This window comes from Spirosoma fluviale (genome assembly GCF_900230225.1).
Classification (GTDB): domain Bacteria; phylum Bacteroidota; class Bacteroidia; order Cytophagales; family Spirosomataceae; genus Spirosoma; species Spirosoma fluviale.
Genome location: NZ_OCNH01000006.1, coordinates 1 through 57671, shown reverse-complemented (window position 1 = coordinate 57671; position 57671 = coordinate 1). Strand labels below are relative to the sequence as shown.

Genomic DNA, 57671 nt, shown 5'->3' with positions numbered 1-57671 from the left:
GAAGGAGCCAGCGTTTCATTTCGTCGACGATGATCGCAGGCCCCAGCGTCCGCTTCGACTGCTGGCCCATCCACTCAAAACAAGCCAGTCCCTGAGGGGAGTACCCCACTTCGTCAACCATCTCGATCAGGTACGCCTGTGTTTCGATGGGCGTTTGGTACCAACTCAATCCGCTTACGTTGTCGGGCCAGTACAAGCCCATTTCTTCAGACATCTTCGACCGTTCGAGCAGGGATTGCAGAATACCGGCCGCCGTTTTGGTATCGCCAAACCGGTTGAGCGCCATCGCCGACAGCGCTTGCCCCTGTAAACTTTGCGCGAGCCAGTTACTGGCCATGTGCTGCTTCAGGTAAGCCAGCACACCACTATCGACTGGTTTGTCGAGGTAAAAACTACGGGCGTACAGATATTGCGTGGCGGAGAAGTACCACCCGCCAACGACCTTCCCTTTCTGCTGCGCGTCTATCTTTTTCTGTTCGACAAACCATTGCTTCATTTCAGCGTCGGCATACTGGATGGCGCGGGTTTGCATGTCGGTCAAATCGGCTTGTAGCTCAGTCGGGAATTGAACGCCTAATTTCTTTAAATGGCCCAGGCCGCTCAGAATATGCAGGGTTATGGACAAATTCGGCTCCATGCCGCCAAACCAACGGAAGCCACCGCCCGCTGTTTGTAACTGCTTCAATTTCTCTAACGTCTGGATTTGCTCGCTCGCCATGCGATTGGCATCCAGCAACTGGCCCAGCTTGGCCTGCCGTTCGGCTTCAGAGTGGGCCTCGGCCAGCCAGGGCGAGTTTTCCAGCGTCACGGCTTTTAACTCTTCGTTCGACTGAAGCGGGCTTCGTGGCGGGTTTTTCTGCCATTCGGCAATTACCTGTTTAAAGGCGGGTTTACTACCTACAATATGCGCGGCCAGACTATTGGCGTATAACCGACTAAACAATTGCTCGGCGCATTCGTAGCGGTACTCCATCAGGTACGGTAGCGATTGCAGCGCGTACCAGCTCGGGTTGCTGGTCACCTCGATCGTTAACCGCTCGTGCTGAACGGGTAGCTCCGGGTTCAGATTGGTCAACGGCTTCAGGGTAAACGTCTTTGTTTCTTTGCCATTCACCCAGAACGGTTTCGTATCGGTCACGAGCATCCGGTTGGGCAACACGGGTACGGTAAACTCTTCGCCATCCGTAAAACTCCCCGATTGGGCCGTCAGGCGGCAGGTGACAGTTTCCAGTCCGGCTGGAATTACCAGCGTCCAGCCCACGGCCTGTCCCTTTCCGGCGGCAACGGAAACGCTCGTCTGCGGATTGCTCAGCTTAAGTTTCTGATGAATCGGTTCGCCGGTTAGGGCGTCCAGCAGTGCCAGCGTGGCTGTTACGGGTAAGGTTTTATCGCTCAGGTTGTTGATTCGGGCCGTCACGCGGATGGTGTCACCTTCGCGGAAGAAGCGGGGGGCGTTGGCTGTGATCATCAGCTCTTTCTGGGTGATAATTTCCCGCTCTAGGGTACCCGTTTTCAGGTCTTTGGTATGCGCAAAGGCCAACAGCCGCCAGCGCGTGAGGGCTTCGGGCATGGTAAATTTGAGCACCACCCGCCCCTCTTTATCCGTCTGCATTTGCGGGATAAAAAACGCCGTTTCGTTGAAGTTTTTGCGGGGGTTAATGACAGGTTGAGGAGTCGGTTTAGAGGCATCTTTGCCATAAGCGGTTATTGATTCCGCAGCGACAGCCTCTTTAAGTTCAACAATTCCATCCGGCATAGGAGCTACCATCGCTACGGCTCCTGTTACATCCTTCCTTCTTAGCGTACCGTATCCGGTCACGACGACTTCGCTCAGCGCCATGGCATCGGGCAACAACTGAAACGACTTCGACTTTTGCGTAAACACAACTTCCTGCGTCTTGTAGCCAATGAAAGAGAAGATTAGCGTCACGTCTTTACTGACCGGAATTGTATTGATCGAAAACCTCCCTTTTGCATCCGTACTGGCTCCAAAAGTTGTTCCTTCTACCAACACACTAAGTCCCGCTACGGCCGAACCATCTTTGAATTTCGCCGTTCCGGTAATCGTTTTCTCTGTCCGACTGACGTTCACCCGAATGGCATCGTTGGTTATCTGTAATGGAGACAGTCCAAACGGGTGACTTCCATAAACACTGAACCGATATCCCAGCCAGCCTAGTTGGTCGTACTGACGCACAGGCACCGGGGGTTGCGGGCGATACCGGTACGCAATCACCTGACTGCCCTGCACACCAAATGCCTGCGACTCCCAATTACCGAAAGCCAGTGAATAAGGTTGGTAAAACGATGTCGGCCAGTCGAGCCGGTCGAATACATCGAGCGAGGCATCGTACAAGGTGGCGACAAACTCGGCAGGTGACTTACCCAGGCCACTGATTTTCAACGTCCACTGCTCCCGCTCACCGGGCTTGAGTTTACTGCGGAAGGTCTGCGTTTCGATGTGTAATTCTTTGTTGGTAAACGGCACAGCAATCGTCTGCGATTTTTCAGACAATCGCCCATTCTGTACCATAGCGAAATGCACGGCAAAGCCGCCCCGCTGTTTTTCGGTGACGGGGATAGCGATACGGCGGGGCCGACCATCGGTTTTCAGCCACTCGTTCCGCACAATCGTCTGATTTTCTTCAACGCTCATCAAGATCCAGGACGGCTGACCGTTACCCACCCAGAAAACGGCTTCCTCTCCGGGTTCGGCGGTGGCTTTTCGTACCTGTACCCAATTCTCCGGCCGGGCCGATGCCGTAGGCTGTTTATCGTTGACAATGGCGAAAAAGGCCCGCTCCTTTACAGTCTCCCCATTGGCATCCGTAACGGTGACCTCGGCCACGTATTCACCCAGTGTGTAGCGGCTAAGGTCGGCTTTCACCAGTGAATCGGCCGGACTAGTAATGGACTGTTGTTGCACCACATCACCCTTCGGCCAGTAGCGTGGGTCATTTTCGTTAGCGTACAGGTCGTTGGGAAATAAGCGCTCAAATTCATCCCGGCTCAGAAACTGCCGGTCGGGGCGGCTCCAGAGCCGGTTTCGTAAAGGCCGGGCGGGCGGTTGCAGCCGATAGACGGTCAACTGCCCTTTTGCGGCCACTTTCTCGCCGGATTGGTTGGTAATGTTGACCGGAAAAGTCGCTGGGGCATTGCTCTCAATCTGGGGCGGAATCGCCAGACTGACCTGTATGGCCGAGTAGCCAATACGCAGCGTTTTAGTGGCCGACCGCGTTTCGCCCGCCCGGTCGGTCACATCAATCGTTACGTTGAAATCAAAAACAGGGTTGCTCTCGCGGGACTGCTCGCGGTCGGGGGTGGCCGGGAAGGTTATACGGACGTTACCCTGAGCGTCGGTTTGTGCTGTGCCGCTGGCAATTTCAGCCTGGCTCACCGGTCGGCCACCCGTACGATAGCCATACCACCACTCCCAGCGTGGCTGCAGGCTCCGTACCACGCGATACCGCACCTCAGCCCCATCGACCACCGCGCCCGAGAACGTTTTGGCCGATGCAGAGAGCGTAACGGTCTGCTCCAGTTTAAACGACTCTTTTATAGGGTCGACCTTCACCTCGAACGTCGGGCGTTTGTACTCTTCAACCCGGATGCCGGTACTGCCGTCACTCGTCCGAATGGTCATGTTTCCGGTAAGTCGGCCTACGGGTGCTGTAAACGAGGCCTCGAACGTACCGAATTCGTTGGTTTTAAGCGTTTTTTCGGCTATCCGTTCTCCATTCTGATCGAGAAATTCAACATCCACTTCTTCACCGGCCAGCACGGCATACTGGTTCATCTTGCCGTTATAGAGCAACCCTTTCACATAAATTGGCTGACCGGGCCTATAGATGGCGCGGTCGGTGAACAATCGGGCGTAGGTTTCTTCCCGCTCTTGCTGCGGTGGGTTTCTGTAATTGTAAAGCGTACCGGAAAGCAGGGTATCGCGACCCGAAGCAATCAGGTATCCGAAACGCTGGGCCGTGGGTGTCTCGCTGTCAGGTAGGGCAAGCAGGCCAGCGGCATCGGTCATGAATGACTTTTTCGTGTTTGTCAGCCTGAAGTTCTCCACATCGACCAGGGTTACCGACGCGTTGGGTATGGGCTCGCCCGTAAGCCGGTTCATGACGAACAACGTTTGCGTTTTATCGCTCCTGTTGTCCTGCCGCACCAGATAGCTTAGCGCCGACACCGTAAAAAGCGATAGCTGTAGATTTTCCGACGTTTCGCTAAAGCTGTTTTCCGAAGTAAGCAAAAGCACATATTGACCAACGGGTAAACCCGCAATCGGTATTTCGACCGAATGACTGTTCAGGTCGCCATCGTCGGGAAGCACCACGGACGTTTCAATGACAGATGGGCGCTTTAGCCACCTGCCGATTCGCCTTCGTCGCTGTTCATCCGTATTTTCAACTTGATTGTACGGCTGTCGAACGTCGGCCAGCGGCAACCGGATAATCCGATAGGTAATCTTCGGCGTATTCTGGTAATTGACCAGCGCCCGGAACGGCTTTTCCGGCGTATTCACCTGTTCGACCTGTGTCGAATAAGAAGCAGCCAGCAGTTGGGTCAGCAACGCATCTGCCTGCTTACGGGCCAGCGTGTTTGGAAAACGTTTGATCAGATCCCGGCAGAGGTCGGCGGCTCGTTTGCGGTTCCAGCGAAATGGGTTTGGCTTAGCGGGGTCCGGGTCATCGGTATCGTCCAGCGGGCGAACTATACCGCCCTGATTTGTCAGGAACTCCGCCAACTGGTAGGCATAAATCGCTTCGGCGGATTTGCCTTTATACATTGTGATCTGTTTTTCCAGCGTCTGCTGAAACAAGGCATCTTTATCAGGTAACACACTATGCCGATGCACAAAGGCCAGCCGAAGGGCATCGACATCGACCAGCGCGTCGGGATTTGCGTCCGACAGGTGAAAGGCGAGCAGTTGCTGATAGAGCAGCAAAGCCTGATAACGGCCCGAAAGCGAATCCTGACTCTGAATGGTCAGCTTTGTAAACTCCGATGGCCCGGCCAGATAGCTAGGCTGATTCAGTTCAAACTTAAAGACTGGCTTGAGTAAATCGGGCTCGGTATTCTGAAAGAAGCCGATAGCTCGATGCGCCAGCAGGTCATATAACGTTGGCCGGAGTGGCCGCGCATCGGCGTCGCCTTTGTCGATGAGCACGTCATAATCGGTAATGGGCGTTTTTTGTAGCAACGCCTTGTCCTGAACAGAAGTCCGGTAAGCGGCCGTGATCACCTCGATGAGGTGCGGAGCATCCCAGGTGGTAAAATCGGTGGCCGTTGAATCGTTCGGAACCACTGACGGTGCCGTACTTCCCGATGAGGGCTTTCCAGTAGCAACTTTTCCTATCGTGGCCCGGCTTGGATTGGCCCGGCCTATCGTGGCCCGATTATAAAATTTGTAGCGGTTTTGCTGAAAATACTGCCAGTAAATATCAGCCAGCACCGATTGCAGCACCGATTTAGCGGGTTCAGGAGTATCCTGAATGTCGATCTGCAACGAGCGAACCAGTTCGACGTAGGAATCCTCATCGGAGTAACTTCGGAAAACTTGCCGGGCCATGGCAGCTCTGGCTACCTGCGGGTAGTTTTTCTGGACTTTGGCTTCTTTATAAATTCGATTGGCAATGTCGAGCGCCGATTTGGGTAACCCTTTCGCCACCAGTGAGTCGGCCCGTTTCCAGTCGCGGGTATAGTTAGGTTGTGGACGGTTTTGCGCGGATGCCGCCATGGCGACCAGCACGAAAAAGAAAGACCAGTAAGCGTTCATAGCAAGTATCGATGGCAGGTTGTTGAGATGGATGAATGTAAATCTATTTTTCCATAACCGTTACCGGTATGATTCCGATTTGTGGGTAAGGGTTTAATGTGCATTTGATTTAAGTCATGGACGCTGTCCGATGGATTCAATAATCTTAGTGCTCGGATAAAATAGTTTGGTGTACAGAATTAGATAAGACTAGCCAACAGGCTTTGTCAGGATAAATCATTCACTCCCTCATGCACCCGTTTCGCTCCTATTCTCTTGCAGTGCTTTGTCGGCTTATTGTTATTGCTATAATCGTTGTCCTGCCAAACGAGTCTTTGCTTGCACAGAATATACGTAATGGGGAAAAGCTCTTTGACGCCAATTGTGCCGGTTGCCATAACTTCAAACAGGATGGCATTGGTCCGCAACTGGGTGGACTAAAGAACATTGTTGACCGAACTTACCTAACCGAATTCATTAAAAGCCCCAAAGCCCAGATCGATGCGCGGGTGGCCCGGGCGCTCGATAAAGCCAAAAAATTCGGCACCGTTATGCCCGATTTCAAGCAGCTGACGGCTACAGAACTCGACGATGTAGTGGCTTACATTCTTGAGAAGCCCGCTCCCAGCGTTCGAATTTCGTCTGGGAAAATGCCACTGGAAAACCCGATTGTTCCGGCAATAGCCCCGTCGTCTATTGTTCTGAATCTGCAAAAGGTCATGCAGTTTCCCTTTACGAACAAAACGCAGCCCCGCACACGGATCAACAAGATGGGCTTCCACCCGATCACCAAAGAAACGATGGTGGCCGATCTACAGGGCAAAATCTATATCCTGACGGCAAATAATCAGCCCGATGTGTACTTTGATGCCACGGAGCATTTCAAAAATTTCACCAACGCACCCGGTCTGGCAACGGGCTTAGGCAGTTTCGCTTTTCATCCGGATTACGCTAAAAACGGGCTCGTCTACACGACCCATACGGAACCCAAAGATGCCGCCAAAGCTGATTTCGCCTACGCCGACAGCATTCCCGTTCGACTGCAATGGGTGGTGAACGAATGGACGGTTGTCGATCCTCGTTCGCGTGTGCTGACCGGTAAGCCCCGTGAGTTGCTTCGGGTAAACGTGGTCGACCAGATTCATGGCATGCAGGAAATTGCCTTCAATCCGTATGCAAAACTCACCGATCAGGATTACGGATTGCTTTATATTGGCATAGGCGACGGTGGGGCCGTTGAAAAAGGGTATCCGTTTATTGCGCGGGACAAAAACCATGTCTGGGGGAAAGTACTCCGCATAGACCCCACCGGCCGAACGAGTAAAAACGGGCAGTACGGCATTCCCAAAACCAATCCATTTGTCGGTAAAGACGGCCTGGACGAAGTATATGCCGCAGGCTTTCGGAATCCCAACCGAATTTCGTGGACGTCAGACGGAAAAATGCTGGTTACCAACATCGGTCAGCGACAGATCGAATCGCTGTATCTGATCAAACCGGGCAAAAACTACGGTTGGCCCGACCGGGAAGGCACCTTTCGTATCGACTCGACCGACAACGTAAACAACGTTTACCCACTACCCAAGAATGACGCCCGGTATGGCTATTCGTATCCGGCGGCACAGTTCGACCACGACGAGGGCAACGCGATCATGGGTGGATTCGAATACACGGGGAAGCAACTTCCACAATTGAGAGGGAAATACATTTTCGGCGAAATCGTTCGGGGGCGGGTTTTCTACGTCAACCTCAATGAGATTAAGGAAGGCTCGCAGGCAACCATCCATGAGTTTCCGCTGATGCTGGATGGACAACCAACGACCCTGAAAGAGTTGAGCAAAGCCAGCAAAGTCGATTTCCGAATTGGTCAGGATGCCGCTGGCGAGCTGTATCTGATGACTAAATCAGACGGCATGACGTATAAGGTGGTCAAGTGAAATTTTCAGGTGAACCCCTGTAGCCTGGACGGCCACGTCCGGGAATAAAGTAGCTCCATGCTTACCCGGACGTGGCCGTCCAGGCTACAGGGACCGCTTATCAAGGCCTTTTTATGCTGCCAATTCTTATCTTTAACACAAGCTCAAAAATAAATCTGGACAACCATGCCCACTATTCTCCTGCTATTAGCCTGCCTTGCGGCCTTTTTCAGCCCTCCCAAACCCGCCAAAACGTATCCCGTTGGGCAGATAAAGACGCCTAAAGGCGAGATACTTTTCTGGCTTTACGACGAAACGCCGAACCATAAGACCAGCTTCATGAAACTCGCGAAGGCAAATTACTGGGATACGCTCACCTTCAACCGGGTCATTAACAACTTTGTGGCGCAGGGTGGTTGCCCCGATACACCAGCGGGATTTTCCGATTCTCCCTATCTGCTGAAACCGGAGTTCGTACCCACCATACGGCACGTATATGGCGCGGTAGGTTCCGGGCGTGACAACAACCCAGAGATGCTGTCGGCGGGTTGCCAGTTTTATATTGTGCAGAACAAGAAGGGGCTGGCCCGTCTGGACGATAAATTCACGGTGTTTGGGCAGGTTTTCAAAGGTATGAACGTAGTCGACGCCATCGTAGCCGTCAAGACCGATAAAACCGACACACCACTGGAGCCCATTAAACTGGATGTGAACGTAATCAACCTCACAGCCGCCGAGTTAAAGAAGGCGGGGTATGTGGTGAAATGAGGTTAAGGATTGAACACAGAAACGGCGGACCGTTTCTGTGTTCAATCAAACTTTTTTACTGCTTCAGCAGGAAAGCTGTCAAATCAGCGACTTGCTGGTTGCTAAGACCCATGGCGACGGGGTCGGGCATGAGGCTGGTTTTGTACTGCCGCTTTGACGAAACCTGATCGGCGGGGATGGTGTGCTTAGGTCCTTTTATACCCCGAACCACAACCGCCTGATCGTTATCGCTTACCAGAAAGCCATAAAATGTTTGCCCCGTCTTGGTGGTTATCAGCCAGGGTTCGTAGCCAAAGGCAATCCCCGCGCTGGGGTGTAAAATGGCATCCAGGAGTCCATTCTTATCAAATTTCTGGTGAATCTTCGTTAGCTCCGGGCCAACGTCACTTCCCAGCTGGCCATGCTTGTGACAGGTGGCACAATTGGCACTGAAAACCGTTTTGCCCGTCCGCTCATTTCCCGACAGCATTGCTATCTGGTCAAGCACCGGGTCTGAACTGCTGCTACTGCTGGTACTCACTATTGCCGGTTTCGCTATGGCCGGTTCAGCAGTAGCCACCGAAGCTGGTTTGGCAGCAACCGAAGCGGTTTCATCGGATGCCGGGGCCTCCGACTTTACGGAGAAGTACTCTTTAGCCATCGTCCTAACGCTTTGATCCGGGTTTTTGAGTAGTGTTGGCGTAACGGCTTTGACCAGCTTATCCGACAGTTTCTTATCGGCAGCCAGGCCAACCAGAATTTTGCCCCCTTCGGGATCACGGGCCATTTCCAGGGCTATCCTCCGTTTTTCGGTATCCGATTTGTATTCATCCAGCAGAATTTGCCGGTTCGTCAGCATCTTTTGCTCCTGCGACGATACTTTCGTTGGCATAACCTCCTCCCAGTTCAGGAATTTGGCCCAGTCATTGCCGCGCCGAAAACCCATCCAGTACAGCGCCTGATCGGCCACGTCCTTATCCGTCAATTTCGATAACTCAACCATTGCCTGCGCGGCCTGTGGCGTTTTAATAAATCCCAGCGCAACAATGGATTGCTTTCGGGCATCGGCAGACAACGAGGGACTAGCCGCTCGTTTCTTCAGCATCGTTACCGCAGAGGGCGGGTGAAATTCCCAAACAAGATTTGCCGCCCGTTGATCCCACTCAACGGGATTTTTGGGCATTATTTGCTGAAGCTCAAAGAACAAGGCTTCTTCCTTACCATCGGCGGCCTTTTCGAGGGCGTCCAGATACCAGGGGTCCTGCCCGTCGTATCCCTTTACCAGGTTCATCAGTAAAAATCGGCAGTTATCAAATGGAACGTCGCGGAGAGCAATGGCTACCTCCCGACGAACGGCCGCACTTTTATCGACGGACAAGTTGCCCATGAGTGGCAGTAAAGCTTTTTGAGACGCCGTAAGGGCCGGAATGGACTTAGAGTTTTCGGGAGTAATACTCCGTAATGCCCGGAAGGCGGTCAGTCGAACCGGGGCATCGACAGCCTTGAGCAATCGCTCCACCTCAAACTGGCCTTCGGCACCGAGTTGCGCCAGCAGATAGATGGCGCGGGCGCGATGGAACGGATTCGATGACGACAGAATACCCATAACCGGTTCTACCGCCTTCTCGCCCTGCGCCACCAAAGCCTCGAAACCCATCATCCGTACATTTACGGCGGGGTTCAAGAGAGCCGCAATTTGTCCCTGTATGTTCCGCAAATCGATCTTTGGCGTTTTGAGCTTTTTGCCTTTGGGTGTAATTCGGTAGATACGGCCGTATCCTTTGGCATCTTTCATTTGGTGTCCACCTACCACGGGATCATACCAGTCGGCAATGTAAATGGCTCCGTCAGGGCCAACGGCTACGTCGCTGGGCCGAAACCACTTGCGTGTATCGTCCGTAGCGGCATCCCACTTATAGTTGGGGTCTACTTCGGGGAAAGTGCTGATAAAATCGGTGCGGGGCATCCGGTAACCGGCACCCATTGGCTCGGGCTTGTAGCTGAAAATCACGTTGCGGCCTGCTTCGGCACTGAGTAACATTCCCCGGTACTGCGGCCCGAGTTCATCGCCTTCGTACATAACCATACCCGTTGGCGAACCGGCCCCGCTGATGTCGCCAGCGGGCATCACGCCGGGATCTTCCTGGTGCCAGTGGGCAATTGGAATGGTCTGGCCCGGCCGCTGATCGCCCTGCCAGTAGCGGGTGCCGTCGCTGCTGAAATACCCGGCATTGGCCCCTTCCATCAAAAAGCTGGTGCGGCAGGCAACCACCTGATCGTCGTTGTCGTTCTGCCACATGTTGCCGTACGAATCCAGAGCGGTTTCGTAGTTATTCCGGAAGTTATGTGCCATTACTTTCAGGTTCGACCCGTCCGGATTGATCCGCAGCGCCATGCCACCCGTCCAGATTCGCCCGTCGTCGCTCACCTGGTTGCCCTTATTCGCTTTGTTGTAGGGAGTTCCGCCCACGTACAAACTACCCGAGCGCAACGTCCAGCCATCTTTGTCGCTAACGATATGCGGGCCAGCGTTTCCGGTGTTGAAATAGTATTTGCCATCCGGCCCGGCTACCACCGCATGCAGCGAATGGTCGTGGTCTAACCCACCAAAACCGGTTAGCATCACCTCTTTCTTATCGGGTTTATCGTCGCCGTTCTCATCGGTGTACACTACCAGATTAGGGGCGGCCGATACAATGACTTTATTTCCGACGACGGCAATGCCCAGGGGCGACACCAGATCCGGGTCCGTTACAAAGACTTTGCTGTCGTCGGCTTTGCCATCGCCGTTGGTATCTTCCAAAATAACGATCCGTTCCCCTTCGGGATGGTCGAGCCTGCTATCGGGTTTGTTATTGAATTTCCGGTAGTTCACGGCCTCCGTAATCCAGACCCGCCCTTTGGCGTCGATATCCATGTTGGTCGGGTTGTAGAACATGGGAGCCTCGGCCCACAGAGTAGCCTCCAGGTCATTAGGTAGGTAGAGCGTATTTGAATCCGCGCTTACTACCATACTATGCTGCCGGGATGGCTCTGCCCCGGACAACGGAGGGCCAAATTGCGTCGTTGGCCGGAACGTCTGCCCGGCCAGGTATAGAAAACCAAACGTTGTCAGAACGAATGGAAGGGGATTTGAGGAGAAGATTGCCTTCATAATTTAAGTCAAACGTCAAATGCATTCTGGCACGGGCATTCGCCCGTGTCTGTACTATAAACGCGAGCCTATGCTCGCTACATTGATAGGCACGGGCGAATACCCGCGCCAGTATAACTGATTCAGGCAAATAGCGATCGCACAGTCCTGTTGTTCTCAATATAACTCTCCAGCATTGGTTTTCCTTTGGGAACGGCGCCTTCCAGGTGTAACCAGCCTGCGTAGCCAATGTCATCCAGCGCTTGCTTAACCTTAGGCAAATTGACTTTCCCCTGCCCGATCAGGTAGCCATTTTCTTTCAGATGCACTTCGCAGATTCGGTCTTTACCTAACGTTCGTATCTCGCTGAAAATATCATACCCCATATCCGATGAGTTACAGACGTCGTAATACACTTTCACCGCCGGAGAGCCCACGGCATCCAGAATAGCCAGGTGTTCGGGCGCGGATAACCACGATTCAATGCCTAGTACCACCCCTGCTTTTTCGGCCTTTGGGGCAACGGCTTTCAGTCGTTCGATCACAATTTGTGTGCCCTTCGGATCATTCTTTAAGTCGTTGTTCGAGAAGAACGCCAGCAGAATATTCTTGACACCCAGCGCTTTGGCAACATCTACACTATCCTGCACCCAGGCTTCGGTGCGTGGGTCTGACTTATAGGGAATCTGGTTGAGCATGCCAATGGCCAGTCCGCCAATTTGCACACCCGCTTGTTGCGCGGCCTCTTTCATTAGCCGCTGAAGTTCCGGCTTACGCAGGTGTTCATGATCCGACGCGGTGTTCAGGCTTACCTGCACCCCATCTAAACCAATCTGCTTTGCAATGGCGAAAGACTTTATATCGCCTGCGGGTCCAATTGACCAATCGCAGGCACCAATCCTGAATCGGTTGTTGGCTACTTTTGTTTGTCCGAAAGTAGGGTAAGTCAGTGCAGACAGTCCTGCACCAAGTGAGTACCGCAGCGCGTCACGTCGATTCATGTGTAGTTGCCGAAAAAGGTTTCTCAAATATACATATCTATAAAATATCCAACATAAACTATCTTAAGACTATAATCTGCGTTATTCGTTAACCTACCCAATGTCGTAAATCATCAAATTATCGATTGAGTGAGAAGACAAAAAAAATTCAGATCCTTTCCAACCGTTTACTTCCGAAAGAGGTCTTTATACTGTCCACGTTGTTATGCAGGATGAATACGAACTAGTTGAAGGGTGCCGTCGGCAAGACCGAATTGTGCAGCGACAGCTCTATGAGCGGTTTGCCGGGAAGCTCTTTGTCGTTTGTAAGCGGTACATTCATGACCCGGACGAAGCCGAAGATGTGTTGCAGGATGCATTTGTAAAGATATATCGGCACATCGATTCATTCCGGTTTGAGTGCCCGCTGGAAGCCTGGTTGAAGCGAATCGTCATTAACACAGCTCTGAAAGCCATACGCAAACAAAAACCCTGGGAACACACGGCCGACGTTCAGGAGTTGGCACCGATATTACCCCAGGCCGACGAAAGTTTACCGTCATTGAATTATAAATACCTGCTGCAATTGATTCAGGAACTCCCCCCCGGTTGCCGGGCGGTCTTTAACCTGTACGCCATTGAAGGCTATAACCACCCTGAAATTGCGGAGATGCTCGACATTGCCGAAGGAACGTCTAAATCTCAATATGCCCGTGCCAGGGGATTACTACAACAAAAACTTCAATCGGATGGACACCCCGCACCGGGTCGGTCCCAATGAACAAGGATACAGAAATGGATGAGTTAGATAAGAATCTGCCGGACGATTTCTGGCGAAAGACCTTTGACGAAGCCACCGAAACGCCCCCACCGCGCGTTTGGGCGGCTATAGAGCGCAAGCTGGACGAGGCTGATAGTCCCAAAGTGGTACCCTTGTGGGGCTCGGGGCTAGCGTCATCACGTCCGCTTATCTGGGGTTCGGGATTGGCCGCTGCGGTGGCATTGCTGCTCGTTGGCTGGTGGGTCGTTCGAACAGCATCGACCTCTTCTGCACCCGTGGCCCATCATACTCGGCCAGTTGCTCCATCAGAGAACGGCGTTACTTCACAGAGCCAAAGCGGATTAACAACATCCGCTGACCCGAAAAATAGTCTGGCAGATGTGTCAACGACGCAAACGACGCGTGCGAATGAGGCTTTGAAAAACTCCATAACTTCGTTCAGCGACAAATCCCAATTAAGCTTGGCACGCTCCCTGCCCGATGCCGGTGGGCGTAAAGCCCGCGTTAAGGATACAAACCGAGCTATTGATACAAATGAACCAGCGTTTGGGTCAGGTTTAGCGGCTCTTCAAGAGCATATAGCAGCCGTTGAAATGTCGCAGCGCACACAACCTGTAGCTTCCAGAGTGGCGGCTGCTTCTTATTCAGCCGATCATCATGCAGGATCAGGTATTCAGGCATTTGGTTCGAACACAGTAGCTGCTTTCGATAAGCTGTCGGGCAGGCCCCTGCGGCTGCGTACCGTTGGCGCCATTCAGCGCATTGTCTGGGCTCGTCCGGCAGAGGCCAGTATGGAACCGGAGATGGTGAAGTCGAAGCAGAAATCCCGCGAATTGTGGGCCTCAGTGAGTATGATGCCAGGTTCGTTTAACCCGGCCGTATCGATCAAGGAGGCCCAGCCCGCCTTTTCCAACACACTGATTGCCTCTTCGGCAGGATCGAATCAATCGGCGGTTAACAGCCGGGCTAGTTTTTCGGTGGCGTACCAGGCCGGGGCGGGTGTTCAATTGACTGACCGCTGGTCGGTTGAATCAGGGGTTGGTTACCTGTCGGGGCGGTCAACGGTAGAAACGCCGGCTCAACAGTATCTGGCTTCGGTACAGATGGATGCCCTGAGCAATCGAAACACAGGGTTAAATAACCTATACGCGGATGCCCTTCGGAGCAGTGTCCGCAGCAATGATCTGGCGAGCGCTCCTCAGGCCAATTACTCAGGCATGGCAGCCAACAACTACAAATCCGCTTACGATAGCCGAAATATTCAAGCGGTAACGAATGACTATCAATTCGTACAGGTTCCGGTTCAGGTAGGTTATCAATTCCGACCCCGCAAAAAGCTGAGTATGGCGGTACTGGGCGGTTTGCTTACAAATATTTTTGTTAAAAACACCGTTGGTGAAACCTTGGTTATAACCAGCAAAGATGGTGTCTATCGTCCTGTGTCGCTGGCGGCTACGATGGGGGCACGGGTACGCTACCGGCCCTCGCGGCAATGGTCGGCCTCCATCGCTGGTGTTTATCAACCCTCGCTGGAAACAAGTACAACCACCGATTCGCAAATACAAAACCGCCCGACGTCGTCTGGTATGAGTTTCGGTGTCGATTATCATTTTTAACTGCTCTCAACCATGAAACTTCTGGGGATCTGCCTTTTGTTTCTCAGCCTTTTAGGCCGTTGCTCGCCAGACAAATCAGCCCTGGCAGAGCCTTTATCGACAGATGGGCTTATTATTCGCACCGGCACATCGTTCGGGATGTGTGTTGGGTATTGTAAGCATGACTATGTCATCAGTGGTACAACTCTCATGCTGACCCAAACGAGTCAGTTAAGAACACCAAACCAAAACCCGGTAAAAACTTGCCAGACAACGATCTCTCCGGCCGTTTGGGACACGCTCAAAGCAGCGGCAAACCCAACCTTATTTTTCCAGCAACCGGAACAACTGGGTTGTCCTGACTGCGCCGATGGTGGTGCCGAGTACATCGAACTGGAAGCTGATGGTCAGAATCATCGGGTTATTTTCGAACACGGCAAGACCATTCCGGGATTTGAGACACTGGTTACCGGCCTGCGTGCTCAACGTGAAGCCCTTAAAGAGTGTAAGTAAGGCTTGGTTTCAGCGTCTCCCGAACGAGTATAAGCAGTGAGTTCTTAATTCAACTACTACAATGAAAACAACCCTCTTTTCAACCGTTTCCGCAGCCGTGACGGGTATTCTGCTCACGGCGGTTAGTTGCAACACATCCACGGTAGCGCCAACGCCCGGAACAGGCGGTGAACTGCGGCTTTCGGCTCCATTTACCGCGCAAACGACCCAGTTTGCCTTCGATCTGGCCAAACAGGTAAACACACAGGACGGCCCGGCAAAAAACATGTTCATCTCACCCCTCAGCCTGCATATGGCCCTGGGGATGATCATGAATGGTGCCAACGGCCAAACGGCTCAGGAGATACAGAAAACGCTCAAGCTGGATGCACAAACGCTGGCCGAAGCTAATTCGACCTACCAGAACCTGATGGCCAATCTGCCCGGAGTCGATCCAAAGGTTACCATGAGGCTGGCAAATTCAGTTTGGTACCGGAATACGTTTTCGGTCGAAACGGCTTTTCAGGATTTGCTGAAACAGACCTTCAGCGCGGAAATTTCGGCGCAGGATTTTACTAATCCCGCCACCGTTGGTACAATCAACAATTGGGCGAGTCAGAAGACCAATGGCAAAATTCCGAAGGTGATTGATCAGATACAACCCGACAATGTGATGTTTCTGATGAACGCACTGTATTTCAAAGGAGACTGGACTACGCGCTTTGATGCTGCCAAAACCACCGATTGGCCCTTCACGCTGGCTTCCGACGCCCAGACAACCGTTCGGATGATGCGGCTGAATACAGAACTGAACCACGCGTTTCGGTCCACCTATACTGCATTCGAACTTCCTTACGGCGCGGGCAATTATGTGATGACGGTGTTGCTGCCCACGGGAAGCACAACAGCCGACGCGCTGATCAACAGCCTAAACAGCAACGAATGGACACAGCTTCAAAAAGAGATGGTCAAAAGTACGCTCGACATTGGCCTACCCAAATTCACGGTGAACTACGAAGCTAAGCTCAACAATGTGCTCAGTACACTCGGTATGCCAACCGCCTTTACAGATCAGGCCGATTTCACCAAAATAAACACCAGGGGTGGCTTATTACTGAGTTTTGTCAAGCAGAACACGTTTGTGGCCGTCGATGAAGCAGGAACCGAAGCAGCTGCCGTAACAACGGGCGGTATTTCAACAACCTCGGTACAGATGCCAACCCTCTGCGACCGGCCTTTCGCGTTCGTTATTCACGAAAAAACTTCAGGCACCGTTCTATTTGTCGGGAAAATTGCGGACCCCACCAAAACAAGCGTATGAGAAGACGCACTCGTCATCAACGACAATAATTATTACTCTTTTTGTGTAAGATTAGTATTACCCGGCCGTAATCAGGACAGCCGGGTAATTTTTTGTTGCCTTCCAACGGTTTGCCCGCGCAAAGAATCCTGATAACAAACCCTACTAATTTTGCATATGAAACCGAACCGTCTACTTCTTTTTGTACTGCCCTTACTCTCCCTGACGGGCTGTACGGACACCTGTAAAGAAACCCGCACTTTCCGCCGGTATTCGCCCGTTACGTTCACGGCGGCACAACTCCGGCAGGGCGTTCAGACAGAGCCGGCACAGGCGCTGGTCAATCCCGGCAAGATTTATACGAAAGACCAATTTCTGTTCATCAATGAGCTGAAGGAAGGAATTCATATCATTGATAACCGGAACCCTTCTGACCCTAAGCCGGTAGCCTTTCTGCGAATACCCGGTAATGGCGATATAGCCATCCGGAATAATATCCTGTATGCCGATAGTTACATGGATCTTGTGACCTTCGACATCAGCAATCCGGCGGCTATTCAGGTTGTGAAACGAATCCCGAATGTGTTCCCGAATGGTTCATTTGAAGGGGGCTGGTGGAGTTTCGATCCAACCAGCCAGATGCTTTACGACCAGAAGGTGAGTTACGTCACCGAAACCACCGAAACCAATTGTGAAGACAACGTTACACCAACCAATTTCTGGGGTGGTGTATTTTTCAGTGCGCAAAGCTCTACTACGTTTAATGACAAATCGGGGGGTGCAACAACGAATGGCGTAGCAGGTTCAATGGCGCGGTTTGCCCTGTACGACAATTACCTGTATACGGTTAATCAGTCGGCTATGCAGTTATTTGACATCAAAAATCCGGCCGACCCTCAACTGGGCAACAAGGTGCAGTTAGGCTGGGGTATTGAGACGATCTTCCCCTATAAAGATAAACTGTTCATCGGCTCGCAGTCGGGCATGCACATTTACGACAATGCCAATCCGGAAAAGCCATCCCTCCTATCGGTTTTTCAACATGCCCGCGTTTGCGACCCAGTGGTTGTTCACGAAAATCTGGCCTACGTTACCCTCCGCTCGGGTAATCAGTGCGGTGGCTTTACCAACCAGCTCGACGTTGTCGATGTAACAAACCTGACGAGCCCAAAACTGCTCAAGAGCTACCCGATGCGCAACCCGCATGGTCTGGGCATCTCCTTCCCGAATCTGTTTATCTGCGAAGGTGCCTACGGACTGAAATCATTCGATGTGCGCGACGCGCTGAACATTGACCGGAACCTGTTGCAGCACCTCGAAGGGATCAATGCATTCGACGTTATTCCACTGGAGAAATCGCTGCTCATGATTGGCAAAGATGGTTTCTATCAGTTCGACATCAGCAACCCTCGCCAGTTGCGCCAGATCAGCCGTATCCCAATTAGTCGTCCATCGTATTATTGACAAAAACTATGAAACGACTTCTCCCGTACATACTGGTGTTGCTCATTGGAACCAGTTACGCACAAAGCCCTTTTACGCGGACTACGTACGTCAATTACACAGAATTTGGCGGCTTGTTCGGACGGGTGGCTTATGGTCCATCGACTGCACAAACGGTTGACAGCCGACTCAGTTTTACTGCGCAGACTTTTAACGGGGCGCAGGTAAGCCGCCAGTTAGCCATAGGTGGTCTGGTGGGCATGGACTGGTACAAGACCGCGTTATTGATGCCCGTTGGTGCCGGACTTCGGTTCGACTTACTAAGCCATCCACAGCAAAATGTACGCCTGCTAGCCATTGCCGATGCAGGATATGGGTTTGCGTGGTTCAATAAAAATTCGACCGGTTACGAACTTAACGGTGGATGGATGGTTAATCCGGGCTTAGCTTTGCGTGTTGGTAAACCGACCTCAACGGCCTTTGTAATGTCATTATCGTACAAACGGCAGATTGTGGATGTGCAAAAACCGCTGAGTGGCGTTGATATTCAGCGTGATGAACACCGTATTTATAACCGTATGTGCTTCCGGGCAGGAATCGCATTTTGAAACAATTTGTGTGCAATTGATGTTCACACTAAGATTGACACACCATTTGTAAATTACTCACAATCAATCCATTATGAAGAAAGTTATTCTATCAGTTGTTGGCGGTTCGCTGTTTATAGCTGGTTATTACCATGTTCATCATCAGGCGGCTTACTTAGACACACAAAATACCCAGACCGGCTTTGTAGCACCGGCCACGACACCGGTAAGTCCTGTGTCCTTGTTTTCACTTAAAACAATCCCCGCATTTGCCTTACGGTCTAATTAGTAAGGCCATCGATCAATTCGTTTTTAGAAACCTTGCGATCAATAAAAAATCCCCCTCCGAATCTCGGAGGGGGATTTTTTATTGATTTATAATAAGCTGACAATTAAGCCATAGCGAACTTATTCTGGTTCCGTTTCCGCTCGTTTTCGTCGAGGTAGATCTTACGGATACGCATCGACTTCGGCGTCACCTCCAGGTATTCATCCTTCTGGATGTATTCCATATTCTCTTCAAGTGAGAACGAGATTTTCGGAGCAATCTTCACGTTGTTGTCTGAACCCGAAGCACGCATGTTGGTCAGCTGCTTGGCGGTTATTACATTGACAACAATGTCGTTCTGACGGTTATGTTCGCCAATTACCTGACCCGTGTAAATTTCGTCTCCCGGCTCTATGAAAAAAGATCCCCGATCCTGAAGTTTGTCAATCGAGTAAGCCGTTGCCTGACCGCTGGTCATCGAAATCAGCGAACCGTTGATCCGCTCAGGGATGGGTCCTTTGTATTCCTGATACTCTTTGAACCGGTGGCTCATAACAGCCTCACCAAAAGTGGCAGTCAGAACGTTGGAACGCAGACCAATCAGACCACGTGATGGAATATCGAATTCCAGGTGTTGCAGATCGCCTTTTGGTTCCATGATCAGCAACTCACCTTTACGCTGGGTTGCCAGTTCGATTACCTTACCGGCCGTTTCTTCCGGAACATCGACCACGAGGGTTTCGATTGGCTCCAGTTTGTGGCCTTTCTCGTCTTCTTTGTACAGCACCTGTGGCTGACCAACTTGCAATTCGTAACCTTCACGACGCATGGTTTCGATCAGAACCGAAAGGTGAAGGATGCCCCGGCCATAAACCAGGAAGCGGTCTTCGCTGTCTGTCGTTTCAACACGCAGCGCCAGGTTTTTTTCGATTTCCTTATACAGCCGGTCACGCAGGTGACGCGACGTAACAAATTTACCTTCCTTACCAAAGAACGGCGAGTTGTTGATGGTGAACAACATGTTCATCGTCGGCTCGTCCACCGAAATCCGAGGCAGTGCTTCGGGGGTTTCCAGATCGGTCAGCGTATCACCAATCTCAAACTCTTCCAAACCAGTCACCGCACAGATGTCGCCACAGGCAACTTCAGCTACCTTGACTTTACCAAGCCCTTCGAATGACTGAAGTTCTTTGACTTTCACACGCTTCACGGTACCATCTGACTTGATAAGGCCCATGGTAGCACCTTCTTTCAAAGTACCACGATGCACCCGACCGATGGCGATCCGACCTACGAAGGCCGAATAGTCAAGCGAGGTAATTTGCATTTGTGGCAAGCCTTCATTCATAGCCGCAGGCTTGATTTGCTCAACAATTACATCGAGCAGATACGTGATGCTGTCGGTTGGGGTTTTCCAATCCGGTCCCATCCAGCCCTGTTTCGACGAACCGTATACGGTTGGGAAATCCAACTGGTCTTCGGTAGCGCCCAGGTTGAACATCAGGTCGAACACCTGTTCGTGTACTTCGTCGGGCCGACAGTTTTCTTTGTCGACTTTGTTAACAATTACGATTGGCTTCAGACCCAGTTGAAGGGCTTTGCCCAGCACGAAGCGCGTTTGTGGCATGGCGCCTTCGAAGGCGTCGACCAGCAGACAAACGCCATCGGCCATTTTCAGAACGCGTTCAACTTCACCGCCGAAGTCACTGTGGCCCGGTGTGTCGATGATGTTGATTTTAACGTCTTTGTAGCGTACCGATACGTTCTTCGAGGTTATGGTGATACCCCGTTCACGTTCAAGGTCATTGTTGTCCAGAATCAGGTCGCCAAACTCCTGATTGTCCCGAAAGAGCTTCGATGCGTGAATAATTTTGTCAACCAGAGTCGTTTTGCCGTGGTCAACGTGGGCGATGATTGCTATATTGCGAATTGATTGCATACAAATGTTGTCTGAATCCGGGTTTCCCTGATTCGGTTGACTTTCATGATTTGGTTATATTCTCTGAACCCGTTTATAAGCCGTCATGAAAACCATGAAAAATCAAATAAATTCTACCGGGTAACCGGACGGTTCAGCTATTTCAAGCCGCAAAGGTACGAAATTTTACGCTGAAACACAGATTTTTACAACTAATTTAACGAAAAAAGGCCCATGTAAGGGCCTGGTTATGCTATAAGTACAATTTCTTAACAATTGCTTAATGATTCGGGCAGCCACAGCCACTTTTCTTACGGAAAAGTCCCGTATTGAACAGGCCTCCGCGCTTCGGTTTGTAGCCCTTCCGTTTGCGGCCAATAGCCGTTGACTCAGCCGTATTTTTAGCGGCCATCGTTTCCAGTGAAGGGGTCGTTACTACCAGTGATGCAGCAATAAGCAGAAGAATCTTTGTCTTTTTCATGACCCGGCGATTTCATATGTAACGTCAAAAAGCCTATTTTCGTCGCGCTGCATTAGATTTTTTTATTAGATGACCCATACACCTGACTTCCTGATCGTTTACGGAACCCTCCGCCCGCCATTTGATAACACGTTTTCGCAGTACCTCCGGCAACGTGGGCGTTATGTAGGTGAAGGCTCCTTTACCGGCCAGTCATTCGATATGGGTAGTTATCCCGGTGCTGTTTATCAGCCAGATAGCCCATGTCTTGTACATGGATCGGTATTTGAGATCAGCAACCAGAAATCCGCTATTCTTACGTATCTCGATTACTACGAAGGGGTTGGCGAAGGATTCGAACAGCCCACCGAATACATCCGGGCCATCATTCCCGTTCAGTTCAACGACCAAACCGCCGACTGCTGGATTTACCTTTACAACCTCTCGACAGACGATAAACCTCTGATCGGATCCGGCGATTATTCCATTCACATCGGAAAACCCTTTTCCTGGCCAGCGTAGTTACTCGTAACTAGTTATTGGTTATACGTTATTTGTGCATCGTTATCTATGCCTGATAATTTAGGAAACCAATAACGTATAACCAATAACCTATTAACTACCTAGGTCCGCGAGAGCGGTTGCCGCCACTGTAGGCACCTCCACTGCGACCGCCGTTGTACCCTCCGCGTGGGCCACCACCGTAGTTACGAGGTGATGGTGCGTAATACCGCGGGCGAACCACCACTGGCGGGCGGACGACTACCGGCGGACGGTAATAACCATAAGGCCGGTTATAGCCATATCCGTAATAAGGACGGGCACCGTAATAGCCAGGTCCATAACCGGGTCCATAGCCAGGACCTGTACTTACGTAGGATGGGCCGCAACTGGTTAATAGAACAGCTACTAAACCAGCTACGAATAAAGGCAAGATTTTTATCGTTTTCATGATTTCCGCTTTGGTTGTTAACGTATTGGACCAATCTATTAATTACATCAAGCTACTAACTACCAGTGAGACTATAGTTACTCCGGATAGAGTTGCCAGGCTCGTACACCTGTTCAAAACTAACACTGGCTGTGCCTAACAGCAGACCAACTACAACCCCACTCAACGTAATCGTTTTCATCGCTGACAGGTTTTCACCCGACTTGTCAGTTAGACAGTGTAAGCCCGCCAGCGTTTAATCAAAACGTGAATAATATGCTTAAAGTTTAATTAAAAAGCCTGACCACTGGGCAGTAGTCAGGCTTTCGATTCAGTAGGCTATTTTAAGCGTTTACGCTTTTAATTTATCTTTCAGGTAGGTCAGCGCCAGCTTGTACGCATCAGCTGCGGCTTCCTTATTGAAAACCGGGTTGCTTGGATTGGCAAAGCCGTGACCGGCGTCGTACATTTTCACAGTTACCTTCTCGCCTGCCTTCGCCATATTCTCTTCAAACGTTTTAACCGACTCGGGCGTGATGCCTTTGTCCTGACTACCAAAAATACCCAGCACGTCGGTGTCGAGGGTTTTCAGTTTTTCAACATCCTGCTCCGGACGACCGTAGTACATGACGCATCCTTTTGCTTTTTTACCTTCGAGCATGGCCGACTGCAACGAGAGCATACCGCCGAAGCACCAGCCAACGCTGGCAAATTCAGCTTTGGGACCCGCGTACTCAATGGCTCCTTTCATGATGCTGGCCAGCCGGTCTTTGTTGGCACCCTGCATCAGTTTACCCGCTTCTGATGGCTCGGTCGCTACTTTGCCATCGTACATGTCAACAGCCAGCACGTTTACGTCCTTCAGGTCGTTGTAGAACGTTTCGGACTGCTGCTTGATGTTCTCGTTCAAGCCCCACCATTCCTGATACACGAGCAGCCATTTGTTAGAGTTCTTTTTCGATTTCAGCAGGAACCCGTTAGCCGACTGGCCATCGGGAGTCGAGAACTTGATCATTTCGCCCGCGCCAACGTAGGTGAAGGGTAGGGGCGCTTCGTGCAACCGCTGGAAAGCCGGGTCGGCAGCCATGGCCGACATGTCGTTGCCTTCGCCGTCGGTAGCGGGTGCATGGCAAAGCGGAATCGCCGTCTCTTTAGGTTGCGCTGGTTTGATGTTTAACAGTGAGAGCAGCGACATGAAGAACGAGAGTCCCGTAATGAATACGATTTTCATAGGGTATGTGATGGTTAATTGATTAGGGTAACTGAATGAGCAGGGAATAAGTTAGTCAATTACTGAGTAAGCTACGGCAATTTACGACAAGCTTTCGTCTAATTGATGTCGATACACCGGATTGATGCGTCGATCAGGCTTTTACCAGTTCAAAAATGGTAATTTCGGGAAGTATGCCTACGCGGCCGGGGTAGCCGATGTAGCCGTAGCCTCGGTTCACATACAGGCGCTGGTCGCCTTCCTGATATAACCCTGCCCACTGCTTATAAAAATACTGCGCCGGGCTCCAGCGAACATCACCCAAATCGACACCAAACTGAGCGCCATGCGTATGTCCGCTAAACTGAACGTCGATATCCGGGTACTTCGGCCGGACTTCGGCATCCCAGTGGGTCGGATCGTGGGAGAGGAGCAGCTTGACAGGATAATCCTGCGTGCCTTCGTAGGCTTTTGCCAGATTACCCGCCCGCAGAGCCGCCGGACCAAAGCCGAGATTCTGCACACCAATCAGGGCAATCTTGTCGCCGTTCTGCTCCAGAATCTTGTTTTCGTCCATCATGATGTTCCAGCCCATTTGTTTGTGAGCCGCCACCACATTCATTACGTTCTGCCGTTCGGCCTGTACGCTTGGCCATTGCACGTACTTCCCGTAATCGTGATTGCCGAGGGTCGAATAAACACCCAGCGGGGCTTTCACTTTGTTGAAAATATCGATGTAGCTATTCACCTCTTCCGCATGGCTGTTAACCAGATCGCCGGTAAAAAAGACCATGTCGGGTTTCTGGCCGAGGAGCATGTCAACGCCCCCTTTCACCGCCGTTTTATTAAAAAAGCTCCCCGAGTGAATATCCGAAATCTGGGCAATGGTCATGCCGTTGAAACCGGAAGGCAGGTTTTTCAGCGGGAGTTTAATCCGCCGGATTCGGTAATCATGCGCGCCCGAGACGATTCCCCACGTAAAACCAACCAGCGGCACAGCACTGACCACCAGCGCCGTTTTCATCAGAAAATCGGAGCGGGTAATGGTGTCCGTTGCGGGCATGGTCTGACGAGTCGAATCTTCAACCGCTTCCCGAACTTCGGGTTTGTAGAAGAGCGAAACAATCCACCGGAAAAACCGGCCGATGTCGTCGATCAGAATAATCAGTACGGCAAATATTTTCGAAAAGTAAGGAATGGCAATGGCGGCCCACAGAAAGGTACGGGTGTTGCGACTAATGGAGTCCGGAGGGAGCAGTTGCATGATGACGTACAGCAGCAGCGATAGCGCCGTAAATCCCCAGAAGGCAATGGTAATAATCCGCTGCGTACTTTCGGTAGCCGACCGACTGAGGGTTTTGATCGCCTGAAAAACATACCAGTCGATCAGCAGCAGGATGGCAGGAAGAATGAAAAATAAAGCCGTACGATTCATGAATTGTTAGTTAGTGCCCTTGCTGAACTCAAGGATGTATTCGGACAGGTACTCACTTTTTTCGGGTTTGATGTTCTTCACGAACAGCCGCGCCCGCTGCCCCAAACGCAGGCAAGTATGTTTATTGGCAATATCGTCCGGCGTGTTCATGGGTTGCAGGGATGGATACCACAGGAAAAATCCCGGTTTATCGAGCAGCAATTTCGGTTTCGACCACGCCTGCGATTGGAGGGCTTCGCCCAAATCACGGTTTGTGTTAAACGAAATATGAATGCTGCTCCCTGCCCACGACTGCCCTACGACTTTGCCCATGAGCATAACCCAACAATTAAGGTAGGTGTTCCAACTGACGGATGGCCCCCAGTGAAAGCCGCCCGTTGGCGAGGAAGCGGCCCCACCGCCTTCGCTTTCTGGAATCTGTAGCGACGCAATGGGTGCCCCTACGCCGTTGTAGGGCGCATTGAATCCTTTGCCGTCCCATCGCCGGGCTTTGCCAACGGGGTTGTCCAGATCGCTCAGTTTGATTCGGGCAACGCTGATGCATTGGCCGCTCGATTCTTTTTTCCGGTCGTACCTGGCTTCGTCGTATTGGCCGGGATAGCCATACTCTCCATAAAACAGATACAGGTAGTCGCCACTGGCTACGGCAGAGGGATCGCCGACGCCCCCGGCAAAGGTCTTGGAGGTATTATGCGGCTTAAGAATCATGCGGGGTTGCAGGTCCTCGATAAAGAGCCCTTTGTTTTCCCAGGCTTTCCCGCCGTTGGTCGATTTCATGATACCAATCCGGCAAACAGCCGCGGGCGAGGTCGGGCCGGTCAGACCCTGCGGCCATTTTTTATCAATGTACCCTTCGCCGGTTTTCGGGTCGTAAGGGAGGGTAGCGGGGTAATTCTCGTTGTGGTAAACAGCGTAAAGTGTTTTGCCACTCTTGTCGGTAGTGTCTTGATAAACGGTTTCAAACCAAACGGCCCCGTGCAAGCCTGCCTGGCCAATCGGTACGTTCGGCGGCATTTGGGGTTCCGTAAAATCCTTTCCCTGCCGGGCGAAGGCTTCTTCGGCATTTTTGCCGTCGGCATATTTCAGGTCGCGGGCGTTGCCCCAGAGCGGGTCTTCGCCGTACTTTCCCGGAAAAATCCGGAAGGTATCACTCACCCAGGCTTCGGCCATGTTACAGTCCACAAAGGAGTTGAACAGTACCCGTTTGGCGGGAATGAGTTTGTACGCTGGCGTACCTTCGGCTTTTTGGTCATCCTCTTTTTTGCCAGAACAGCCAATGAATAATAGACCCGCTAAGGCCCCTGCAAGCAGTGTCGTTACGAGGTGTTTTTGTGTCTTCATGATAGTCGCTAAAGATAAGGGGTTCAGTGTAATTACTCAATTATGAAAAGACTTCCGGTTAAGCTGTACCTCTTACATTTGGGTATCAATTGCTACCCCTCAGGTTTACAGTGTAAGCCCTTTAACTCTATATGCATTCATACACAGCAACCAAAATCACGGAGTCAATCACTATCGACGGCGATTTAACGAAACCCATCTGGCAACAGACCGTCTGGAGCCACCGATTTGTGGATATGGCTTCCGGCGCACCGGGCATGTACGACACCAAAGCGGCTATCGTTTGGAACGATACGCACTTGTACGTTGCCTTCCAGGCCGAAGAACCGTTCCTGGAAGCGCACTTGACCGAACGGGATTCGATCATTTTTCTGGAAAGCGACCTGGAACTCTTTATTGATGGGGGCGACTGTTACTATGAACTGGAACTAAATGCCTGTAATACAGTGTATGAAGTATTTTTCATCTGGAAAGATGCCTACCAGCGGGGTAGCCGGTTCGATGTTCCGCAATTTGATGTATTCGATCCGCAGGCACTCACCTTTGGCGGTGACCTCGACCGCAGCGGCCCTTCGTTCTGGTACGGTACGCACCCGCGCGGCCTGCGCTGGGCCTTCCTGAACTATGACATGCCGGGTCTGGAAACAGCCGTTCAGATTGACGGCACCCTGAATGACAACAGCGATATTGATAAGGGCTGGACACTGGAAATAGCCATTCCGTGGGCCAGTCTGACGCTGTTAGCTAACGGTCGTAACCTACCTCCCCAACCTGGTGATGAGTGGCGAATGTTTCTGGGTCGCTTTCAAAAATTGATGGCGTCCGGCCAGGAAGTGCAGCCTCACCCCGCCATGGTCATGACGCCCCATGGCGTTTACGACACCCACCAACCGGAACGATGGAGCCGGGTGGTGTTTAACGAATGATGCCGTGGTGTCGGGCCCCAGACCCGACACAGTGAGGACGGTTCGCCGTTGCGATTCTCAAAACCTCGTGTGGCTGTGTAGCATCCGTTGATATCAGTCTTCTTAAATGGCCGAACGAGGTTTTGAGAAACTGACACCACTATAAAAAGTGAAAGAGCGATAAATCCCAACAGGACTCATCGCTCTTTCGCTATTTACTACTTTCACTCTACACCAACTCCTCTTCCGGCTCTTCTTGACGACGGCGCATTTCCAAAGCCGGGTCTTTCTTACCGAACCACTTCATCCGAATACGCTCGTTGATCCAGTACATACAAGGTACAATTACAAGTGTTAGAATGGTGGAGAACGTTAGGCCGAAGATGATGGTCCAGGCGAGGATGTTCCAGAATACGGAGCTATCGCCACCTACAATGATGTGCGGATCGAAATTACGGAACAGGCCCACGAAATCGACGGTGATGCCCAATGCCAGCGGAATCAGACCCAGTACGGCCGCCGATGCGGTCAGCAATACCGGCGTCAGACGAATACCGCCCGCTTCGATGATGGCTTCGCGCAAGGGGACGCCCCGTCCACGAAGTTCTTCGATGAATTCGATCAGCAGAATCCCGTTCTTCACCACGATACCGGCGAGGGCAATGATACCCACACCCGACATGATGACGGAGAACTCTTTATTGAAAATAACGAACCCGAGCAGTACGCCAATCAACGAGAACAGGATCGTTACGAAGATAATCAGCGGCTTCACCACCGAGTTGAACTGCGTGGCCATAATCAGGTAGATAAGCATCATGGCAATGCCAAAGGCCGATACCAGGAAGCTCATCGACTCCTGCTGATCTTCCTGTTCACCGCCAATTTTGAGCGTATACCCGTTCGGAACCTCAATTTCTTTGATGACTTCCTGAATCTGGGCCACAATCTCGTTGGCGTTATAGCCCGGTACAACGTCAGAACTTAACGTAACAAGGCGCTGCTGATTTTTCCGGTTGATCTGACTGAAGGTTGTCGAGTAACTAATGTTCGCGACGGACGTGATCGGTACCTGACGTAGTTGCCCACCCATGACCATGTCCCGATACACCACATTCAGACTTAACAACTTGTCGATCTGGCTCCGGTCGTCAGATTTCAGACGGACCATGATTGGGTACTCGTCCTTCGCATCCCGGAATTTAGACACCTCTAAACCGAACAGGGCGGTCCGAATGGCCATAGCCACCTGACCTGACGAAATGCCTTCGCGCTCGGCTTTTTCGCGGTCGATGTTGATAACGATTTCCGGCTTGTTGGTAATCAAGTCCGACTTCAACTGGTCGATGCCTTTAATGCCCGCCTGCGAAATCTTCTGGCGAACCTGTTTTTCCAGCTTCTGAAGTTCGCCAAATTCCTCACCGGCAATTTCAATGGCAATCGGCTTACCCGTTGGCGGTCCACTTGATTCCCGCTCTACGGATAGCTCCGTACCGGGCATTCCACTCACCGCCACCCGTACTTTGGCCAGGAGCGAGTCGGTCGAAATACCGTTCCGTTCTTCATTTGGCTTAAAGGCAATCGTCACTTTCGACTTCTGCGGAGTGGCCGAACGGTCGGGATTCATGGGGTCACCGGCGTTTTTACCAACGTTCGAGATTACCGAGTTAACGATGTCAGTAGCCTTGTTATCCTCCAGCACCTTAAATACGCGCTTCTCAATGACTCTGGTTACCGAATCGGTTACGCGGGCATCGGTACCAATTGGCATTACGTTGTACACATAGATGTAATCGGGCTCACCGCTTGGGAAGAACAACACTTTCGGCTTAGCAATACCGACGATAATGAACGTCAGAATCAGCAAACCAAAGGCCGCTGCGATAGCACCCACCGGACGCCATCCCGTCAATATCCACGAAATCAACCGGCGATACCCGTTTTTAAGGGCGGGTAATAAGCCCTCCTGGAAAGGCACGATCAGCTTCGGGGTTAACACGTAATGGTTAAACACATACAGGATAATGAACAGGACGAACAGGTTGCCAATACCCCGGTCTACGACATAGCCCACACCGGCCAGCACCGTCATGATCATAAGCGGCCGCTTGATTTCCTGGAAGGTCTGTTTGTCTTCGTGATTGTCGTCGTCGTGCCGTTTCATGAACGTTACGGCAAACACCGGGTTGATCACGTAGGCAACGAAGAGCGAAGCGAACAGCGTTAGAATAAGCGTCAGGGGCAGGAATTTCATAAACTCACCCACAATACCCGGCCAGAACAACAGCGGGAAGAACGGCGCAATGGTCGTCAAGGTGCCGGACAAAACCGGTACGAATACCTCACCCGCAGCCGCTTTTACAGCCTGTTTGATATCCCAGTCTTTATTCTCGTTAAAAAGCCGGTGCGAGTTTTCGATAACCACAATGGCATCATCCACCACCAGACCTAACCCGAGCAGGAAGGCAAAGAGCACCATCGTGTTCAGCGTAAACGAAGCACCAACAGCGGGTCCTAAAATCGGCATCAGAACAAAAGCGACAAGCGCCGACAGCGGTACCGATAGACCCACGAAAATAGCATCCCGAACGCCCATGAAGAACATCAGGATCAATACCACGAAGATGAAACCCAGCACAACGGTGTTGATCAGGTCATTGACGTTTTCGCGGGTCCGCTCCGACTGGTCGGCGGTGATCTTCACTTCCAGCCCTTCGGGGAAACGGGTTTCCTTATAGTCTTCAATCGTTTTCTCAATGCGGTCGGCGGCCGAGATCAGGTTGGCACCGGCGCGTTTGATTACGTTCAGCGTAACAACCGATTTGTTATTCAGGCGGGCGAAGTTCTGTTGCTCCTCGAAGTTATCCCGAACCTCGGCAATATCGCCGAGCCGAACGGTAGCTCCCGTAGCGGTCCGGATCTGTAGATTCTGAAGCTGAGTAACGTCGGTAAATTCACCTTTCACCCGCACCGTCCGGCGAACCCCGTCGATGGGCAGCTCTCCACCCGATACGTTTACGTTTTCACCCTGAATCGCCTGTTGAATATCCGAGAAAGCCAGACCAGCCGACTGCATCCGGGGCAGGTCGACGTTGATCTGAATTTCGCGATCCAGCGCTCCAACGATGTCTACCCGACGAATTTCGGGCATTCCTTCAATCACGTCCTGTAAGTCCTCGGCGTATTCTTTTAGTTGTTTCAGCGAGAAATTACCGGCCATGTTGATGTTCATGATCGCCATTTCGGAGAAGTCGACATCCTGCGCCGTTGGACCAGCGTCCAGCTTTTGCGGCAAATCAGGCTTCGCTTTATCGATCGCGTCGCGAACCCGTTGCAGGGCTTCGGCCGAATTGACATCCGGATTGAATTCGATTAGAATTACCGACACGTCCTGCAAAGCATTGGATTTAATGCGCTTCACACCCGAGATTGACTTGAGCTGCTTCTCGATCTGCTTGTTGATGGTGTTTTCAATATCAGCCGGGGCCGTTCCTACATACACCGTATTAATATACACCTGCGGAACCTTGATGTCCGGAAATTGCTCTTTCGGCAGGTTGTTATAAACGAACAGCCCACCTATTGTAATCAGGAAGGTGAAGATGTAAATCGCCGTTCGGTTCTCCACGCACCAGTTGGTGAATCCGAGGGTTTTGTACTGTTCAAATTTCATAAAGAAGGAGTTTGTCGGTTTATGGTATTCGGTTTACAGTGATACGTTTTATTACAGCTACCACTGTAAACCGAATACCATAAACGTTATTAAAAATTGATCGCCTGTCCGTCAACCAAATCCTGATAGCCCGTGGTAACGATCTGGTCACCGGCCTGTAATCCCTGCGTGATGGCAATCTGACCGCCATAAGACGGGCCGGTTTTGATGGTCCGTGCTTTAGCTACTTTCTTACCGCCTTCGCTCACCGCTACGTACACTAGTTGCCCGTTTTCTGTGCTCTGGATGAGGTTTTGGTTGATCACAATGGCATTCGCTTTCGTTTCGTCGTTGATCTTGATGCGTGCCAGCATATTCGGTTTCAGCGCATTATCGGATGGGAGAGGGGCCTCAATGGTGAACGTCCGGGTTAGCGCGTCTACCGTTGTTGCCACAAACGAGATGCGCGAGTTCATGGTTTTTTGTAAGTCCGGAAATTCAATCAATACGACATCACCCTTGTGAACACTACCCGAATAGGTATCCGACACTTTGGCCACCACTTTCAGCTGGGCTAAATTCACGACCCGAACCAGTCCCATTCCCGGCGCGGCCGACTGGCCAATTTTGATCATCACCTGATCCACCACCCCCGAAATAGGGGATGCAACCGTTGACTGGCCCAGTTGCGCGTTGAGCGTAGCCAGTCGGCGTTCGAGCGATTCTTTGTTGTTCTTTGCCTGTAGGTACTGTATTTCCGTACCGATCTGCTGATTCCACAAAGCCGCCTGTTTTTCATAAACCGTATTTACCAGTGATAGCTGGGTTTTTACCTCGGCCATCGACTCCCGCAGCAGTTGATCATCAATTTTCGCGATCGCCTGCCCGGCCCGTACCTGATCTCCCTCTTTCACATAAACCGCAGTAACGACACCACCAGATTTAGGCGATACCTGTACGTTGTTCTTTGCATCAATTGTACCCTGTAGTTCCACAAAGTGCTTAAACGTCGTGGCTGCCACTGGCGACACGGTTACTTCTTTTACCCGTTCGTCTTCTTTCTTTTTCGGTTCCAGTTTGGCCAGTTCAGTCTCCAGCGTCTTGATTTTGGTGGTCAACTCCGTCTGCTGCGACTTCAGCTCAGTAAGTTCCGCCCGTTTACCTTGGACATCTGTTTTCTTTTCTCCCGAGCAAGCCGCTAATAAGCTCACCAAGGCAATTGCGTAATATGGTTTCATTTGTAATCGTTTGCAGTGTTAAAAATCGTTCAGGTTACTTCTACACACCGGTTAACAGTGTATGTAGAGCAGTTTAGTTACCGATGTATAGCTTTCCATTCGCCTTATCAGCATCCACTTTGGTTTGCAGGAAGTTGTACAGCGAACCGAAGTAATTCGTTTGCGCCTGCCGAAACGAGTTTTCGGCGTCCAGCACTTCGATGTTCGAGCCAACGCCTTCCTGGTACTTGATCTTGGTTACGCGCGCTACTTCCTGAGCCAGTTCGACATTCCGCTTTTGAGTCCGCAGGGTTTGCAGGCTGTTACCCAACGTGATCGTCGACTGGCGAATTTGCAGATCAATCGAGTTCTTCAGCAATTGGCCGCTATTCTGCGCTTTCTGCAGCGTGAATCGCTTTTGCTGCGCCTGGTATTTCTTCTGAAAACCATCGAAAACGGGTACCGACAGGTTAATACCAACTAGCGCCGAATTGAACCAGGGCGAACCAATTACTTCACTAAATCTATTTCGACCCGTATTGTAGCCGTAATTGGCAAAAGCGCTTAGTCTTGGATAATACAGCTTGGCAACACTCTGAACATCCAGATCGGCCAGTTGAATCTGCGATTGTAATGTTGAAAATTCGATGCGCTGGTTGTAATCGAACTCCGCCGATGACTGAACGGTGCTGCGCTCCATGGCATCGAGATCGATATCCTGAATTTGCTCAGTCAGCGTTATGTTATCATTGATACCCAGCCCCATCTGAAACTTGAGCAGGTAATAACTCAACTCAACGAGATTTTTTACGTTCTGACGTTCAGCTTTCAGGTTATTCACCTGCACTTCAAGGCGGCTCACATCTATTTTTTCGGCAAATCCCTGCTTGTTGAGGGCTTGTGTGTTCTTGAATAAGGTATCAACCCGGGCAATATTCAGATCGAGCAACTTAATCTGTTGTTCGTTCACCAGTACACCGTAGTACGCTTTGGCAACCTGCTCGGCCACGCCGATTTTTGAAGCCATTATGTTTTTCTGCGCCAACTGGCGATACGTCTCAGCCGCTTTCAATCCCAGCCGATACGAAGCGTCGAACAATAGTTGGTTAAGCGTACCCGTCGCATTTCCTGAATAAGCTACGCCAAATTGAACCGCAACCGGAGGATCGCTATCAGACGCATTTTGGTTAAAAAACTTGGCGGGAAGGAAAGCCCGCTGAATAATCAGGTTATCTGATATTGATCCAGCAACACTTACCTGTGGTAAGGCCACCCCCCTGATCTCCTGAATCCGGGCTTCGGAGCTTAGCGCATCCAGCCCCGAATTCTTCACGTTGATGTTATTCTCAATCGCAAACTTGATTGCTTCGTTGAGCGAAAACTCCTGGCGGTTTTGGGCAAGTAATGACCCTGTACTACTCAGTAAGGCGAGCAGCCAGATCACTACCATCTTTCTTGTAAACTTTAACCTCATGGTTGTATTGATTAACGTACTGGTTGTAAATGGTAAAGCCTTTTTCGGTAAGCATACCGCGCACGAAGTGATGAATCAGTTCGTACTGTATGTCATGCATGGAGTATTGGTCGGTGGGAAAAATCTCGTTGTCGAAAGCCAGCTCAATTTGTTCGACGCGCAAACGAGCTAAAATAGCCGGGCTTATGTCGTCTCGGTATAGGCCTTGAGAAATACCTTTTTGTATATTTTCAAGAATAGATCGCATTATCGCATCCTCTTTATACTTACTAAACAGTGTAAAGGCCTGTGGATAGTATCGTTTTACGTCAATAAGTAAATTTGGGCTGACATGGTCGGCGTTTCGCTGCATCATGTTTAGAACGCTCAGAAGCTCCTCAACCGGATTCGCCATCTCAACCACCATACAGTTCATTTCTGAAAGGTTTCGGCCAATTTTGCTCTCAATTACCTGATACAGAATCTGCTCTTTATCAGAAAAATGCTGATAAATCGTTTTCTTGGATATACCAAGATTACGCGCAATATCCTCCATCGTTACAGACCGAACGCCATACTTCCAAAACAACCGCTCGGCCTCTTCCAGAATCCTTTCTTTCATCAATGAATAGAACTTTTACAGGATGAACTCCGGAAACTCAAATATAGTTCGCAGTTTCCAAAGTAAGTTTAGAGAATATGATGAACGGCCGAAATGGTAGAGTGAAACAACCAAAAAGCCCGACGAACCTCTTGGTAGCCGGGCTTTTTGGTACAATTCAACTACAACTTTCTAGTAACCTAACGGTGTTAACTAATTGACAAAGATTTAACTACCGATTTCAAGAAACTGTATATCCGCTTTGACATTGGCGAGAAGCTGGCGGGTACGCTCCGGCCGGGCATCCGTTATAAACAGTTGCCCAAACACACCCTCGTCCATTTGCTGAATGAGCTTCCCGATGCGTCGGTCGTCCAGTTTATCAAAAATATCATCCAGCAGCAGAATAGGTTTTACCCCTTTTTCGGCCTGCAATTGAGCAAACTGGGCTAGTTTCAGAGCAATGACGAACGTTTTCTGTTGGCCCTGCGATCCAAACTTTTTTAGCGGAACGGGCGGTTGACCACCTCCCGACCCAATAATGAATGAGTAATCGTCCTTGTGAATACCCATCGTCGTTCGTTGAAGCACAGTATCACGCCGACGGAAGTGCCTGAACTCGTCGGCAAAGCCGGGGTTACTCACCTCCGACTCGTACAGGATCGTTACTTCTTCCCGGTCATCACTCAGGTAAGCGTAATGCGAGCGGAAGCCTGGCAGAAACTCGTCAATGAACTGACGCCTGCGGTCGTGAATCTTCTGACCTAACTCCAGCAGCGGTTCGTCGTACGTATCCAGCAAGTCGTTGTCCACCTGGTTTCGTTCGGCGAAAAGCTTAAGCAGACTATTTCGTTGCTTCAGTATCTGCTGATACATAAGGTAATTGCGGAGGTACTCCGGGTCGAGTTGCGAGAGAACCCCATCGAAAAAATGCCGCCGATCTTCGCTGTGTTCCCGGACGAGGTCCGTATCATTGGGGGCAACCAGCACCACCGGAAACCGGCCAATGTGTTCGCTAACCCGCTCATACGGTTTCTTGTCAGCCATCAGCACTTTCCGCTGACCTCTTTGTAAACTGATGGTTATCTGAACGGTGCGGTCGTCGTGTTCCTCAAAAATGCCGTCGATGATAAAGTAATCGGTATCGTGCAAAATGCTCAATGCGTCCTGGCTCTGGAAGGCGCTTTTGCTCAGCGACAGGAAGTAGACCGCATCCAGCAAGTTGGTTTTTCCGCTTCCATTAGGCCCTACCAGTACATTTACCTGCCTGCTAAAGGTGTACCGAACATCTTCATAGTTCTTAAAATTGGTCAGGCTTAGCTTTTCAAGATGCATGAGAGTAGCAGATAACGCGATAATGCGTAATTTCGCAGGAATTAGTTGTGCATTTGGTCACTATAACTGTGTGCGCAACCAGTTTGGCAACAAAGATACGGTCGGTTTGTTAGGTTAACAGACCCTTAGCCGGTTAGCCAGGTACGGCAGAGCGCCTGCGATAGCTCATTTTATCGAACACATTCCTCATGGCAAGCGTCAAAGAGAAATCCAAACAGAATGGTAAAGCTCCGGCAGCTCCGGCAGCCGTAGCCGAGAAAATACAGCACCCCAAAGAGCGGTACATGTATTGGTATGAATCCATGCAGTTGCAGCGGAAATTTGAAGAGAAAGCCGGTCAATTGTACGGTCAACAAAAAATCCGTGGGTTTTGCCATCTTTACATTGGTCAGGAAGCCTGCTCTTCGGGCTCTTATACGGCCCTGACAAAAGATGACAAGTGGATTACCGCTTACCGCGATCATGGTATCCCAATTGCCCTGGGCTCCGACCCAAAAGCAATTATGGCCGAGCTGTTCGCCAAACAAACCGGCTCCTCGAAAGGGAAAGGCGGTTCGATGCACATCTTCGATAAATCGGTCAATTTTATTGGTGGTCACGGTATTGTAGGTGCTCAAATCCCAATGGGTGCGGGCATTGCTTTCACCGAAAAATATAATAAGACCGGTAACCTCTGCATCACCTTTATGGGCGATGGTGCCGTTCGTCAGGGTGCCCTGCACGAGGCTTTCAACATGGCCATGCTGTGGAAATTACCTGTTATTTTCGTCGTTGAGAACAACGGCTACGCTATGGGAACCTCCGTTGAGCGTACCTCAAACGTAACCGATCTGTATACCCTGGCCGAGGCTTATGACATGCCTTCTGAACCGGTCGATGCGATGAACGTTGAAGCCGTTCACGAAGCGGTAAGCCGTGCCGCCGAACGTGCCCGTGCCGGTGAGGGACCAACGTTCCTTGAGTTTCGGACATACCGGTATCGTGGTCACTCGATGTCGGATCCGCAGAAATACCGTAAGAAAGAAGAAGTCGAGGAGTACAAACTCCGCGACCCAATTGAGCAAGTGAAAGCCACGATCCTTGAGAAAGGTCTGGCTACTCAGGAAGACCTGAATGCGATCGACCAGAAAATAAAAGGTATTGTTGACGAGTCGGTCAAGTTTGCTGAAGAGTCTCCTTATCCGGCTCCTGAAGAAGCATTCAAAGACGTTTACATGCAGGAAGATTATCCATTTTTGATGGAATAGATCCTTGCTGGAATCAAGTACATTGAGAGCGTCCGGGTTATTTATCTGGGCGCTCTTTTTTGTTAATAGTGTCTATTTTACAGCCTTTTACAAATTGCTTTTGTAGGTTTGAACATTTTGCCAAAATTAAATGTATATACATCAAATGTAGAAACATTTAAAACCTTTTAGCCAGTTAGAAACTTTAAATATTTATGGAAACGCTCATAAACGGCTTGCACCACGTTACTACCTTAGCAGGTGATACCCAACGGAATGTTGACTACTATACAGACATTTTGGGATTACGGCTGGTTAAAAAAACCGTCAATTTCGATGCCCCGGATGTTTACCATTTATATTATGGAAACGAAACGGGTTCGCCTGGTACTATATTAACCTTTTTCCCATACGGCAATTTACCCCGTGGACGAAAAGGTGTTGGGCAATTAACGTACACGGCGTTTTCGGCACCAATTGCATCTCTTAGCTTTTGGATGGACCGACTGCACGAACGGAATATTCCGTATGCTGGTCCGTACAAACGGTTTTCGGAATCGTATGTACGTTTTGAGGATTTTGACGGCATGGGTATTGAACTCGTCTTTACGGATGAGGACCAGCGCCCCGGCTGGGCCAACGGCCGGATACCCGCTGAGTACGCTGTACGAGGTTTTCATACAGTGACTCTGAACGAAATCAATCCTGACCGGACCGTTAAATTGTTAACGGAAACCATGCAGCATACACTTGTAGGGGAGGAAGAAGGCCGTTTCCGGTTCAAAGCGGGTGTTGGCGGTTCCGGTAACTTTGTCGACGTATTACATTCTCCTAAAGACGTACATGCGTTGCAGGGGGCTGGTTCGGTTCACCACGTCGCTTTCTCGACGGATTCCGACGAAACGCAGTTAATTATTCAACAGCAGTTATCCGAATCCGGTTATCATGTTACCCCCGTTCAGGATCGAAATTACTTTAACAGTATCTACTTCCGTGAGCCGGGCGGAATCCTGTTTGAAATAGCAACCAATCCTCCTGGATTTACCGTTGATGAGCCCCTCGCGGAATTGGGTACAGCTTTAAAACTGCCCCCACAATATGAACCCCGACGGGCCAAAATTGAAGCCGGGTTGCCTGTAATCAGTCTGATATAACTTTTTAAACAGAGTGGCATGTAGAACACTAGGTTTTAGCATTTATCAATTCGTTGTGTTCTCCGTGCCACTATGTTCATCCACTTATGATACACAATCCGAACAACATCCATACGGCGGGAAAACCGTTGGAAGAAGCTACCAAAGTCATGGTTATGGTTCATGGCCGCGGGGGTTCAGCACGGGATATTTTGTCCTTATCCAATCATATTCAGGATAAAGATTTTGCCTTTATCGCTCCAGAAGCTCAGGGAAATACTTGGTATCCGCATTCATTTCTGCGGCCGATGAATGAAAATGAACCGTATTTATCCTCGGCTCTCGAAGTACTGGCAAGCTTACGCGGTCGGCTTCAGGCTGACTTTAATTTCAAATTACCGCAAATTTACTGGCTCGGTTTTTCGCAGGGGGCCTGTCTAATGCTCGAATTTGTCGCCCGCAATGCTACGGAATATGGGGGGGTGTTTGGCCTTAGTGGCGGATTAATCGGCCCGGACGGTACTCCCCGTACCTACGAAGGGTCACTTACTAAAACACCGATCTTTTTGGGCTGCAGTGATACCGATTCTCATATACCAAAAAATCGCGTTCTGGAATCTGAGACTATATTTCAGGGTTTAGGGGCCGACGTCACGACTAAATTGTACCCAAATTTTCCGCATAGTATTAACGAAGATGAGCTAAACATTGTTAATTTGCTGATAGCCGGAGACCGACCACGTCCGGCTCTTATTTAACGATAACGCCTATGAGCCAATATATGGTTGAATTTGATCTTCCGACCGTGCTGGATGAAGGATTTGAGAACCGCATTCCTGCCCAACGGCTCAAAGTGGAGGAGTTGATGGAAAAGGGGTTTTTACTGTCATATTCACTTTCTATTGATCGACATAAACTTTGGTGCATTTGTAAAGCAGATTCGGAACTGGAAGTAATTGAATTTATTTCAGAGTTTCCATTGATCAAGTACATGACACCCATGATCACAGAGCTTATGTTTCATAATATGGTAGCCGCTCGAATTCCGCTCTTCTCTTTAAATTAATCATCTCACAAAACCCTCTGATTTTAGAGGGTTTTTTTATTTACTAAAATTGTACTTTTGTAAGTAATTTGTATTCTCATTCACTTAAGTAACCAGGGTATAAGTGGTTACTTAGCATTACAACTGCTTGATTTTCAGTTTCACGTGAAACTATTACTCTTTATATTCTCAAGCACTTCTTTATAAAAATCTCATGACACCCAACATCCTCATTTGTCAGACTGAACGCGAATTAGAAGCCCATTTTGCGAACGATTTTATTGCCAACATTGACGGAAAACATGCCCTAACTTTACGACAGTTTTACGAAGAAATGGCTGATTTACTGGAGATTCCAAACTTCGGTTTTACACTGGAAGCTCTTAACGATTCGTTAAATGATCTTCAATGGCTGGAAGATGAACGGTTAATTTTATACTTTACAAACACAAACGAATTCATCAATAAAGAGCGCGACCCAGCCAAAATTGGCAGCGTGCTCAGCATTCTGGACGCCACCGCCGAAGATTGGAAATGGGTAGACGAGGATGAAGCACTCGATAGAAAAGAGATTATTATCGTTTTCGAAGAGAGCCCGCGCATTCGTAAGCTGCTCGACGGGGAAAGTATAGCCTATGCCCAATTATCGGAGCTTAAATAATCCTTTGACGCAACAAATTTTCAAAACCCGCTGTTACACGATTATGCCGCCGGAAAGACCTTCCAGCGGCTTTTCGTGTGTGTCATACAACCTGACTTCCGTTTGAAACCTGACGAATTACTCGGCCTCTATGCCGACGATAGTTTTATTAAACTACTGGCAGAACCGTTCAGTCGTAAACCATCCAGCGAGCCACAGCGATTGCAAATTAAAGGCTTGGCCGGAAGTCTGGACGCTGTGCTGGCATCAACAATCTTTAAGACGGTTGGCGGAAACCACTTATACATTTTGACTGATCGGGATGAAGCGGCCTACTTCTTTAATGATTTGCAAAATTTGTTGGGAAGGGAAGTGCTGCTATTCCCAATGTCCTATAAAAAGCCGTACCAATACGAGGAGATTGAGAACGCCAATGTGTTGATGCGAGCCGAAGTACTTAATAAGCTGAACCCGGCACCGAAAGATGGCTTATTAATGGTTACCTATCCCGAAGCTCTTTCGGAAAAGGTAATCAATAAACGTTCTCTACAAGCCAATACTCTAACGATTCGGGTAGGTGAGAAGCTGGATACGCATTTCGTTTCCGAATTACTTCAGACTTACGAGTTCGAAAAGACTGATTTTGTCTACGAAGCCGGACAATTCTCGGTAAGGGGAGGTATCATTGATGTCTTTTCCTTCGCCAGCGAGTTTCCGTTTCGGATAGATCTGTTTGACGATGAGGTAGAAAGCATTCGAAAATTCAATCCAGAGTCGCAGTTATCAACAGATCCGGTAGAGTTTATCAACATCATCCCGAACATTCAGACAAAACTGGTTCAGGAAAGCCGTGAGCCCTTCTTCGATTTTCTCCCGGAGGCCACAACTGTCTGGGCAAAAGATGTCGAATTTACGCTGGAGATCATTGAAAAATGTTTCGAAAAAGCAGAGCAGAGTTTTGCTACCGTCCTGGCTAACAGCGGTGGCATTAAGGTTGTTTCTGATCCAAACTCACTATTTGAAACTCGGCGCACTTTTCTGAATGAGTTAAAACGGTTACGAACAGTCGAGTTTGGACGCAAATTCTATTTTAAAACCGAAGGCCGTCAACAGTACAGTTCAAAGCCACAGCCATCTTTTAATAAAGATTTCAAGCGCTTGATCGATACACTGGGCGATAACCAGTCTAAGGGATTTACCAACATTATTGCGGGGGAATCATACAAACAGCTTGATCGCTTAAGGACAATTTTCGAGGAGCTTGACCCCTTTGTCAAGTTTCAACCTATGAATATCGGGCTACGAGAAGGCTTCATGGACGAAGCGTTGAAAATCGCTTGTTTCACCGATCACCAGATATTCGACCGGTATTACAAATACCGCGTTCAGGACAAATTCTCGAAGTCAAAAGCATTAACCCTTCGTGAGTTAAAAACCCTTCAACCGGGCGATTATGTCACGCATGTTGATTATGGAATCGGTCGGTTCGCCGGTCTTGAAAAAGTTGATCATTCCGGAAATGAGCAGGAAGCAATCCGACTCATATACCGTGATAATGACATCTTGCTGGTCAGTATTCACAGTCTTCACAAGATAGCCAAATACAGTGGTAGGGAAGGGGGCCCACCAACGATGAGTAAGCTTGGCTCGCAGGAATGGGAGCAGAAAAAATCCCGTATCCGGAAGCAGGTAAAAGACATAGCGCGTGAGCTGATTGCCCTGTACGCCAAACGTCGAACAGCGCCTGGCTTTGCCTACAGCCGCGATAGTTTCCTGCAAGCCGAACTCGAATCGTCATTTCTCTACGAGGATACCCCCGATCAGGCTAAAGCGACCAACGACGTTAAAGATGATATGGAACGTCCGCACCCAATGGACCGTCTGGTCTGTGGCGATGTAGGCTTTGGCAAGACAGAAATTGCCATACGGGCAGCCTTTAAGGCCGTAACGGATAATAAACAAGTGGCAGTATTGGTACCAACGACCATTCTGGCTATGCAGCACTTCAAAACATTTTCGGAGCGTATGGCCGACTTTCCGGTCAAGATTGAGTACATTAATCGGTTTCGATCGGCAGGACAGATCAAGGAAATCTTAAAAGGGGTTACATCTGGCGAAATTGGGATTCTGATTGGTACCCATCGCATTGTGAACAAAGACATCAAATTCAAGGATTTAGGCCTGCTGGTCATTGATGAAGAACAGAAATTTGGCGTAAAAACCAAAGATCGGTTGAAAGAAATGCGTGTTGAAGTTGATGTTCTTACCCTTACAGCCACGCCTATTCCACGCACGCTACACTTCTCCTTAATGGGCGCACGGGACTTATCCGTTATTGCCACACCACCACCAAACCGACAACCCGTAACGACAGAAGTTCACGCGTTTAACGAAGCGACAATCAGGGATGCAGTCAGTTATGAAATTCGTCGTGGCGGGCAGGTATTTTTTGTTCATAATCGGGTCAATGACATCGAGTCGATTGGAAACTTGATCATGCGTCTTGTTCCTGAAGCCCGTGTTGGCGTTGCGCATGGACAGATGGAGGGAGATCGACTGGAGCGAATGATGACCCGCTTCATTGAAGGTGATTATGACGTACTGATTTCAACGAATATCATTGAATCAGGCTTGGATATACCAAACGCGAATACGATTCTGATCAACAATGCACATTATTTTGGTTTATCAGACCTTCACCAGATGCGCGGCAGAGTAGGACGGTCAAATCGTAAAGCGTTTTGTTATCTGCTTACACCACCGCCCTCTGTACTTACCGCCGATGCCCGCAAACGACTGCAAACACTCGAAGATTTCTCTGATTTGGGTGAAGGGTTTAAAATAGCCATGCGCGATCTGGACATTCGGGGAGCTGGAAATTTACTAGGAGCCGAACAGAGTGGATTTGTAAATGATCTTGGCTTTGAAATGTACCATAAAGTACTTGACGAAGCTGTTCAGGAATTGCGGGAAAATGAGTTTAAAGACCTCTTCGAAACAAAGCCGGGCGATCTAAAACTATCTCTTCCAGACACAGTCATCGAAACTGATTTACAAGTTGTTATTCCAGAAAAGTATGTATCGAATATTTCGGAACGATTAGCGTTATATACTCGCCTTGACAGTCTTAAGAACAACGATGAGGTTCAGGCCTTTCGGCAGGAAGTTATCGACCGGTTCGGGCCAATGCCAGAAGAAGTCGAAAACCTCATTAAAATGGTAAATGTTCGCTGGAAAGCAGAGCAATTGTACCTTGAAAAACTGACGCTTAAGAATAATATCATGAAAGGATACTTCGTTTCTAACGGGAACGATGAGTTCTTTAAGTCTGACCAGTTTGGCAAGGTAATTGAGTACATCAAGCGAAACCCAACTAAAAGTTCGTTAAAGGAGTCAAAGGGAAGGCCAATTATAACGCATTCCGACGTTTATTCAGTCGAGCAATTAGACGAAATAATGGGCGCATTGACAAATTAATTACGATTTTTGCACCTACGTTTTACACAAATAAGAGCAATGATTCAAAAGTATCACCTGCAACGAGCGGCTTTTGTGCTCCTGGCAACGGCGGCCCTGGCATCCTGTAAGTCCAAGCACCCGACCAGTGTGCAGCCCGGTAAAAAGAGTACGGCGACGGGAATTGCTTATAACCAGAAAGAAGGTTTCCAGGTAAAGAAATTTGCGGGACAGAAAGCAGGTCCAAACCTTGTTTTTATCGAGGGAGGCCGTTTCACGATGGGCGCGCTTGAAGAGGATGTGATGAATAGCCGGGATAACCGGGAGCGCACTGTTTCGATTCAGTCGTTCTACATGGACGAAACTGAGATGGCGAACGTTCACTATCTTGAATATTTGAACGCTATTTCTCGTGATTCATCCGAAGAGGTTGTTAAAGCGGCTCTGCCAGACACAACCGTTTGGGCGAATCCACTCTCGTTCAATGATTCTTACGTAACCCAATACCTTCGTTACCCTGCCTTCCGATATTATCCGGTTGTGGGTGTATCCTGGGTACAGGCTAGCGATTATGCCGTTTGGCGGTCCAATGCCGTTAACAACGAATTAGCTAAAGGTGGTGCGCCAAAAGCAAAAAGTGGTGGCTTCTCTTTAAAACGTAAATCTAAAGCCCCTGCTGAACCGGCTTTAGCTGAAGCAACAGCGTCAACAGCTCCCGCCAAACCAAGTCTGGAAAGTGGGCTAGTTCTTCCTGATTACCGTCTACCAACGGAGGCCGAATGGGAATACGCTGCTAAAGCGCTCATAGGCACGCAGTACATGGACGAGAACCAAATCAATCAGCGAATATACCCGTGGGATGGTTCTTCGGTTCGTAATCCTAAGAAAGGTCGCAAACAAGGCCAAATGCTGGCAAACTTCAAGCGTGGCCGGGGTGACTACGCCGGTATTGCCGGTCGTTCGAACGATGGTGCTATTATCACAGCTGAAATTTATGCGTATCCAGCCAACGATTTCGGTCTTTACAATATGGCCGGTAACGTGAACGAGTGGGTGTATGACGTTTATCGTCCATTGTCTTATCAGGACGTTAATGACCTAAACCCAATTCGTCGGAATGGTTATTTGGATGACTCCAAAAATTATGACACAAAGAATAAGCAGTCACTGATTGATGACAAGCTTCGTGTGTACAAAGGAGGTTCTTGGAATGATGTTGCTTACTGGTTATCGCCAGGTACACGCCGGTTCCTGGATCAGGATTCGGCTACGGCAATGATCGGTTTCCGATGCGCCATGATTGGTGTAGGAAGGAACAAATAAGCTGTTCAACCCTTATTTAAAGCGGGCAACCTAAAAAGGTTGTCCGCTTTTGTATTATACTGGTATACAGCGACTTGACTTATCGGTTGACTGCGGCTAACGTTAAAATACCAACTGAATTACAACCAAATTTCAGTAATTCAGCGGTACAGGCTTCAAGAGTAGCTCCTGTGGTTAAGACATCATCAACAAGAACAATGTTTTTACCTTTCACCTTACTAGAATTCTGAACTGAAAAAACGGTTTTAACATTTTCCCAACGCTCCATTCTATTTTTTCGAGTCTGTGAATTCTTAATCTTTAGACAGATTAAAACATCTTCCGCTACAGGTATGTTAAGGGCTTCAGAGAGTCCTCTTGCAATCCAATCTGCCTGATTGTAACCACGTTGCCGAAGACGGCTCTTGTGCAAAGGAACGCCAATAAACATGTCTATTTCCGTTAGTAGAGTACTCTCAGTAGCTAATTGATACCCATACCAGTTTCCTAGTTCTTTAGCAGCTTCTTTTTGTCCCTTGTACTTGATAGTATGAATTAGTTTCTGGACAATTCCACCTTTTTTAAAATAGACAAACGACGCTAAAAACCGTACAGGCACTTTTCCGGCAAACTTATTGAGGAGATTTTCATCATACGGCTCCTTGTGTTGATTTGTTTCGGGAAGGTTGATCCGGCATTTTGTACATAATACCCTTTCATTGAAACCCAAAGATTTAGCGCAACCAACACATAGGGTGGGATAGAGTAGATCGACAAAATCGCCTATAAGCAGATAAATTCTTTGAACGATGGTGCGCATTCGTTTGATAAGATAAAACGTTGTAATTTAGGAAGAAGAATAAATTTTATGCTTTCAGAAACTGAAAATAGTCTCGATAAACGGTGGGAAGAATTATTGAATCAGTTACAGGCTCTCGTTGGAAAACGTCCCGCCGATCTTAACGCTGTTCTGTTCTTAATTGGTGTGCAGGAATTGGGCACAGGTCCAAAACGTTTTTCGAAAGAAGCCAAACAAGACTTAATGCATATTGCCGTTTGCCGGGTGCTTAGCACAGAAGGCTATTATGTGTTCGAAGGCCACGATAAAGACGGATGGCCCCAATGGACACTGGCAAAGCCAATTCCTCATGGGGATTTGTTAGCTCAGGAGATTTTTTTAAAACAACACGTTATTCAGTACTTCGATACTCTATTAGTTTAACTGCTCAATCTGAATTTTATGCAAGCTTCATCTGCTTATACCACGCTGCTTCAGCGAATTGATGAGTATAAAAAACGTTATTTTCAGAATCAGTTAGTGAAGGGTAGCTTATTTTTCGTAGCCCTGCTGTGTACTGGTTACTTGTTTATTAACACGGCTGAGTTTATTGGCCGCTTCAACTCAGTAGGGCGGGGCGCTTTGTTTTTTGGTTTTTTACTCAGCGTTTTGGTGGGACTTTACCTCTTGGTTCTTCGTCCCTTATTTAATTTATACGGGCTGAATAAGCCACTTTCAAATGATGAAGCAGCTCGTCAAATCGGTATGTTTTTTCCAGAAGTAGGGGATAAGCTGCTGAACACGCTTCAATTACAGCGCATCTCAAACGATCAAAGTGATTTATTGCAGGCTAGCTTAAACCAGCGGTCGCAGCAACTATTAATTAACCGTTTTGCAAATGCTATTCAGATTAGTCGGAACCGGCAATTTTTAAAATATGCTATTCCTCCGTTGGCAATTATCTTGTTGATTCTGATTCTAAACCCAGCCTTTTTTGCCAAGTCATCGACGCGGCTGGTCAATTACAATAAAGAGTTTGTAGAAGAAGCTCCGTTTCAATTCGTTGTTCAGAACAAAGAGCTTAAAGCATTTAGAAACGAAGATTTCCCACTTTCGGTCAAACTGGTGGGCGATGTATTACCCCAGTCCGTTTACGTTGTTGCAAACGGAACCCGCTTTAAACTCGAACAATCGGGAAATCAGTTTACCTACAATTTTGATAATCTTCAGCGAGATCTCGACTTTCGTCTGGAGGCCTCTGACTACAACTCGCCGGAGTATAAAGTGGCCTTAATTGACCGGCCAGCCGTCCTTTCGTTCAATGTTAAGCTTGATTATCCCGCTTATTTAAATAAGCCATCTGAGCAGCTTTCAAACGTTGGTAACCTGCTTGTTCCACAAGGAACTGTTGTCAATTGGGAGTTTGCAGCTGATCATACTGATTCCTTATTATTCAGGTTTAACACAGAAGCTAAGCCCACTGCTGCTCGACTGGTTGATGACAATACCTTCATTTTGAATCGACGTTTGATGCAAAATGCTGCTTATACGGTGTCGTTAAAAAATGGGCAGGTTGCGTCTCCGTCTACAATACAGTATAATGTCCAGGTAATTCCAGATCGTTATCCGCAGATTTCAGTCGATCGAATTCAGGACACTGTAACTTATAATTACATAGCACTTTCCGGGCTAATATCCGATGATTACGGCTTCTCGAAACTAAAGCTGAATTACAAGATTAACCGCAATGGAAAATCATCACAAACGTATGTAAAAGACATCCCGGTCAATAGGTCAACCACCTCGCAAAATTTTGTCTATAACTGGTCGCTCGATAGTCTAAAGCTTGGACAGGAAGACCGTTTGGAATACTTTGTACAGGTTTGGGACAATGATGGTGTTAATGGAGCGAAGTCCAGCCGATCAAATCAGCTCAACTTTATTATTCCGTCTAATGCCGAAATCCAGAAGCAGGTTGATAAATCAGCCGAGAAAACGGAGCAGCAGATTGACAACGCACTAAGCAAAACGCAAGAGATAAAGAAAGAGCTTCAAACGATGGAAGACCGGATGCGGACGAAGAAATCATCCGATTTCCAGGACAAGAAGCAACTTCAGGAGATACTGCAGAAGCGAGAAGAGCTGATGAAAGAGGTTCAGAAGCTACAGGAGCAGATGCAGAAAACGAATGATACACAACAACGTTTTGCTGAAAAAAATCAGGCACTACAGGATAAAATGGAGCAGCTTCAAAAGCTGTTTAAAGACTTGCTAGATCCCGAATCGAAACAGTTGTATGAGCAACTCAAACAACTTCTCGAACGTAAACAGGATGAGAAAGCTTCGGACATGCTGGATCGATTGACTCGAAAAGAGAAGAATCTGGAACGCGATTTAGACCGGGCGCTCAAGCTTTTCAAGCAGATGCAACTTGAGCAAAAAGTAAATAACGTTGCTGAAAATTTGGAAAAACAGGCGGAGCAACTGGAAAAGCAAGCACAAGAAAGTGAGAAGAAGAATGAGACCACCCAAGAGCAGCAGAAACAACAGGAGAAGTCTCAAGAAGACTTTAAAAATACAAAAGAGCAAATAAAGGAGCTTGAGAAAGAAGCTGAAAAGGATGATCTCAATAAGCCTGAATCTACCGAAAAGGAACAGCAGGAAATTGAGAAAGAAATGGAAGATGCGGCCAAAGATATGAAGAGCAACCAGGGAAAACAGGCCTCTTCAAAACAGAAAAAGTCAGCAAAGGCTATGAAACAGATGAGTAAAGCCATGAAAGAATCTATGCAATCGTCAGAAATGGAAGAGATGCAGGAAAACATGGATGATCTCAGAAATATCCTCGATAACCTTATCACTCTGTCTTTTGGCCAGGAACGGGTCATGAAAGATTTCCGTGGTATGAGCCTTCAGGACCCACGCGTTACGAAGTTATCACAAGAACAATTGAAGCTTCAGGATGATGCTAAAATCATTGAAGATAGCCTGAATGCACTTGCTAGTCGGGTAGTACAGATTCAGTCGTTCGTGACTCGGGAACTTACCAATATGAAGTTCTACATGGATGAAAGTGTTCAACAGCTAAAAGATCGTCGGTTAAGCATGGCTTCGTCTAAACAGCAGTTCGCCATGACTTCGATCAATAACCTAGCGCTCATGCTTAGCGATGTACTGAAAAACATGCAGCAACAAATGAACGCCATGTCAATGCCCGGTAAAGGAAAAGGTGGTAAAAAAGGTGATAACCCCAGTGGCATGGGCGAAATGCAGAAGCAGTTAAATGCCAAGATGCAGCAGATGCAGAAAGGAGGAAAGACGGGTAGGGGACTTTCAGAAGAACTTTCGCAAATGGCCGCCGAGCAGGCAATGATTCGCAGCATGCTCAAAAAGCTTGAGGAAAATGCAAAAGGGACGGAAGCGGGTAAACAACAGGAAAAACAGGTGAAAGAACTGATGGAAAAGATGGATGAAGCCGAAACTGACTTAGTTAATAAAAGGGTGAATCCGAATACAATCAATCGGCAGAATGAGATATTAACTCGTTTACTCGAATCAGAAAAAGCGTTGAAGCAACAGGAAGAAGATCCAAAGCGGCAGGCAGAAGCCGCAAAGACAACGAAGAAAAGTACCCCATCTTTCTTTGATTCAACAAACTTTCAACAAAAAACAAAGCAAGTTGAAGTTCTTCGCTCTGTTACACCGAATTATAATCTTTTCTACAAAAAAGAAGCAAATCAGTATTTACAGAAGGTAAGTAAGTAAAATCTCACTTTTTTTTTAAGACCGCCGACTTTGCACTAAGGTCGGCGGTTTTTTGTTGCGCTTGTATCAATCAACTATCACGTTTTACCTTTTCAACAACTTTTAACAATTTTGTGAAAAGTTTCCACGTGAAACATTTTTCAAAAAACACAGAAATGTATTCTTCATACGATGTCATTGTAGTAGGGGCGGGTCATGCTGGTTGCGAAGCGGCAAATGCTGCAGCAACCATGGGTTCCAAGGTTTTACTGATTACAATGAATATGCAAACCATTGCGCAGATGTCTTGTAACCCTGCCATGGGAGGAGTTGCAAAGGGTCAAATTGTACGGGAAGTGGACGCACTTGGCGGGCTTTCGGGAATAATAAGCGATAAAAGCATGATTCAATTTAGAATGCTAAATCGCTCAAAAGGCCCAGCTATGTGGAGTCCACGTTGCCAAAGCGACCGGAATGTATTTGCCTGGGAGTGGCGGAAAGCATTGGAAGAAAACCTGAATGTAGATTTCTGGCAGGACACAGTTAATGAAGTTATTGTTAAAGATGGCCGTGTAAAGGGAGTTAAAACAAGTCTGGGCGTTGAATTCAATGCCAAAGCAGTTGTATTGACGAACGGTACATTTCTAAATGGCCAGATGTTTATTGGCGAGAAAGTATTTGGTGGAGGCAGAACGGCAGAACGTTCGGCAACTGGATTAACTGAGCAGTTGGTTCAACTAGGCTTTGAAGCAGGCCGGATGAAAACCGGAACTCCACCCCGAGTCGACGGAAGAAGCCTCAACTACGGGTTAATGGAAGAACAGTTGGGCGATGAAAACCCTAGTAAGTTTTCCTACACAAATACGCCAGCTCTAACCAAGCAGCGCAGTTGCTGGATAACCTACACCAACCAGGCAGTACACGATGAACTAAAAACTGGCTTCGATAAATCCCCCATGTTTACGGGTCGGATCAAAGGGCTTGGGCCACGGTATTGTCCATCGGTGGAAGACAAAATCAATCGGTTTGCCGACAAAGACCGACATCAAATCTTCGTAGAACCAGAAGGCTGGGATACTGTAGAGGTGTATGTGAATGGCTTTTCTACATCGTTGCCAGAAACAGTCCAATACAATGCCCTCCGCAAAATTCAGGGGTTTGAAAACGTACGGATGTTTCGACCAGGCTACGCGGTTGAGTATGATTTCTTTCCACCAACCCAGTTGAAGCCAACACTTGAAACCCAATTAGTACATAATCTCTTTTTTGCCGGGCAGATAAACGGGACAACCGGTTATGAGGAAGCCGCCTGTCAGGGACTAATGGCCGGTATTAATGCACACAGAAATAGCAACGAAGAAGCTGAGTTTACAATCAAGCGTTCGGAAGGATACATCGGCGTATTAATTGATGATTTGATTACAAAAGGGACAGAAGAGCCCTATCGTATGTTCACGTCCCGGGCAGAATACCGGACCTTACTAAGACAGGATAATGCGGACCTTCGCCTTACCGAAAAAGGATATGCTATCGGATTAGCTTCGCAGGAACGCTACGATACAATGGTGGCAAAGCGGGAAGGAATCGCTCAGTTAACTGAAGCCATTCGGATCACTAAAGTAAAACCTGAAGAGATAAACAGTTTTCTGGAATCTAAGGGAAGTGCACCACTACGGGAAAAGGGGAGTTTATACACCCTATTAAAACGTCCAGAAATTGACCAAGCTGACGTAAAAAGCATCCTCAGCAATCTGCCGGATATGCCGAGTGGGGTAGGGGAGGAGACGATTGAGCAAACGGTCATCGAAATTAAATACGAAGACTACCTAAACCGAGAGAAGCAAAATGCCGATAAACTCGATAAATGGGAAAACCTTTCCATTAACCCCACATTCGATTATGACCGGCTGAAAGCACTTTCCTACGAAGGTAAAGAAAAGCTTAAACGTCTACGGCCATCAACCATCGGGCAGGCTTCTCGAATTAGTGGGGTTAGTCCGTCAGATGTTTCTATTCTATTGGTCTATATGGGCCGCTAAAAATTTTAGGGTGTCAGCTTAATCTGAAAAGTTGACACCCTTATTGTATTCACTCAATTCTACTAACTGCTTTGGAAACCGTAACACATTGCCCAGTCTGTGACAACAGCACATTTAGCCCTTATTTAGTTTGTGAAGACTACCTGGTTAGCAATCAAAAATTTGAAATACAGCAGTGTCAGCAATGCGGGTTTCGATTGACAAATCCACGGCCAGATGGAAATTCGATTGGCGCTTATTATAAGTCTGACCAGTATGTTTCCCACAACGATAAGGGTGGCGGTCTAATCAACACGGCTTATCGGACAGTCAGAAATTATACCTTACAGTCGAAGTTAAATCTGATCAACGAGCTTACTGGAAAACCCGGAAGAATAGTAGACGTGGGTTGTGGAACAGGTGCTTTTCTGGAAAGTTGTCAGAAGGGTGGTTGGGCGATAACGGGTATGGAACCAGATCCAGACGCCCGCGCCATGGCTAAAGAAAAACTACAGGCAGAAGTAAAACCTGACTTAGAAGCACTAGCAGGAGCTGAACCCTTCGATATTGTCTCACTATGGCATGTGCTCGAACATATTCCAAATCTGAGCGAATCTATACAGCAACTCCGTAATTTATTAACAGAGCAGGGCACCTTATTAATAGCCGTACCAAATTCAGATTCATACGATGCTCAGCTCTTTAAAGAGTACTGGGCTGCTTATGATGTACCTCGCCACTTACATCATTTCACTCCCTTAACAATAGAGCCTCTCTTTAACAAACACGGTTTTAAATTGGTTAAGCAACTACCTATGGTATTCGATGCTTTTTACATTGCCATGTTAAGCACCCGCTATCAAAACGGAAAGACCGATTATCTGAAAAGCGTACAGGTCGGATTATCATCAAACGTAAAGGCTAGAAGTACAGGTAATTCCTCCAGCCTAATCTATCTCTTTAAGCAGGCATAATTATTGCGTTACCAGATGTGTATCGGGGTGAATTCTGACAAATCGGGGAAAGGTCAATTCTAAATTAAAAAAATTAAACTTTTGTGTGAATAACCGTGTGAATAACTCATACCGATACGTGGATAATGTGTTCACAAGGCCTACAGTAGATGTGGAAGAAGCTATAAGTAATCCACAACCGTGAAAGAAAGATGAGTACTTGTGGAGAAACTACAACATATACCAGTTAGCTCCACAAATTTTCCCCAGTTAAAGTTGTGCATTAAGTTTATACACAAATCCACAAGATCTCAACACACAAATTGTGGATAAAATGTTATTTACTTAACAACTAACCATTTGGAGGTGGATAATTGAAGTTAAGTAAGTGGATATCTTGTTCTTCTTATCCACATTGAGTATATTGATTGGTGGACAACTTATTTATACACATTTCCACATGACTAATAGTTGAAACAACGTTCTTTTTAAAAAGCCTTTTTATAAAATGTTAATAAGGTCAAAAGTCATTATTGCACTACTGTGGGTGTTGTCTGCTGGACTAGCCTGCGCACAAGTTGGGCCCGCATCGAGCGGAGCGACGCTGGCCGAAGAATATTATAAAGCCGGCGAATTTGAAAAAGCCGCGAATGAATACGCCAAGTTGTTAAAGACGGAGGTGACCTGGTCCAGGCTTTCCAGGTATGTGTATAGCTTACAAAAAATAAACAAAGCAGAGGATGCCGTCAAGTATCTGCGTAAGCAACAGCGAGGTGATGAGGCCAACAAATCATACTATGAGCTATTGAGTGGACAGCTGGCCAGCCAACAGGGCGACACGACCCAGGCTAAAACCCAGTTCACAGCCGCAGTACAATCGAGTAAGTCGTCCATAGCCAAGCTCGAAAAGCTGGCGGCTGCCTTCAGCGAAGCAGGAGAGAGCCGCTGGGCGATCCGAGCGCTGGAGACGGCCCGTGAAGTCAGCAAAGACCAGACGGCCTACAGTGAAGAATTAATGACGTTGTATCGATCGACTGGTCAAACCGAAAAAGCCATCGACGAAATTATTCTGACGGGTAAGCAACCGGAAAAGAAAGAAACCGTTTTGGCCGCTTTACAAGGGTTTATCAACACCAAAGATGAACCCCTTGTGGAAAAAGCTCTATATTCTAAAATTCAGCAGGAGCCAAACGAATTATCCTACAATGAGCTTTTGATCTGGTATTTTGTCCAAAAACAAAAATTCAGCCGTGCACTCCTCCAGGAGAAAGCAACGGATAAGCGGCTAAAGTTAAACGGGAGCCGGGTATACGATCTGGGTATGCTGGCGATGAACAACAAAGAATACAAAACAGCGGCTGAGTCATTTGACTATGTGTGCACAACATATCCACAGGGACAGCTATATCCTTTTGCCCGGCGGTTAGTGATCAACGCCAGGGAGGAGCAGGTTAAAAATACATATCCTGTTGATAAACTAGAGATAAGAAAATTAATCAATGATTACCAAAAAATGCTTCAGGAAATTGGTACAAACCTGAAAACCCTTGAAGCATTACGGAGTACCGCAAACCTGTATGGGAACTACCTGGATAGCAAGGACACCGCGCTTACTGTTTTAGACTTGGCCATCGACCTGGGTAAAACTGATAAGAACTTTGTAGACCGATGCAAACTGGATAAAGGAGATATTTACCTCTTAAAGGGAGAGCCCTGGGAATCGACATTACTTTACTCACAGGTGGAGAAGTCACAAAAAGAAGAATTGCTTGGCTACGAAGCGAAACTGAAAAATGCCAAACTACAGTATTACCGGGGTAATATGGCTGTGGCGAAAGATCTGCTAGACGTGCTCAAGCTGGCAACCTCTCGCGAAATTGCCAACGATGCCGAGCAGTTAAGTTTGCTAATTGTGGATAACACAGGGATGGATAGTACAGAGGCTGCCATGCGTCATTATGCAGATATTGACCTGATGTTATTTCAGAATAAAACAGATGAAGCCGTGCAGGAACTGAACAAAATGTTGAAAACTTACCCTGAACATAGTCTGGTCGATGAGATACTGTGGCTGCGGGCAAATACCTACATGAAGCAAGGAAAATATGCAGAGGCACTTGATGACTTAAAAAAAATAGTCGCTTCTTATCCGAAAGATATTCTGGGTGATGATGCACAATTCACGCAGGGCAAAATCTATGAAGAGCGTTTAAAAGATAAACAGGCAGCCATGGAGGCCTACCAGAAAGTATTAACTCAGTATCCAGGGAGCATTTATGGCGCTGAGGCTCGCAAACGCTTTAGAGCGTTACGTGGAGATACATTAAATTAATAGTAACATAGTTATCCACAAAAAAAGGCTTATTCACGTGAATAGGCCTTTTTTTGTGGATAACTATGTTAAACTGTTTGTAGAAAGGATTCTTTGAAAGCGTCATAAGTAGCCGGTATCTGTATGCTCATTTTGGTACGACGCGACAAGACCGAAAGCCGCTCAGGAACATCAACAGGTATGTTAAGAACTTCTTCAACAAGTGGCTTGAACTTCGATGGATGTGCTGTGGCCAGAGCAACACCGGTAAAATCCTGATTTGAAGAATTCAAATAGTTCTCTAAACCCATGATACCAATAGCTGTATGTGGGCAAGACACATAATTATAATCTTGGTAAATGCGTTTCATTCCCGACCGGGTTTCATCGTCATCGAAGAAATAACCAGACATGTTCGCTTTAAACTGGTCATAGTTATCGTCGTATAAGTGCGCTAGCCGAACAAAATTACTTGGGCTTCCTACGTCCATCGCATTTGAAATGGTAGCAATAGACGCTTTAGGAACGTAATCACCTGTCTTAAGGTAGTTGGGGACAACGTGATTGAGATTAGTAGCAGCAACAAAGTGGGCAACCGGCAACCCCATTTTCTGCACAAGCGCACCAGCACTTAAGTTGCCGAAATTCCCACTAGGTGTGGAGAAAACAACCGGCTTGCCGTGGGACTGCACTTGCCCGAAAGCACTTACATAATAAAAGCCTTGAGGAATCAGACGGAAGATGTTGATTGAGTTAGCCGACGATAGGGAAAGATGGGCGTTTAACTCAGCATCAACAAAAGCCTGTTTTACAATAGCCTGACAATCGTCGAAAGAACCATCGACTTCAAAGGCCTGGATATTTCCACCAAGCGTTGTCAGTTGCTTTTCCTGTAATTCACTAACCCGACCACTGGGGTAGAGGATAGAAACCCGAACGCCCGGCACATTATGGAAGCCCATCGCGACAGCACCACCGGTGTCACCTGATGTTGCAACCAGAATATTCACTTCTTTATCCGTTTCCTTCGAGAAGTACGACATCAGGCCGGCCATGTAGCGAGCACCAACGTCTTTAAAGGCAAGTGAAGGGCCATGAAACAATTCCAGAACACTAACCTTACCAGATTCCAATTCGACAACTGGCGTTGAAAATGGAAACGCATGATGTGTCAGTTCTTCCAGATCAACCTTACTGATTTCATCACCAAACAATGCCTGACTAATGGCAAATCCTATGTCGGCTAGTGATTGATTGGCAATAGCTGCAAAAAAGTCAGCGCCGAGATAAGGTAAGGGAGTTGGCATGTAAAGCCCCTTATCGGCAGGCATACTTTGGAAGAGAGCCTGCTTAGTTGAAACAGTTACAGACGGGCTATTGGTGCTGTAAAAACGCATAGACAATGTGAAAAATAAAGATACAAAGTACGGCAAATCAAGGCAATGAATCGAAAAATGGGCATAAAATGTGGAAAACTATTGTGGATTAGTGGATAAGTAAGGCAATCCGTAAATTTGTAAAAAATAAAACACTTCATTATGTCATTTGGAACATTCAATGTGCCAACACCGGTAAACGAACCGGTAAAAGAATACCGCCCGGGTTCTCCAGAGCGGGAAGCACTTAAAAAAGCATTAGCAGAATTCCGATCGCAGGAAACGGATATTCCAATGTATATAGGTGGGGAAGAAGTAAGGACAGATCGAAAACTTCGAGTTGCCCCTCCCCATGATCACCAGCACACTCTCGGCTATTTCTATGAAGGAGAGGCCGAACACGTTCAAAACGCAATCAATGCGGCCTTAGAAGCTAAAAAAGCCTGGGCCGATTTAAGCTGGGAACATAGAGCCGGTATTTTCCTGAAAGCAGCCGAATTGATAGCCGGGCCATATCGGGCCAGAATCAATGCTGCCACCATGTTAGGGCAATCGAAAAACGCGTACCAGGCCGAAATTGATTCAGCTTGTGAATTGATCGACTTCCTGCGGTTCAACGTGCATTATGCAACGGATATATATAGACAACAACCAGGTTCAGCGCCGGGGGTCTGGAATCGCCTGGAATACCGTCCGCTCGAAGGGTTCGTCTTTGCCTTAACGCCATTCAATTTCACAGCTATCGCCGGAAACCTACCGACGTCAGCAGCCCTAATGGGCAATACTGTCGTTTGGAAACCTGCATACACGCAGGTGTTATCGGCTAAGGTAATCATGGAAGTTCTGATCGAAGCAGGGTTACCGGCTGGAGTGATCAACTTGATTTACGTAGATGGGCCGGTAGCAGGTGATGTCATCTTCAACCACCCTGATTTTGCGGGTATCCACTTTACTGGAAGCACAGGTGTGTTTCAACAGATCTGGGGAACAATTGGCGCAAACATTCATAGGTACAAGACCTACCCTCGCATAGTGGGTGAAACCGGTGGGAAAGACTTCGTGATGGTTCATGAATCGGCGGATGCTGATGAAGTGGCCACAGGTTTAGTACGTGGTGCTTTCGAATACCAGGGACAAAAGTGTTCAGCGGCTTCACGGGCCTACATACCAACTACCCTATGGCCAGCCGTTGAAGCGAAGATGAAGCAGTTCCTGAGTAGTATTAAAATGGGCGTAACGGAAGATTTCTCCAACTTCGTTAACGCGGTTATTGATGAAAGGGCTTTTGAAAAAATTACGGCTTACATAGAAGAGGCAAAACAAACGGATAATGTAAGAATAGTAGCGGGAGGGAATTTCGATGGAAGTATAGGCTACTTTATAGAACCAACCGTGTTGCAGGTAGAAGACCCGGCTTACCGGACTATGTGTGAAGAAATTTTTGGCCCCTTGCTATCTATATATGTTTATGAACCCTCAGAGTTTGACAATGTCTTACAAATTGTCAACACAACTTCGCCTTATGCGCTGACGGGATCAATATTTTCGAAGGACAGATATGTAATCGAACAGGCCGCAAAAGTCCTTCAAAATGCTGCGGGTAACTTTTATATCAACGATAAACCAACGGGAGCTGTAGTAGGGCAACAGCCATTTGGTGGCGCACGGGCATCGGGTACAAACGATAAAGCCGGGTCGGCGTTGAACCTATATCGTTGGGTATCAGCCCGTACCATTAAGGAGACGTTTTCTCCTCCCAAGACTTATGAATATCCTTTTTTGCAGGTCGAATAAATTTTTAGAAAAAGTTTTGAACAATGCTTGCGTAAAGGATTTTAAACACCTAATTTTGCACTCCCAAACGACGAAAGATCAGGCAGATTAATAATCTAAATGCTTTTAAGTCAATTAGTTACAATTGGGATTTGAAAAAATTGACAAAAAATATTTTCAATTTTTACTTGACAAGTAAGAAAGAGTGTTGTACCTTTGCACTCCCAAATATAAGGAAGACCAACAACGGTTGGTCTTGCAATCACACTGAAGAGTGTGAGACAGTTCTTTGACATGTTGACATCAATAGGTTAGTACTATTTAAGGCTATAAACATCGTCCCGCTTTCGGGTGGGACAAACATATTTACGATGGAGAGTTTGATCCTGGCTCAGGATGAACGCTAGCGGCAGGCCTAATACATGCAAGTCGAACGGTAGATTCCTTCGGGATTCTAT

Annotated in this window: 40 protein-coding genes and 1 rRNA gene (1 of these 41 running past the window's edge); 25 read left to right on the top strand and 16 right to left on the bottom strand. The window is 48.4% G+C overall.

Annotated elements, in window-relative coordinates:
- On the bottom strand, positions 1-5779 hold the 5' portion of the coding sequence (locus CRO74_RS25195) for an alpha-2-macroglobulin family protein (RefSeq protein ID WP_097130063.1). The gene continues 731 nt to the left of window position 1, outside the view; 5779 of the gene's 6510 nt are visible here — the first part of the coding sequence; the start codon lies at positions 5777-5779; its stop codon lies beyond the left edge, outside the window.
- Positions 5780-6009: 230 nt separating this feature from the next.
- On the opposite strand from CRO74_RS25195, the gene CRO74_RS25190 reads away from it, so the two are divergent.
- Both CRO74_RS25190 and CRO74_RS25185 read left to right on the top strand, forming a co-directional pair.
- The gene (locus tag CRO74_RS25190) at positions 6010-7695 is read left to right on the top strand and encodes a PQQ-dependent sugar dehydrogenase (protein ID WP_097130061.1); all 1686 of its coding nucleotides are present in this window, start codon (positions 6010-6012) and stop codon (positions 7693-7695) included.
- A gap of 165 nt (positions 7696-7860) precedes the next feature.
- Positions 7861-8442: a peptidylprolyl isomerase gene (locus tag CRO74_RS25185; protein WP_097130059.1), complete on the top strand. Its 582-nt coding sequence runs from the start codon at positions 7861-7863 to the stop codon at positions 8440-8442.
- Positions 8443-8497: 55 nt separating this feature from the next.
- Here CRO74_RS25185 and CRO74_RS25180 read toward each other — a convergent pair whose 3' ends face one another.
- Both CRO74_RS25180 and CRO74_RS25175 read right to left on the bottom strand, forming a co-directional pair.
- Positions 8498-11575 (bottom strand): PVC-type heme-binding CxxCH protein, encoded by a 3078-nt coding sequence (locus tag CRO74_RS25180; protein ID WP_097130057.1) that lies wholly within the window; start codon positions 11573-11575, stop codon positions 8498-8500.
- 122 nt (positions 11576-11697) lie between these two features.
- Positions 11698-12555 (bottom strand): sugar phosphate isomerase/epimerase family protein, encoded by an 858-nt coding sequence (locus tag CRO74_RS25175; protein WP_097130055.1) that lies wholly within the window; start codon positions 12553-12555, stop codon positions 11698-11700.
- A gap of 205 nt (positions 12556-12760) precedes the next feature.
- Here CRO74_RS25175 and CRO74_RS25170 point away from each other — a divergent pair, with 205 nt between their 5' ends.
- From CRO74_RS25170 to CRO74_RS31380, 7 genes are all read left to right on the top strand, one after another.
- A complete protein-coding gene (locus CRO74_RS25170) occupies positions 12761-13315 on the top strand; it encodes an RNA polymerase sigma factor (protein WP_097130054.1) in 555 nt (184 codons plus the stop codon).
- Positions 13312-14931 (top strand): hypothetical protein, encoded by a 1620-nt coding sequence (locus tag CRO74_RS25165; RefSeq protein WP_245877980.1) that lies wholly within the window; start codon positions 13312-13314, stop codon positions 14929-14931. Before CRO74_RS25170 ends, CRO74_RS25165 begins: the two co-directional genes overlap by 4 nt.
- A 12-nt stretch (positions 14932-14943) precedes the next feature.
- A complete protein-coding gene (locus tag CRO74_RS25160) occupies positions 14944-15423 on the top strand; it encodes a hypothetical protein (RefSeq protein WP_097130052.1) in 480 nt (159 codons plus the stop codon).
- A 61-nt stretch (positions 15424-15484) separates the two neighbouring features.
- A complete protein-coding gene (locus CRO74_RS25155) occupies positions 15485-16723 on the top strand; it encodes a serpin family protein (RefSeq protein ID WP_097130051.1) in 1239 nt (412 codons plus the stop codon).
- A gap of 156 nt (positions 16724-16879) precedes the next feature.
- Positions 16880-18166 (top strand): LVIVD repeat-containing protein, encoded by a 1287-nt coding sequence (locus tag CRO74_RS25150; RefSeq protein ID WP_097130049.1) that lies wholly within the window; start codon positions 16880-16882, stop codon positions 18164-18166.
- Between the two features lie 8 nt (positions 18167-18174).
- Positions 18175-18753 carry a hypothetical protein gene (locus tag CRO74_RS25145; RefSeq protein WP_097130047.1) on the top strand — a complete coding sequence of 193 codons (579 nt, stop codon included), beginning with the start codon at positions 18175-18177 and terminating at the stop codon, positions 18751-18753.
- 73 nt (positions 18754-18826) lie between these two features.
- A complete protein-coding gene (locus CRO74_RS31380) occupies positions 18827-19021 on the top strand; it encodes a hypothetical protein (protein WP_144035976.1) in 195 nt (64 codons plus the stop codon).
- Positions 19022-19124: 103 nt separating this feature from the next.
- On the opposite strand, the gene typA is transcribed toward CRO74_RS31380, so the two are convergent.
- Together typA and CRO74_RS25135 are read right to left on the bottom strand one after the other, a co-directional pair.
- Positions 19125-20939 carry a translational GTPase TypA gene (gene typA, locus CRO74_RS25140; RefSeq protein ID WP_097130045.1) on the bottom strand — a complete coding sequence of 605 codons (1815 nt, stop codon included), beginning with the start codon at positions 20937-20939 and terminating at the stop codon, positions 19125-19127.
- Positions 20940-21198: 259 nt separating this feature from the next.
- Positions 21199-21399 carry a hypothetical protein gene (locus tag CRO74_RS25135; protein WP_097130043.1) on the bottom strand — a complete coding sequence of 67 codons (201 nt, stop codon included), beginning with the start codon at positions 21397-21399 and terminating at the stop codon, positions 21199-21201.
- Between the two features lie 69 nt (positions 21400-21468).
- On the opposite strand from CRO74_RS25135, the gene CRO74_RS25130 reads away from it, so the two are divergent.
- Positions 21469-21900, top strand: a complete 432-nt coding sequence (locus tag CRO74_RS25130; RefSeq protein ID WP_097130041.1) for a gamma-glutamylcyclotransferase family protein — start codon at positions 21469-21471, stop codon at positions 21898-21900.
- Between the two features lie 97 nt (positions 21901-21997).
- On the opposite strand, the gene CRO74_RS25125 is transcribed toward CRO74_RS25130, so the two are convergent.
- From CRO74_RS25125 to CRO74_RS25110, 4 genes are all read right to left on the bottom strand, one after another.
- A complete protein-coding gene (locus CRO74_RS25125; protein ID WP_097130039.1) occupies positions 21998-22330 on the bottom strand; it encodes a hypothetical protein in 333 nt (110 codons plus the stop codon).
- Positions 22331-22661: 331 nt separating this feature from the next.
- On the bottom strand, positions 22662-23540 hold the full coding sequence (locus CRO74_RS25120; RefSeq protein WP_097130037.1) for a dienelactone hydrolase family protein: 879 nt from the start codon (positions 23538-23540) through the stop codon (positions 22662-22664).
- Between the two features lie 133 nt (positions 23541-23673).
- Positions 23674-24954, bottom strand: a complete 1281-nt coding sequence (locus CRO74_RS25115; protein WP_097130036.1) for a metallophosphoesterase — start codon at positions 24952-24954, stop codon at positions 23674-23676.
- 6 nt (positions 24955-24960) lie between these two features.
- Entirely contained in the window at positions 24961-26295 is a 1335-nt protein-coding gene (locus CRO74_RS25110) for a hypothetical protein (protein ID WP_097130034.1), read from the bottom strand.
- Between the two features lie 131 nt (positions 26296-26426).
- Here CRO74_RS25110 and CRO74_RS25105 point away from each other — a divergent pair, with 131 nt between their 5' ends.
- The gene (locus CRO74_RS25105) at positions 26427-27221 is read left to right on the top strand and encodes a carbohydrate-binding family 9-like protein (protein ID WP_097130033.1); all 795 of its coding nucleotides are present in this window, start codon (positions 26427-26429) and stop codon (positions 27219-27221) included.
- A gap of 208 nt (positions 27222-27429) precedes the next feature.
- On the opposite strand, the gene CRO74_RS25100 is transcribed toward CRO74_RS25105, so the two are convergent.
- From CRO74_RS25100 to recF, 5 genes are all read right to left on the bottom strand, one after another.
- Complete coding sequence (locus tag CRO74_RS25100) at positions 27430-30873, bottom strand: efflux RND transporter permease subunit (protein WP_097130031.1); 3444 nt, start codon at positions 30871-30873, stop codon at positions 27430-27432.
- Between the two features lie 89 nt (positions 30874-30962).
- Positions 30963-32090 (bottom strand): efflux RND transporter periplasmic adaptor subunit, encoded by a 1128-nt coding sequence (locus CRO74_RS25095; RefSeq protein ID WP_097130030.1) that lies wholly within the window; start codon positions 32088-32090, stop codon positions 30963-30965.
- A gap of 73 nt (positions 32091-32163) precedes the next feature.
- A complete protein-coding gene (locus tag CRO74_RS25090; RefSeq protein WP_245877979.1) occupies positions 32164-33543 on the bottom strand; it encodes a TolC family protein in 1380 nt (459 codons plus the stop codon).
- Complete coding sequence (locus CRO74_RS25085; protein WP_097130027.1) at positions 33485-34144, bottom strand: TetR/AcrR family transcriptional regulator; 660 nt, start codon at positions 34142-34144, stop codon at positions 33485-33487. The genes CRO74_RS25090 and CRO74_RS25085 overlap by 59 nt, the downstream gene beginning before the upstream one ends.
- Before the next feature lie 207 nt (positions 34145-34351).
- Positions 34352-35458 (bottom strand): DNA replication/repair protein RecF, encoded by a 1107-nt coding sequence (gene recF, locus CRO74_RS25080; RefSeq protein ID WP_097130025.1) that lies wholly within the window; start codon positions 35456-35458, stop codon positions 34352-34354.
- A gap of 188 nt (positions 35459-35646) precedes the next feature.
- Here recF and pdhA point away from each other — a divergent pair, with 188 nt between their 5' ends.
- The 7 genes from pdhA (at position 35647) to CRO74_RS25045 (ending at position 44281) form a co-directional block, all read left to right on the top strand.
- Positions 35647-36705, top strand: a complete 1059-nt coding sequence (gene pdhA, locus CRO74_RS25075) for a pyruvate dehydrogenase (acetyl-transferring) E1 component subunit alpha (protein WP_097130022.1) — start codon at positions 35647-35649, stop codon at positions 36703-36705.
- 194 nt (positions 36706-36899) lie between these two features.
- A complete protein-coding gene (locus tag CRO74_RS25070) occupies positions 36900-37838 on the top strand; it encodes a ring-cleaving dioxygenase (RefSeq protein ID WP_097130020.1) in 939 nt (312 codons plus the stop codon).
- 86 nt (positions 37839-37924) lie between these two features.
- The gene (locus CRO74_RS25065) at positions 37925-38575 is read left to right on the top strand and encodes an alpha/beta hydrolase (protein WP_097130018.1); all 651 of its coding nucleotides are present in this window, start codon (positions 37925-37927) and stop codon (positions 38573-38575) included.
- Between the two features lie 11 nt (positions 38576-38586).
- The gene (locus CRO74_RS25060; RefSeq protein WP_097130016.1) at positions 38587-38883 is read left to right on the top strand and encodes a muconolactone Delta-isomerase family protein; all 297 of its coding nucleotides are present in this window, start codon (positions 38587-38589) and stop codon (positions 38881-38883) included.
- Positions 38884-39076: 193 nt separating this feature from the next.
- Positions 39077-39523, top strand: a complete 447-nt coding sequence (locus tag CRO74_RS25055; RefSeq protein ID WP_097130014.1) for a barstar family protein — start codon at positions 39077-39079, stop codon at positions 39521-39523.
- Positions 39524-39625: 102 nt separating this feature from the next.
- Positions 39626-42979, top strand: a complete 3354-nt coding sequence (mfd, locus tag CRO74_RS25050) for a transcription-repair coupling factor (protein ID WP_097130012.1) — start codon at positions 39626-39628, stop codon at positions 42977-42979.
- Positions 42980-43018: 39 nt separating this feature from the next.
- Positions 43019-44281 carry an SUMF1/EgtB/PvdO family nonheme iron enzyme gene (locus tag CRO74_RS25045; protein ID WP_097130010.1) on the top strand — a complete coding sequence of 421 codons (1263 nt, stop codon included), beginning with the start codon at positions 43019-43021 and terminating at the stop codon, positions 44279-44281.
- 79 nt (positions 44282-44360) lie between these two features.
- Here CRO74_RS25045 and CRO74_RS25040 read toward each other — a convergent pair whose 3' ends face one another.
- A complete protein-coding gene (locus CRO74_RS25040) occupies positions 44361-45080 on the bottom strand; it encodes a ComF family protein (RefSeq protein WP_097130008.1) in 720 nt (239 codons plus the stop codon).
- 48 nt (positions 45081-45128) lie between these two features.
- Here CRO74_RS25040 and CRO74_RS25035 point away from each other — a divergent pair, with 48 nt between their 5' ends.
- From CRO74_RS25035 to CRO74_RS25015, 5 genes are all read left to right on the top strand, one after another.
- Positions 45129-45482, top strand: coding sequence for a hypothetical protein (locus CRO74_RS25035; RefSeq protein ID WP_097130007.1), 354 nt, complete (start codon positions 45129-45131; stop codon positions 45480-45482).
- An 18-nt stretch (positions 45483-45500) separates the two neighbouring features.
- The gene (locus CRO74_RS25030) at positions 45501-48803 is read left to right on the top strand and encodes a DUF4175 family protein (protein ID WP_097130005.1); all 3303 of its coding nucleotides are present in this window, start codon (positions 45501-45503) and stop codon (positions 48801-48803) included.
- A gap of 155 nt (positions 48804-48958) precedes the next feature.
- Positions 48959-50821: a tRNA uridine-5-carboxymethylaminomethyl(34) synthesis enzyme MnmG gene (gene mnmG / locus CRO74_RS25025; RefSeq protein ID WP_097130003.1), complete on the top strand. Its 1863-nt coding sequence runs from the start codon at positions 48959-48961 to the stop codon at positions 50819-50821.
- Positions 50822-50892: 71 nt separating this feature from the next.
- Entirely contained in the window at positions 50893-51774 is an 882-nt protein-coding gene (locus CRO74_RS25020; RefSeq protein ID WP_097130002.1) for a class I SAM-dependent methyltransferase, read from the top strand.
- Positions 51775-52261: 487 nt separating this feature from the next.
- The gene (locus CRO74_RS25015; protein ID WP_097130000.1) at positions 52262-54085 is read left to right on the top strand and encodes a tetratricopeptide repeat protein; all 1824 of its coding nucleotides are present in this window, start codon (positions 52262-52264) and stop codon (positions 54083-54085) included.
- Positions 54086-54153: 68 nt separating this feature from the next.
- Here the strand turns inward: CRO74_RS25015 and thrC are convergent, their stop codons facing one another.
- Complete coding sequence (gene thrC / locus CRO74_RS25010; RefSeq protein ID WP_097129998.1) at positions 54154-55461, bottom strand: threonine synthase; 1308 nt, start codon at positions 55459-55461, stop codon at positions 54154-54156.
- Positions 55462-55602: 141 nt separating this feature from the next.
- Here thrC and pruA point away from each other — a divergent pair, with 141 nt between their 5' ends.
- Positions 55603-57234 carry an L-glutamate gamma-semialdehyde dehydrogenase gene (gene pruA, locus CRO74_RS25005; protein WP_097129996.1) on the top strand — a complete coding sequence of 544 codons (1632 nt, stop codon included), beginning with the start codon at positions 55603-55605 and terminating at the stop codon, positions 57232-57234.
- A 347-nt stretch (positions 57235-57581) separates the two neighbouring features.
- Positions 57582-57671: ribosomal RNA gene (locus tag CRO74_RS25000) — 16S ribosomal RNA — on the top strand; the annotation flags it as partial.

What these genes read in the sequence shown, in the direction of transcription:
- CRO74_RS25190 (WP_097130061.1), top strand. Translation starts at nt 6,010, where the DNA reads ATGCACCCGTTTCGCTCCTATTCTCTTGCAGTGCTTTGTCGGCTTATT.
- CRO74_RS25185 (WP_097130059.1), top strand. Translation starts at nt 7,861, where the DNA reads ATGCCCACTATTCTCCTGCTATTAGCCTGCCTTGCGGCCTTTTTCAGC.
- CRO74_RS25180 (WP_097130057.1), bottom strand. Translation starts at nt 11,575, where the DNA reads ATGAAGGCAATCTTCTCCTCAAATCCCCTTCCATTCGTTCTGACAACG.
- CRO74_RS25175 (WP_097130055.1), bottom strand. Translation starts at nt 12,555, where the DNA reads ATGAATCGACGTGACGCGCTGCGGTACTCACTTGGTGCAGGACTGTCT.
- CRO74_RS25170 (WP_097130054.1), top strand. Translation starts at nt 12,761, where the DNA reads ATGCAGGATGAATACGAACTAGTTGAAGGGTGCCGTCGGCAAGACCGA.
- CRO74_RS25165 (WP_245877980.1), top strand. Translation starts at nt 13,312, where the DNA reads ATGAACAAGGATACAGAAATGGATGAGTTAGATAAGAATCTGCCGGAC.
- CRO74_RS25160 (WP_097130052.1), top strand. Translation starts at nt 14,944, where the DNA reads ATGAAACTTCTGGGGATCTGCCTTTTGTTTCTCAGCCTTTTAGGCCGT.
- CRO74_RS25155 (WP_097130051.1), top strand. Translation starts at nt 15,485, where the DNA reads ATGAAAACAACCCTCTTTTCAACCGTTTCCGCAGCCGTGACGGGTATT.
- CRO74_RS25150 (WP_097130049.1), top strand. Translation starts at nt 16,880, where the DNA reads ATGAAACCGAACCGTCTACTTCTTTTTGTACTGCCCTTACTCTCCCTG.
- CRO74_RS25145 (WP_097130047.1), top strand. Translation starts at nt 18,175, where the DNA reads ATGAAACGACTTCTCCCGTACATACTGGTGTTGCTCATTGGAACCAGT.
- CRO74_RS31380 (WP_144035976.1), top strand. Translation starts at nt 18,827, where the DNA reads ATGAAGAAAGTTATTCTATCAGTTGTTGGCGGTTCGCTGTTTATAGCT.
- typA (WP_097130045.1), bottom strand. Translation starts at nt 20,939, where the DNA reads ATGCAATCAATTCGCAATATAGCAATCATCGCCCACGTTGACCACGGC.
- CRO74_RS25135 (WP_097130043.1), bottom strand. Translation starts at nt 21,399, where the DNA reads ATGAAAAAGACAAAGATTCTTCTGCTTATTGCTGCATCACTGGTAGTA.
- CRO74_RS25130 (WP_097130041.1), top strand. Translation starts at nt 21,469, where the DNA reads ATGACCCATACACCTGACTTCCTGATCGTTTACGGAACCCTCCGCCCG.
- CRO74_RS25125 (WP_097130039.1), bottom strand. Translation starts at nt 22,330, where the DNA reads ATGAAAACGATAAAAATCTTGCCTTTATTCGTAGCTGGTTTAGTAGCT.
- CRO74_RS25120 (WP_097130037.1), bottom strand. Translation starts at nt 23,540, where the DNA reads ATGAAAATCGTATTCATTACGGGACTCTCGTTCTTCATGTCGCTGCTC.
- CRO74_RS25115 (WP_097130036.1), bottom strand. Translation starts at nt 24,954, where the DNA reads ATGAATCGTACGGCTTTATTTTTCATTCTTCCTGCCATCCTGCTGCTG.
- CRO74_RS25110 (WP_097130034.1), bottom strand. Translation starts at nt 26,295, where the DNA reads ATGAAGACACAAAAACACCTCGTAACGACACTGCTTGCAGGGGCCTTA.
- CRO74_RS25105 (WP_097130033.1), top strand. Translation starts at nt 26,427, where the DNA reads ATGCATTCATACACAGCAACCAAAATCACGGAGTCAATCACTATCGAC.
- CRO74_RS25100 (WP_097130031.1), bottom strand. Translation starts at nt 30,873, where the DNA reads ATGAAATTTGAACAGTACAAAACCCTCGGATTCACCAACTGGTGCGTG.
- CRO74_RS25095 (WP_097130030.1), bottom strand. Translation starts at nt 32,090, where the DNA reads ATGAAACCATATTACGCAATTGCCTTGGTGAGCTTATTAGCGGCTTGC.
- CRO74_RS25090 (WP_245877979.1), bottom strand. Translation starts at nt 33,543, where the DNA reads ATGAGGTTAAAGTTTACAAGAAAGATGGTAGTGATCTGGCTGCTCGCC.
- CRO74_RS25085 (WP_097130027.1), bottom strand. Translation starts at nt 34,144, where the DNA reads ATGAAAGAAAGGATTCTGGAAGAGGCCGAGCGGTTGTTTTGGAAGTAT.
- recF (WP_097130025.1), bottom strand. Translation starts at nt 35,458, where the DNA reads ATGCATCTTGAAAAGCTAAGCCTGACCAATTTTAAGAACTATGAAGAT.
- pdhA (WP_097130022.1), top strand. Translation starts at nt 35,647, where the DNA reads ATGGCAAGCGTCAAAGAGAAATCCAAACAGAATGGTAAAGCTCCGGCA.
- CRO74_RS25070 (WP_097130020.1), top strand. Translation starts at nt 36,900, where the DNA reads ATGGAAACGCTCATAAACGGCTTGCACCACGTTACTACCTTAGCAGGT.
- CRO74_RS25065 (WP_097130018.1), top strand. Translation starts at nt 37,925, where the DNA reads ATGATACACAATCCGAACAACATCCATACGGCGGGAAAACCGTTGGAA.
- CRO74_RS25060 (WP_097130016.1), top strand. Translation starts at nt 38,587, where the DNA reads ATGAGCCAATATATGGTTGAATTTGATCTTCCGACCGTGCTGGATGAA.
- CRO74_RS25055 (WP_097130014.1), top strand. Translation starts at nt 39,077, where the DNA reads ATGACACCCAACATCCTCATTTGTCAGACTGAACGCGAATTAGAAGCC.
- CRO74_RS25045 (WP_097130010.1), top strand. Translation starts at nt 43,019, where the DNA reads ATGATTCAAAAGTATCACCTGCAACGAGCGGCTTTTGTGCTCCTGGCA.
- CRO74_RS25040 (WP_097130008.1), bottom strand. Translation starts at nt 45,080, where the DNA reads ATGCGCACCATCGTTCAAAGAATTTATCTGCTTATAGGCGATTTTGTC.
- CRO74_RS25035 (WP_097130007.1), top strand. Translation starts at nt 45,129, where the DNA reads ATGCTTTCAGAAACTGAAAATAGTCTCGATAAACGGTGGGAAGAATTA.
- CRO74_RS25030 (WP_097130005.1), top strand. Translation starts at nt 45,501, where the DNA reads ATGCAAGCTTCATCTGCTTATACCACGCTGCTTCAGCGAATTGATGAG.
- mnmG (WP_097130003.1), top strand. Translation starts at nt 48,959, where the DNA reads ATGTATTCTTCATACGATGTCATTGTAGTAGGGGCGGGTCATGCTGGT.
- CRO74_RS25015 (WP_097130000.1), top strand. Translation starts at nt 52,262, where the DNA reads ATGTTAATAAGGTCAAAAGTCATTATTGCACTACTGTGGGTGTTGTCT.
- thrC (WP_097129998.1), bottom strand. Translation starts at nt 55,461, where the DNA reads ATGCGTTTTTACAGCACCAATAGCCCGTCTGTAACTGTTTCAACTAAG.
- pruA (WP_097129996.1), top strand. Translation starts at nt 55,603, where the DNA reads ATGTCATTTGGAACATTCAATGTGCCAACACCGGTAAACGAACCGGTA.